Here is a 44,984-nt window from a genome sequence, read left to right as displayed (position 1 = left end):
TGCTCAACGGTGGCTGCCTGGTGGTCTGTCCCAGGGAAACACTGCTGGACGCGGCCCGCTTCAACGAGCACCTGCTGCGCCACGAAGTCAGCGTGCTCTGGCTCACCGCCGGGCTGTTCCATCAGTACGCCGAGGCCCTGGCGCCGGCCTTCGGCGCGCTGCGCTACCTGATGGTCGGCGGCGACGTGCTCGATCCGCGGCGCATCGAAAAGGTCCTGCGCCATTCGCCGCCCCAGCACCTGCTCAACGGCTACGGGCCGACGGAAAACACCACCTTCACCACCACCCACGCCATCACCCTCGAGGATGCATTGGCCGGTGACATTCCCATCGGCCGGCCCGTGGGCAACACCCAGGTCTATGTGTTGGATGGACAGCGCCGCCCAGTGCCGATCGGGGTGGCCGGCGAGCTCTGCGTCGGTGGTGATGGGCTCGCCCTGGGGTACCTGAACCAACCGCGACTGAGCGAAGAACGCTTCGTCGCCAACCCCTTCAGCCAGGCGCCCGGGGCACGCTTGTACCGCACCGGCGACCTGGTGCGCTGGCGCGCCGACGGCGTGCTGCTGTTCCTGGGGCGCAATGATTTCCAGGTGAAGATCCGTGGCTTTCGCATCGAGTTGGGGGAAATCGAAACCCAGCTCAAGGCCTTGCCGGGAATCAGCGAGGCGGTGGTGCTGGCCGATGCCCAGCAACGCCTGCTGGCCTACTTCAGCGCCACCGAGACGCACGAGCCCAACGCCCTGCGCGCCCGCCTGGCGGCCGTGCTGCCGGACTACATGCTGCCGGCGGCTTTCGTCCAGGTGGAAGGTTTCGCGCTGACCGCCAACGGCAAGCTCGACCGCCACGCCCTGCCCGAACCCGACGAACAGCATTTCGCCCTGCACCGCTACGAAGCGCCCCAAGGACCAGTGGAAACCCGCCTCGCCGAGCTGTGGGCCGAGGTCCTCGGGGTACCGCGGGTCGGTCGGCAAGACAACTTCTTCGCTCTCGGCGGGCATTCGTTGCTGGCGGTGCAACTGGTGGAACAGCTGCGGGTACAGGGCTGGCCGCTGGACGTACGCACGCTGTTCGGCGCCCCCAGTGTCGCCGCGCTCGCCGACTGCCTGGCACAGCGTCCGGCGGTCCCGGGGCTTGAGCTTGCATCACCGCAGGCCGCGATACCCCCTGGCTGCAGTCGTATCGTCCCTGAGCTGCTGCCCCTGGTGGAACTGACCCAGGCGCAGATCGACGCCATCGTGGCCCAGGTCGAGGGTGGCGCCGCCAACGTGCAGGACATCTACCCCCTGGCGCCTCTGCAAGAAGGCTTGTTCTTCCACTACCTGCTGCAGGAAGAAGGCGACACCTACCTGTTGCACACCACCCTGGCCTTCGACGACGAAGCCGGCCTGGACGGTTTTTGCCAGGCGCTGCAACAGGTCATCGCCCGCCACGACATCCTGCGTACCGCCCTGGCCTGGGAAGGCCTGGAACAACCGGTGCAGGTCGTCTGGCGTGACGCGCCGCTGCCCATCGAGGTGCTGCCTATCACCGAGGTCGACGCCCTCGCCCAGTTGCAGGCGCACACCCATCCACGGCAGCGCCGCCTGGATATCCGCCAGGCGCCGCTGCTGCGGGTCGTCAAGGCCTTCGACGCCGCCGGGCAACGCTGGCTGCTGCAAGTGCTGCACCATCACCTGGTGCTGGACCACACCACCTTGGAGCGGATGGTCGAGGAAATCGTGCTGATCCAGCAGGGTCGCGCCGCGCAACTGCGCGAGCCGGTGCCGTTCCGGGCCTTCGTCGCCCACGCCCGACACGGCCAGGACAGCGCCCGCCAACAACGGTTTTTCGAAGCCATGCTGGCGGACGTCAGCGAACCCACCGCGCCGTTCGGCCTGCTGGACGTGCAGAATACCGGTGCACTGGACGAAGCCCGCGGCGTCCTCGACCCGACGCTGGCGCTGGCCCTGCGGCAAACGGCACGCCGCCACCAGGTGAGCGTCGCCAGCCTGTTCCACCTGGCCATGGCGTTGGTATTGGGCAAGGCCACGGGCCGCGCCGACGTGGTGTTCGGCACCGTGTTGCTGGGTCGTCTGCAGGGGATCGAGGGGGCGGACCAGGCCTTGGGGGTGTTCATCAACACCCTGCCGCTGCGCATCGGCTTCGCGCAGACCTCGGTAATCGACAGCCTGCAGCAAACCCATCAGGCGCTGCTGGGCCTGCTCGAGCACGAGCACGCGCCGCTGGCGCTGGCCCAGCGCTGCAGTGGCGTGCCGGCGGGGACGCCGCTGTTTTGCGCGTTGCTGAACTTTCGCTACAGCCTGGAGGACACGCCTCACCAGAGCGTCACCGGCATGCAGGTGCTGAGCACCGCCGAGCGCACGAACTACCCTTTCACCTTCTCGGTGGACGACCTCGGCCAGGGCTTTGGCATCACCGCACAGATTGCCGGTTCGGTGGGTGCGCAGCGGGCGCGGGGGTTTCTGGAACAAGCCCTCGCCAGCCTGGTGCAAGCCCTGGACAGTAGCCCGCAACGTCTGGCCCGGACCCTGGATGTGCTGCCGCCAGCGGAACTCGCGCAACTGGACCGGTTCAACGCCACGGCGCGTCCCCAGCCCCAGCGTGCCCTGCTCCACGAGCGCTTCGAGGCCCAGGCCCGGCAGACCCCGCAGGCCCTTGCAGTGCACTGCAAGGGCCGCCGGCTCAGCTACGCCGAGCTCGACCGCCAGGCCAATCAACTGGCGCGGCGCCTGCAAGCGCTGGGCGTCGGACCAGAGGCGCGGGTCGGCATCCATCTGCGCCGCACTCCGGAACTGATCGTCGCCCTGCTCGCCGTGCTCAAGGCCGGCGGTGCCTACGTGCCGCTGGACCCGGCCTATCCGGCGCAGCGCCTGGTCTACATACTCGACGACAGCGCCCCACTGGCGGTGCTGACCCTGGCTGACGCGCCGCTGGAACTGACGCTGGCCGACGATTGCCACCGCGTGAACATCGATGAAGTGCTGCGCGGCAGCGAAACCGCGACCAGCGACGGGCCGCTGGCCCTAGGGCTGGAAGGCCAACATCTGGCCTACATGATCTACACCTCCGGCTCCACCGGACAACCCAAGGGGGTGATGATCGAACACCGCAACGCGCGCAATTTCCTCGACTGGGCGCTGGGCAGTTTCACGCCGCAAGTGCTCAGCCAGAGCCTGTTCAGCACCTCGATCAACTTCGATCTGTCGGTATTCGAATGCTTCGCGCCGCTGTCCTGCGGCGGCACCCTGGAGCTGGTGGACGATGCCCTCGCCCTGCTCGACCAGCGTCCGGAGCTGAGCCTGCTCAATACGGTGCCCTCGGCCCTCGATGCGCTGTTGCGCGCAGAAGCCCTGGCGGGCTCGTTGGAGAACGTCAACCTGGCTGGCGAGGCGCTGCCCCGGACCCTGGTGCAGCGTCTGTTCGAGCAGAGCCGCGTGCGTCAGGTCAACAACCTCTATGGCCCGACCGAGACCACGGTCTACTCGACCTGGGCGGCGATGGACCGCGAAGTCGGCTTCGTCCCACACATCGGCCGCCCCATCGACAACACCCAAGTGCACGTCCTCGATGACGCCATGCAGCGGTTGCCCGTGGGCGTGCCGGGCGAGCTGTACATTGGCGGTGCTGGCGTTGGACGCGGCTACCATCGGCGGCCCGACCTGACCCGTGAACGCTTCCTCGCCGACCCCTTCAGCGACCAGCCCGGGGCGCGACTGTACCGCACCGGCGACCTGGGCTTCTGGGATGCCCAGGGCCAGCTCCACTACCTGGGGCGCAATGACTTCCAGGTCAAGATCCGCGGCTTCCGCATCGAACTGGGGGAGATCGAAAGCGCCCTGTTGGCGCTGTCGCAAGTGGCCACGGCGGCAGTCCTGGCGGTCCCGCGCAATGGCCGCGAGCCGGCGCTGGTGGCTTACGCCGTGGCCAGTCCTGGCCACGGGCCGTTGGCGCCGGCGGCCCTGCGCGACGCCCTGGCGAACCGACTGCCGGGCTATATGGTACCGGCGGTCATCCTGCCGCTGGACGCGCTGCCGCTGACACCCAACGGCAAACTCGACCGCGGCGCCCTGCCACTGCCCGGTGAAGAGGCCTGGAGCAGCCAGGCCTACGAAGCTCCGCGGGGTGAGCAGGAAACCCTCATGGCCGCCATCTGGCGCGACCTGCTGGGGGTCGCCCGGGTCGGCCGGCACGACAATTTCTTCGAATTGGGCGGCCATTCACTGCTGGCGGTGCAATGGGTCTCGCGGGTGCGCCAGCGCCTGGGCCTGGAATTGCCCCTGGCGACCCTGTACGCGAACCCGACCGTTGCAGCCCTGGCCCCGCTGATGGCGGGCGCGGCGCGCTCTGCCCTGACGGCGATCCCGGTATTGCCGGACACTGCCGAACGGCCGCTGTCGTTCGCCCAACAGCGGCTGTGGTTCATCAGCCGCCTGGACGCCCAGGCGAGCGCCGCCTACCACATCAGCGGCGCCCTGGCCCTGAATGGCGAACTCGACGAAGCCGCCCTGGACCAAGCCCTGACCCGTATCGTCGAGCGCCATGCGGTGCTGCGCACCCGGTTCGTTGAACAGGACGGCGAAGTCCGGCAGGTCATCGAGCCAGGGCCGCGCTGGGGATCCTCGCGCCTGACCCTGGAAGCCAACGACGACGCCGGCCCGCGGGCGGCCCTGGCCACCGAAGCGGCGCAACCGTTCAACCTGAGCGAAGGGCCCTTGCTGCGGGCCCTACTGGTTCGACAGCAGGGCCAGCGCCATGTGCTGCACCTGACCTTGCACCACATCATCGCCGACGGCTGGTCCATCGGCGTGCTGGTGGACGAACTGTCGGCCCTCTATAAGGCCTTTCGCCGGGGCACCCCGGACCCGCTGCCGGCCCTGGCGATCCAGTACGCCGACTATGCCGCCTGGCAACGCCAGTGGCTGGCCGGCGAGCGCGGTGCCGAACAGCTGGCCTACTGGCTCGCGCACCTGCGCGACGCACCGGCACGCATCGACCTGCCCAGCGACCGGCCGCGGCCGCCGCGCCAGGACTTCAGTGGCGCGCGCCTGGCGGTCGCCCTCGATGAATCCACCAGCGCCGCGCTCAAGGAACTGGGCCGGCGCCACGGCTCCTCGCTGTACATGACCCTGTTGGCCGCCTGGGCCGTGGTGGTCGGGCGCCTGGCCGGGCAGGAGCAGGTAGTGATCGGGACACCCGTGGCCAACCGCACCCGTGCTGAAGTCGAACCCCTGATCGGCTTTTTCGTCAACACCCAGGCGCTGTGCGTCGACCTGCGCGGGGAACCGGACGTTGGCCAATTGCTGGCCCAGGTCCGCGAGCACGCCTTGGGGGCCCAGGCGCACCAGGACGTGCCGTTCGAGCATGTGGTGGAAGCGCTCAATCCGCCGCGCACCTTGGCCCACAGTCCAGTGTTCCAACTCATGTTCGCCTGGCAGAACGCGCCGCGCGGATCCCTGGACCTCGATGGCCTGAGCCTGACCAGTGTCGCCGGCGAGCAGATCACCGCGCCGTTCGACCTGTCCCTGGAGCTGTACGAGGCCGATGGACGCATCCTCGGAGGACTGAACTACGCCACCGCGTTGTTCGATCCCGCCAGTGTGCAACGGCATTGGGGCTACCTGGCCAATGTGCTGCGCCAACTCTGCCTGGACGACCGCCAGCCAGTGGCGCGCCTGTCGCTGGTGGACGACCGGGAGCGCGAGCGCCTGTGGCACCAGCTCAATCCGGTCCCGACGCCGTTCCCCGAAGCCGGCTGGGTCCACCGGCCGTTCGAACGGCAAGCCCGGCAGCAGCCCGAGGCCCTTGCCGTGGAGTTGCATGGACGTGGTTTGAGCTATGGCGAACTCGATCGCCAGGCCAACCACCTCGCCGCGCAGTTGTTGGAGCTGGGCGCAGGCCCGGGCCAACGGATCGCCATCCACCTGCCCCGCAGCCTGGAAATGATTTTGGCCCTGTTGGCCACGCTCAAGACCGGCGCGGCCTACGTGCCCCTGGACCCCAGCCAGCCCATCGCCCGCCGGCAGGCTATCGTCGACGATTGCCAACCCTGCCTGCTGCTCTGGGATGCCCAGCGGGTCGAAGCCCTGAGGCTCGACGAGCGCTGCCCGGCGCTGTCGGTTCGCCTGGCGGCCACCGTGGGTCCGGCGTCCGTTCTGCCGAAACTGGCGCCGCCGCGGCCGGATGACCTGGCCTACGTCATGTACACCTCCGGCTCCACCGGAACGCCCAAGGGCGTCGCCATGGGCCACCTGGCCTTGGGCAACCTGTTGGCCTGGCAGGCCGCCCAGGCGCTGCCCGGTCCGGCGCGGACCCTGCAATTCGCCGCTCTGGGCTTCGACGTGGCGTTCCAGGAGATTTTCTCCACCTTGGGCACCGGGGGCACCCTGGTGCTGCTGGACGAGAACCAGCGCCTGGACCTCGCCGGCCTGCCCCAATGGCTGGCGCAGGCGCGGATCGAGCGGCTGTTCCTGCCCTACATCGCCCTGGCGACCCTGGCCGACGGTTGGGCCGAGGCGCCGCTGGCGTTGCCGATGCTGCGGGACGTGATCGTCGCTGGCGAAGCGCTGCGCATCAACGGCGCCCTGCGCGCGCTGTTCGAAGCTCATCCTCAGGCCCGTCTGCACAACCACTATGGCCCCACCGAAACCCACGTGGTTTGCACCCACACCCTGTCCGGCGATCCTGCGCTCTGGCCGGACTTGCCAGTGATCGGCCGGCCGATCGCCAATACCCAGGTGTGCCTGTTGGACGGCACCGGTCAATGGGTACCCCAGGGCGCGGCCGGTGAACTGCATGTCGCCGGCGTGGCCCTGGCCCAGGGTTACCTGAACCGGGCGCAGCTGACCGCCGAGCGTTTCATCGAGCACCCTTTCGACACCACCCCCGGCGCGCGACTGTACAAGACCGGCGACCTCGCACGCTGGACCGCCGAGGGCACCCTGCAGTACCTGGGGCGCAACGATTCCCAGGTCAAGATCCGCGGTTACCGGGTCGAACTGGCCGAAGTGGAAAGTCGCCTCGATCAGTTGCCCGGCCTGCGCGAATCGGTGGTGATCGTTCTGCCGGGCGACAGCGGTCAGGCGCGTTTGGTGGCCTATTACAGCGCCAGCGAGACTCTCTCGCCGCTGACCCTGCGCAGCCAACTGAGCGAGCGCCTGCCCGAGTACATGCTGCCCAGTGCCTTCGTGCAACTGCCGGCACTGCCGATCACTGCCAATGGCAAGGTCGACCGTCAGCGCTTGCCGGCGCCTCCCGCCGATGCGTTCGCCCAGGGTCAATACAGCGCGCCCCTGGGCGAACTGGAAACCACCCTGGCAGCGATCTGGTGCGAATTGCTCGGGGTCGAGACAGTGGGTCGTGACGATGATTTTTTCGCCCTGGGTGGGCACTCGTTGCTGGCGTTGCGCTTGCTGGCCAAGGTGCGCCATCGACTGGGCCTGGAAATGCCGCTCTCGGCGGTCTTCGCCCAGCCACGCCTGCACGCGCTCGCCGCCGCCCTGGGTAACGCCGGGCGCAGCCGCCTGGGGCCGCTGCTGGCCAGTGACCGCAGTCAGCCGCTGCCGCTGTCGTTCGCTCAACAGAACCTCTGGCTGATCCAGCAGCTCAATCCGGATTCCACCGCAGCCTTCAACATGCCCGCAGGCCTGCGTTTGCGCGGGCACCTGGATATCGACGCGCTGCGCAGGTCGCTGGAGCGCATCGTCGCGCGGCATGAAAGCCTGCGTACCCGCTTCGTCAGTGTGGCGGGACAGGCGCGCCAAGTGATCGATTTGCCCCGGGCGCTGGCCCTTACGACCTTGGACCTGAGCGCCTCCGGCGCGACAGACTGGCAATCGATCTGCGCCGAGGAAGCCGCTCGGCCGTTCGACCTCACCCGCCAATGGCCGATCCGCGCCAGCCTGCTGCGTCTGGACCACGACGACCACGTCGTCCTCGTCACGCTGCACCACCTGGTCTCGGACGGCTGGTCCATGGGCATCCTCACCGACGAGTTCTCCCGCCTGTATCAAGCGTTCAGCCAGGGGCGGGTCGATCCACTGCCGGCCCTGGACCGCCAATACGGTGATTACAGCCTCTGGCAGCGCCAATGGTTGCAAGGCGACGAACTGCAACGCCAGCGTGCCTACTGGACCCGCCACCTGCAGAACGCACCGACCTGCGTGGCCCTGCCCACCGACCGGCCGCGACCGGCGCGGCTGGACTACGCCGGCGCCAGCCTGCCGGTGCGCATCGACGCTGAGCTGACCCACGGCCTCAAGGCCCTCGGCCAGCGCCACGGCACCACGCTGTACATGACCGTGCTGACGGCTTGGGCGGTGGTGGTCAGCCGGTTCTCGGGCCAGGACCGGGTGGTTATCGGCTCGCCGGTGGCCAACCGCAACCGGGTCGAGCTGGAGCCACTGATCGGTTTCTTCGTGAACTTCCAGGCGCTGTGCATCGAAGTGGACGACGCCCCGACGGTGGAAACCCTGCTGGCCCGGGTCAAGGACCTGGCGCTGGCCGCCCAGGAACACCAGGACCTGCCGTTCGAACAGGTCATCGAGGCGCTCAATCCGCCACGTTCCCAAGCCTACAACGCGGTGTTCCAACTGATGCTGGCCTGGCAGAACGCACCGGCGGGCGAACTGGACCTGGGCAACGGCTTGCATCTGGAAAGCGTCGGTGCGCCGGTGACCACGGCCAAGTTCGATCTGGCGCTGGATGTACACGAGGTGGACGGCGTGATCGAAGGCGGCTTCAACTACGCCACCGCGTTGTTTGACGCCGATACCGTGGCTCGTCACTGGCAGGCGCTGCTCTCGGTGCTACGGGCGATGGTCGCGGACGACCGTCAATCGGTCGCCGACATCGACCTGCTCAGCCAAACCGAACGCGAGCAACTGCTCCATGGCTTCAACCCCGCCGTGGCGCTCCCCACGACCAATGGGGAGCGTCTGCACCAGCGTTTCGAGGCCCAGGCGGCTCGCCGCCCGGATGCCGTTGCGGTGGAGTACGGTGAACAACGGCTCAGTTATCGAGCGCTCAACGAGCGCGCCAATCGCCTGGCCCATCGCTTGCGTGGGCTGGGGGTCGGCGCGGACAGCCGCGTGGCAATCCATGTCGAACGCAGCCTCGACATGCCCATGGCCATTCTCGCGACCCTCAAGGCCGGCGGCGCTTATGTGCCGCTGGATCCGGTCTACCCGGCCCAGCGCCTGAACTTCATGCTGGACGACAGCCAGCCGCGGGTGCTGTTGACCCTGGCTGATCTGCCGGTTGAACTGCACGTACCGGCCGGTTGCGAAGTCCTTTCCCTGGACCCGGATCGCGGCGGCTGGCGCGACCTGCCCTGCACCGATCCGGCAGCCGATCCGCACGCCAGCGACCGCGACCTGGCCTACATCATCTATACCTCCGGCTCGACCGGCATGCCTAAGGGCGTGATGATCGAGCACCGCTCGTTGTTGCGGCTGTTCAGTGCCACCGATGCCTGGTTCGGCTTCGATGAGCGAGACGTCTGGACGCTGTTCCACTCCTACGCCTTCGACTTCTCGGTCTGGGAGCTCTGGGGCGCGCTGCTGCATGGCGGCCGGCTGGTGGTGGTGCCTTACCTGACCTCGCGCAGCCCCGAAGACTTCTACCAGCTGCTGGTGGAGGCCGGCGTCACCGTACTCAACCAGACGCCCAGCGCCTTCTACGCCTGGATGAAGCAGACCCGCGCCGAACCCCATCGCCTGCGCTGCATCATCTTCGGCGGCGAGGCCCTCGATGGCGCTGCGCTACGGCCTTGGTTCGAGCGCCCGGACAACCAGGGCACGCAGTTGGTGAACATGTACGGCATCACCGAGACTACGGTGCATGTCACCTACCAACCCATCGATGCCGCCCACTGCAACGCCGGGCTGGCCCCCATCGGCCGGCCAATCCCCGACCTGCGGGTCTATCTGCTCGATGAGCGGGGCGAACTGGTGCCCCGCGGCGTAGTGGGCGAACTCCACGTCGCCGGGCCAGGGCTGGCCCGCGGCTATCTCAACCGTCCAGCGCTGGACGCCGAGCGATTCCTGCCGGCGCGTTTTGCCGGTGGCGAGGGCGAACGCCTCTACAGGACCGGCGACTTGGCGCGTTGGAGCAGCGATGGCACCCTGTACTACCTGGGACGCAACGACCAGCAGGTCAAGGTGCGCGGCTTCCGCATCGAGTTGGGGGAGATCGAAGCGCGCCTCACGGCGCTGGACAACGTGCGTTCGGCACGGGTCCTGGCACGCCAGGACGAACCCGGTGATCCGCGGCTGGTCGCCTATCTGCTCGCCGAACCGGGCCGCCAGTTGGAGCCGGCGTCACTGCGGTTGGCGCTGGCCGAACAGTTGCCAGCACACATGGTACCCGGCGCCTATGTGCAACTGGAACGATGGCCGTTGACCGCCAATGGCAAGGTCGACCGCGGCGCCTTGCCCGCGCCTGACCGGCACGCCCTGCAGCAACGTCCCTACGCCGCGCCCCAAGGCGCCACGGAAAACCTGCTGGCACAACTCTGGGCACGGTTGCTGGGAGTCGAGCAGGTGGGTCGCGAGGACAATTTCTTTGCCCTCGGCGGGCATTCGCTGCTGCTGGTGCAAATGCTCGACGCCCTGCGCGAACAAGGCCTGGGCGTGTCCGTGGGCGACTTGTTCAACGCCGCGGACCTGGCGGCACTGGCTCGTGAAGTGCTGCCCCTGGATGCCCAGGACATCGACCAGCAGGCGCTACTGTGTATCCGCGCCGGCACGGACCAACGGGCCCCGCTGTTCTTCATCCACGAAGGCACCGGCGAGGCGCTGCCCTACGCTCGCCTGGCCCGCTACCTGGACCCGGCGCTGGGGATATACGCGGTGCAAGCCGCCGCCGAACTGGAGCAAGGCATCAGCAACGAGACGCTCGCCAGGCGCTACATCGCGCTGCTGCGCAAGGTCCAACCCCAGGGCCCATACCGGCTCGCCGGCTGGTCGGCGGGCGGCCTGCTGGCCTATGAAATGGCACGCCAACTGCGAGGCGAGGACTGTCCGGTGGCGTTCGTTGGCCTGATCGACAGCAGCCAGCCGGGCGCACTGCGCGCCGCGCCGGTGCCCCTGGACTTGGACGATGACGCACTGCGCCAGCAACTGCTCGCTTATCTGACGCAGCAGTGGCGCAATGGGGACGGCCAGGAACCGGGGGACGCCTGGCATGCAGGCCTCGACCTCGATGCGCTGATCACCACGGCCCAGGAACGCGGCTGGCTGCCCGGCGGCTTTGACCGCCAGGCACTGGACCGTCGCGCCCGCCTCAACCTGACCCTGCGCAACGCCATGGTCCGCTACAGGCCGGCGCCCCTGGGCCTGCCGGTGCACTTGTTCAGTGCCACTTCGCCTGTGCCGGGCTTGTCCAGCCCGAACGGGCTTGGCGCCGATTGGCAGGCTCTGCTGGGCAACGATCTGATGGAACAACGCATCGAGGGTGATCACTGGTCGATCATGCGTGACCCCGAGCCGCTGCGACACCTGGCCCAAGCGCTGGAGCAGGCCTTGAGCCAGGCCGAACGGGATGCCGACGAACCGCGCGACGGCCGTACCGGCTTTGTCTTGCAGACCGGCGCGGCGCAGGCGCCTTGCCTGTTCATGATCCCCGGGGCCGGGGCCAACGTCGCCAGCTTCGTCCCGCTGATCCAGCAGTTGGATGTGCGCTTGAACGTGGTCGGCCTGCAGGCCCGCGGCTCCGACGGGCGCAGCGAGCCCCACGGGACGGTGCAGGCGGCCGCTAGCGCCTATGTGAAGGAGATCCGCAGACAGCAGCCGAATGGCCCGTATTACCTGCTCGGCCATTCGTTCGGCGGCTGGCTGGCCTTCGAAGTGGCCCGTCAACTGCTAGCCGAGGGCGCGTTGGTGGCGCCCGTGGTGCTGCTCGACAGCCGCGCGCCCGGCCCGCGTCTGGCCAGCGACGCGCGCCACGCCCTGGCCCGTTACGTCGGCTTGCTGGAGATGGATGCCGGGCGCGACCTGGGCCTGGACATCGACCGCCTCGCCAGCCTCGAAGTCGACGAGCAATGCGCTCAACTGCTGGCGAGCATGCAAGCGGTCGGGCTGATGCCGGCGCAAGCCCGGGCCGAGGCGTTGCGCGGGCCGCTGCGGGTGTTCCAGGCCAACCTGGCGACGCAGTACCAACCAACACCACCCTACCCCGGGCCCGTGGTGTTGGTCGAGGCTGGCCAGCGCAGCGCCGAACCGGACGACCCGACGCGACGCTGGGAAGCGTTCGCCCCCGACTGCAGGCGACAAGTGCTCGAGGATTGCAATCATTTGTCGATTCTCAAGTCCCGCGCGGCGCCGGCCCTCGCCGGTTTGCTGCGCCACCATTGGCCCGCGATCGAGGCGCTGCCGAACCATGACGATTGAACCTTCGCTACGCCCCTGGCTGTGGGCCTGGGGCGCCCAGGTCGCGTCCACCCTGGGCTCCGCCCTGGCGGCGTTCAGCCTGGGGATCTGGTTGCTGCAGCAACACGGAAGCGTCACCGACTACGCCTGGGTCATCGCCTTGTCAGCCTTGCCCGGCCTGGTGCTGGCGCCGCTGGCCGGCTGGCTGGTGGACCGCTGTGAAGCGCGTGCCTTGCTGTTGGGCGTGGAAGCCTGTAGCGGCGCGGCGGCGCTGGCGCTCTGGTGGCTGTTCGAATCCAACGCCCTAGACCGCTGGCAGGTGTACGCCTTCGCCGCGGTGAACTCCAGCACCCTGGTGGTGCGCATGCTGGTCTGTCAGGCAGCCATCCCGCGCATTCTGCGCAGCCCCCAGGCAATCGGCCGGGCCAATGGCCTGATGCAATTGATGGTGGGCTTGCCGCAGCTGATCGCTCCCACCCTGGCAGCGCTGCTGTTGGGCAGCGTCGGGGTGAAGGGGGTGCTGTTGCTGGACCTTGGCGCCGTACTGTCATGCGCCACCGTCCTTGTCTGGATCGGCCTGTTCGTCAGTGCTGTGCGCGGCACCGGCCAGGGCCGCGTCGACTTCGCGAGCGGATCGTCGGTGGTCCTGGCAGTACTGCGTGGGCGTCCGGCGCTGTGGGCGTTGCTGGCCTACCTCGGGCTGGAGCACTTGATGCTCGGCCTGGCCTCGGCGCTGTTGTCGCCACTGGTGCTGGAACGTCACTCGGTACTGGTGCTGGGCACACTGATGACCTGCGGCGGCCTGGGCATGCTCGGCGGCTCGCTGTGGGTGGTGGCCCGGCCGCCGGTGCGGCTGATCCGCACTGTATTGCTAGCCGACCTGCTGCTCGGCGCCGCCGTCCTGACTATCGGCGCCAGCGCTTCGCCGGTGGTGCTGTATGTGGCCGCCTTCGTCGCGTTCGGCTGTTTTTCCCTGAGCACCAGCAGCGACCAGAGTTTCTGGCAACGCAGCCTGCCCGCCGACGCCCTCGGCCGGGTCTTATCGGCCCGGCAGATGGTTTGCCTGCTGGCAATGCCCATTGGCGCCCTGGGCGCCGGCGCATTGGCCGACGGCTGGGCGATCACATTGATGAGCAAAACCGGAGAGTGGCAAGCCAGACTGGCGCCGCTGTTGGGAACGGGCAAGGTGGGTGGCCTGAGCCTGCTGTTTGCCGCGGCAGGCCTGTCATATGTGCTACTGGCCAGCCTGGGGCTGGCCTTCGGCCCCTTGCGGCGCCTGCAGCCGGGCGTGCCACTATACGGCGAGACGAGGCGCGGAGCCGGGTTGACGGCAGCAGGCAGCGATGATGTTCACGACGGGGCTCCACGTTTGGAACAACAAGGCTGACTCACCACAACGACGGTCGCTAACCGGCCACAAACAGTCGTTCAAGCATATACCGGGAATGTCTACCAGAGCGGGGTAGTCCAAGCAGTCATTCAATGCGTCCACAAAAAGCAGGGTCGATTCAGCTGGATGCGTTTTTGATTTCAATCCTTTGCGCTGGGTAATAGATTACTTATTGAACATTTCGTAAAAAAGCGTAACATCGCCGCCCATGATACTCGAACAGCTCAAAGCCCTGGGCAATGACACTCGCATGCAAATGATGGAGTGGCTCAAAGACCCACTCAGTAATTTCCCCCCTCAGGATCATGGCGATCCCGCGATAGGCGTGTGCGTCACCCATTTGCAGCACAAGGCCGGGCTTTCACCTTCTACCGCGTCTGCACATCTAGCTATCTTGCAACGTGCAGGCTTCGTGCTGACCACCCGCATCGGAAAGTGGACCTACTACCGGCGCAATGAGCAGGCGATTGATGACTTTGCGGCCAGGCTGATCATCGAATTGTAATTTTTAAACTTTCATTTCGTTATTTCGCGTAATGAGAAAACATGAGGAAAACTCTATGAGCAGCAAAACTATCTTCGTTGAACCCGGTGGCGGCTATGAAAAGGTTGTGGTTGGCAGCAGCGAAGTCCGAGCCGCAGCGCGTGGCGAAATCACCGTACGCCTTCATGCCAACTCGCTCAACTACCACGACTTCGCGGTGGTCAGCGGTATGTGGGGCCCTAGCGAAAAACGCATCCCCATGGCCGATGGTGCAGGTGAAGTCATTGCTGTCGGCCCAGATGTCACTGAATTCAAGGTGGGTGACTCGGTCGTCAGCACCTTCTTCCCGGAATGGATCAACGGTGCACCGCTGGTTGAAGGCTTTGTCAGCGTGCCAGGTGATGGCATTGACGGCTACGCTCGTGAGCAAGTGACGGCCAACGCCACATCGTTCACCCTCGCGCCTATTGGCTACAGCCATGCTGAAGCGTCGACGCTTACCACCGCCGGCCTTACTGCTTGGCGCGCCCTGATGGCCGATGACTCACTCAAGCCGGGCGACACTGTGCTCGTCCAAGGCACGGGTGGCGTTTCAATTTTCGCCCTGCAGTTCGCTAAAATGGCCGGTGCCACCGTCATTGCGACCTCTTCAAGCGACGAAAAACTTGAACGTCTGAAAGCGCTAGGCGCTGATCATGTGATCAATTACCGCAAAGACCTCAACTGGGGCGAAACTGCACGCGCGCTCACGGGTGGCCGTGGTGTTGACCACATCATCGAAGTCGGCGGCCCTGCGACCCTTGAGCAATCGATGAATGCAGTTCGGGTTGCTGGTCACATCTCCGTCATCGGCATATTGAGTGGCGTAAGCGGTGCAATGAATTTTGTACCGGCACTGATCAAGCAAGTGCGTCTGCAGGGTGTATTGGTGGGTAGCCGCAGCCAGCAGCAGGACATGATCCGAGCCATCAATGCTAATGGCATGCGCCCGATTATCGATCGTCATTTCCCTTTGAGCGAGATTGTCGAAGCGTTCAAGTATCAGGAAACCAACCAGCATTTCGGCAAAATTTGCCTGGATATCTAAGCACGCATGCATGGGCACGATCCGTATGCCTATCTCAAAGATGTGCTGCCACGGCTGCCCACGCAGCGGACGAGAGAGATTGGCCCCATGCCGCCTGTCACAATTGGCAGCAAGGGGTCGTTTTCAGCCGGCCGCCACAGGCGGTATAGCCCTTCGCCTACCCTCAGACCTTGAAGCGCGCCACTAGATGATTGAGTTCAATCGCCAGGTTAGCCATCTCACTGCAGGCGCTGGCGGTCTGGCTGGCGCCTGCCGAGCTCTGGATTGACAGTTCGCGGATGCTGGTCAGGTTCTGGTCAGCCTCACGGGCCACCTGGGCTTGCTCTTCGGAGGCGGTGGCGATCAGCAGGTTGCGTTCGTTGATCTGGGCTATGGTCTCGGCGATCTGCTTGAGCGAGAGGTCGGCATTCTGCGCCACCGAGATTGAACTGCTGGCCATCTGGGCGCTGACGTTCATGGCGCTCACCGCGTGGGTCGAGTCGGTCTGGATCGCGCTGATCATCTGTTCGATTTCCTGCGTCGACTGCTGGGTGCGATGGGCCAATGCCCGCACCTCATCGGCCACCACCGCGAAGCCACGGCCCTGCTCCCCGGCCCGAGCGGCTTCAATGGCCGCGTTCAGCGCCAGCAGGTTGGTCTGCTCGGCAATGGCTCGAATCACCTCGACCACCTTGCTGATGTCCTGTGCCCTGCCTGACAAGGCCTTGACCTGTTCACCTGTGGTGGCCACGTTGTTGGCCAGACCTTCGATGGCTTTGAGGGTTTGCGCCACGTTCTCGATACCCGAGCGGGTGAACTCCATTGATTCGCGGGAAGATTGGGCGGCGGCCTCGGCATTGCGTGCCACCTCGTCCACAGCGGCGCTCATTTCGGTCACCGCGGTGGCAGCCTGATTGACCTCGTCGTTCTGCCGCACCAAACCGCGGCTGGCGTCTTCGGTCACCGCGGTCATTTCTTCAGAGGCCGACGCCAGTTGGGTGGAGGAATCAGCGATGCGCGCGATGGTTTCCCGCAGGTTGCCCTGCATCTTCGCCAGAGCGGCCAGCAGGCGGCCGGCTTCATCGCCGCCACTGATCGAGACCTCCCGGGAAAGGTCACTGCCGGCAATGCGCTCAGCCACAGCCAAGGCATCGCCGATGGGCGACGTGATGCTTCGGGTCAGCACCGCAGCCAGCGCTACGGTGAGTACCACGGTTACCACCAGCAGGCCAATTACCAGCGTCACGCCATTGCTGTAGGTGGAGGCGGCGTCCAGGCCCGCACGCTTGGCGCCCTCCTCGTTAAAGTTCGAGAGCTTGTCCATCTTGTCCTGCAGGGCGTTGGTCATAGGGCTGATGCGGGTATTGATCAGGGTGATGGCTGCGGCATTGTCACCACTGCGCAGCATCGGCTCCAGCTCATCCAACAGTTTGAAATACTGCTGCACATCGTTGGACACGGCCAGGTACAGTTCACGCTCAGTCGGACCCGTGATTAAGGGTTCGTAATGGCTGATGGCGTCCTGCAGCGTGCTGCGGTAGCCGCTCAACGCAGCAATGCGGGGCTGGCGCTGTTGTTCGTCGGTGATCACGGTGATGCGGATGCTTTCAAGACGCAGGCGCAAAATGCCTGCCTGCATCTTGCTGGTCTCGCGGGTGCTCGCCATCCAGTTGGTTTCAACATCCTGCTCCGAATCTCGAAGCTTCCCCATTTGCAATAGGGCGACGATGCCTAGAGCAAAAACCACCAGGACAATGAGCGAGAAGAACGTGGCAAACCTGGGAGCGAGGTTCATAGTCCTGATGTTCATTTTTTTATTCTCTTAAAAAGGTCGATACGGTGCTGCTGTCATTCTTGGATATCGACCAGAACGCTTGGAAATAAAAGCCATCCGACAAATGGGCTAGCGCAGCCTCTGGCAAACGCCAGCGTGCGCGCAGCACATCTTGTGTGGTCACACGGACGTCGCACGGGGCGGACGTCATTGCGAAGGGAATCAGGCACTGTCGCTTCAGTAGCGTTCGCCGACGAGCCACTCGCTCTGGTGCCAGAACACAGCCGCCCGCAATGGGTCGAGGGCATAGGCAAATAGCTTAAAGACACGACCTTGGCTTCCAGGTGTTGCGAGCGATCTCGCTCAAGACCTGCAGTGGTCAACCACGAGACAATCGGTCGAACCAGATCCCCCAGTTCACCCATTGATCACGACTTAACGGATTTCATTGACGTACATGAAGTGCTCGGTACTGACACGCTGATGGGTCATCATGACCGGTGTCGCAGCCTGGTCGAACGACACGGCGTCGATAATCATCACCGCGTGTGGCGAGGGCAATTCCAGCAAGCGGCAATCCTCATCATTGGCCAGCCCCGCGGTCAGTTGCTCGCGCACTGCAGCCACCCTTAGCCCGTACTGTTCAAGCAGATAACGGTAGAGCAATTCTGGCAACTCATCGGGGCCGGGAAAGTTTGGCACTTTGCTGGCGACGACGGTAAACCGTTCGTGCATCGCTGCCACACCGTCAATGCTGCGCAAGCGGTGCAAGCGATAGACGGGGCTGCCCTCATCGATCAACAGCTTTTGCGCATCCAGCGCGGTGGCCTCGCCCATTTGGTAATCGAGCAAGGCAGTGCGCGACTTCAGCAGTGCGCCTTCCTTGTTGTGCAGACGGAAATACTGGAAGAAGTAGCGCAGGTTATGCAGAGGCGCCCAGCCCGTCACTACCGTACCGGTCTTGCGCCGACGCATCAGCATTCCCTCCGACACCAATTCTGCCAGCGCACGCCGCACCGTCCCAACCGATACGCCAAAGTCACTGGCCAAGGCATTCTCGCTGGGTATGACCGTGCCGCTGGGCCACTCCCCGAGAAGGATCGCTTCCGAGATATGTCGCTTTACCACCTCATAGAGTGGCGCACTGTCGTGCTCGCTCAGGCGCGAAAAAGAACTGGCAGGCGCAGACGGCGCGTTGCTATCGGTCATATTTTTTCCTTGACGGGCTCTATCGAGATACTTAACTATAAACTATATAGAAATACAACGAGACTCAAAAATGCCCTCCCATGCAGCTCTGACGCAGGCACTCGAGTCGATCGAGGCGGATCATGATTCGCTGATCGATGATCTGCAACGAATGATCGCAGTCGACACCTGTTTTCCACCCGGCGCGGGCTACGGCGCGTTTGCCGACCTCATGGAAACGCTTGTCGCGCCGCTGGGCCTGCAGACCCACCGTGTCACCGTGCCAGAAGCGTTGTGGCAGACCCGCAGCGGTGAAGCCCATGGCGAGCGCATCAACCTGATCGCACGCCAGGCCGGCGAACAGGAAGTGTGCAGCCTGTACTTTCACGTCGACACCGTACCGCCAGGCGATGGCTGGACCCAGCCGCCGCTGCAACTGACCGAAGTCGACGGCAAGCTGATCGGGCGCGGCACCGCCGACATGAAAGGCAGCGTGGCCGCCACCCTCGCCGCCCTGCGCGCCGCCCAACGCTTCGACCTGCCGCTGCGCTTCTGCCCGTCCCTGTTGCTGTGCACCGATGAAGAAGGCGGTCTGTATCCCGGCATTCGTTATCTGGCCGAACAGCAACTTGTTGAAGGGCACATCCTCAGCTTTAACGGAGGTGCCGCGCCGCGTATCTGGGCTGGATGCTTCGGCAGCATTGACTTGAAGATTACCGTGAAGGGGCGCTCATCCCATTCCGGTGAACCGGTGGATGCAATCAACGCTATCGAACAGAGCCTGCCGCTGCTCGATGCCCTGTACGGCCTGAAACAACAGGTGCAAAAGCGCGCCTGGCCGATGCCGGCGCCGCCCCACTACAACGGCGCGCCGCTGATTTCACGCATGACCCTCGCCGCCGCCCACGGAGGCAGCAAAGGCTCTACCGTCCCGGCGCAGTTCGAGATATTGATCAATCGTCGCTACGCACCGCAAGAACCGTTCGAGTCGGTGATGGCCGAGTTGCAACAATGCATCGACACCGCCATGGCCGGTACCCAAGCATTGTCCGTGGAGCACGAAGTGATCGGCCATCTGGCGCCGGTCGCCGACCCGACAGGGCCGCACTGGCCACGTTGGCAGGCGGCGCTGGGAGTTGGCTTCGGTTTTACCGCAGAACAATTCCAGTGCTACGGCTCCTCCAGCAGTTCGGACATGGGCTGGGTCCAGCAAGCCGGGATTCAGGAAATCCTGCTGGGCGGGCTGATACGCCCGGAAAGCCGAATACATGCCGCCGACGAATACACCACGCGCAGCGACCTGGTCGCCCTGGCGCAATCGATCCTTGCCTACCTGGCCGAAGATTTCACCCCGCAAACCATCACCGCCGCACAGTCTGGCTGAGCGATGATCCCCCGAAGACTGGCGCCAAGACTGGTCATCGGCTTTTTTACGTAGCTGCCCCACGCTTCTCTCATTGTCATGTGGAGTATTGCCATGAACACCGTCTTCAGGCTGAACCGCCGTCGCTTCCTGACCACTTCCGCCATTGTCACCGGCACCGCCATGCTGCCGTTTTCCTCGACCTTGTGGGCCGCTGCGACTGCGCAAAAAGGTGGGACCTTGCGCATCAGCGTCGACCAGGCGGTCGGCATGCTCAACCCGCTGCTGGCCAGGGTCAACCCCGAGTATCTGCTCAGTGAATTGCTCTACAACGGCCTCACCCGCCTGAGCCAGGACATGCAGGCCGAACCCGACCTGGCGCAGTCCTGGAGCCACAACGCTGACCTCACCGAATGGACCTTCACCCTGCGCGGCAACCTGCGCTTCCACGATGGCAGCGCCTGCACCGCCAAGGACGTCGCCGCCAGCCTGCAAGCCGTGCTCGACCCTAAAACCGCCTCCCCTGGCCTGCGCAACATCGGCCCGATCAAGCGCGTCGAGGCGCTGGACGACCTGCACGTCAAGCTGACCACCTCCGCCCCCTATGCCGACTTGCCGGTAAGCCTTGCCTACCCGGACGCCAAGATCGTGCCGGCCGCGATCCTGCAAAGCGACATGGCGCGACTGTCTCGCGAAGCCGTGGGTACCGGGCCGTTCAAGCTGGTGTCGTTCGAGCCGGAACGTATGGTGGTGGTTACCCGCAACGAACACTTCTACGACCCGCAACGCCCGCACCTGGACCGCGTCGAAATCCGCGTCTACCCCGACCCGGCCTCGGAAGGCTCGGCGTTGATGTCCGGCGATATCGACCTGATGCTCTCGGCCCAGGCAACCGAATTCAGCCGACTCAACGAGGCCAACGGTGTCAAAGGCCTGCGCGTGGCGTCCGGGCAGTTCCTGAACATCAACATGGCTTGCGACCAGCCGCCTTTTAATGACGTGCGCGTGCGCCAGGCGTTGTCGCTGTGCGTCGACCGTTCGGCCCTGGTCGACTTTGTCGCCGAAGGCTTTGGCACGCCGGGCAACGACACGCCGCTGAATGCCGCCTACCGCTATCACACGGACATCGCGCTGCGCCAAGCCAACCTGACCCAGGCGAAAAAACTGCTGGCCGACGCGGGTTACCCCAACGGACTGGACATTACCCTGGTGGCCTCGGACAAACCCTCCACGCGTACCCAACTGGGGATTGCCGTACGCGAAATGGCCAAGCCTGCCGGTTTCAACATCACCGTCGCGACCATGGCCAACAGCACCTACCTGGAGCAGGTATGGAAAAAGGGCAACTTCTACGTCGGGTTCTACAACATGCAGCCTTCGGCCGATGCGGTTTTCTCGCTGCTGTACACCTCGGATGCGGCCTGGAACGAAACCCGCTGGAACAACACCGATTTCGACGCTGCCGTGGCCGCCGCCCGTGGCACCGACGACCCGGTCAAGCGCACCGCCTTGTACGCCACCGCGCAACAGTTGATGCACGAACAAGTGCCGTCACTGATCCCCACCTTCTTCGACGTGCTGGCCGCCCAGCGCACTTACGTCCAGGGCTATCAACTGCATCCACGCGGCGCAGTCTTCCGTCTGGACCAGGCCTGGCTTGACGACAGTGCTCCAAAGCGCGGATGAACCGAGGATGAACCTGTGACTGCTGCTTACCTGACCAAGCGATTGCTGTTGGTGGTGTACACCTTACTGATCGTTTCACTGTTGGTCTTCGCGATTACCCAACTACTGCCCGCCGATGCGGCGGTTACGCTACTGGGCCAAAGCGCCACGCCCGAAGCCTTGGCCGCCCTGCGCGCCAGGCTCGGCCTGGATCAGCCCGCCTGGCTGCAATTCAGCCATTGGCTGATGGCTGTGCTGCAAGGCGACCTGGGCGTGTCGATGCGCAATGGCCAGCCGGTGCTTGGCTCGTTGATCGATGCCCTCGGCCGTTCGCTGTTGTTGGCGGGTTGTTCATTGCTGTTGATGCTGATGATTGCGATCCCGCTGGGCATCGTCGCCGCCGTGCGCCGTGGGCGTCCGGTGGACCTGATCATCGGTGTGCTGTCGTACATCGGCGTGTCATTGCCGGAGTTTGTGACGGCCACGCTGTTGATCCTGGTGTTCGCCGATGTCTGGCAACTGTTGCCAGCGACCGGTTATGTGCCCCTCGGCGACAACTTCAGCGAGGGCATTCGCCATCTGATCCTGCCGACGCTGACGGTGTCGATGATCATGGTGGCCCATGTGTCGCGCATGGTGCGCTCGGAAATGATCGACGTGCTGGAAACCGACTACATCCGCGCCGCACGCCTCAAGGGCCTGTCGCGGCGCCGGGTGCTGCTGCGCCATGCGTTGCGCAACGGTTTGCTGCCGACCATCACCATTGTCGCCCTGGACGTCGGCTACCTGCTGGGCGGGATTGTGGTGGTCGAAGAGATCTTCAACATCCCCGGCATCGGCCGCGAACTGCTGGTTGCGGTAGCCGCCCGCGACCTGCCGGCGATTCAGGGAGGCGTGTTGATCCTTGCCGCCACCTACTGCCTGGTCAACTTCGTGGCTGACCTGACCTATGCCTATCTCGACCGGCGAATTCAATATGCGTAATGTTTTTTATCGCCTGCTGGCGACTCCCCAGGGTTTTCTCGGCAGCCTGATCCTGCTGCTGGCGGTGGTGTTGGTGTGCGCGGGCCCAGCGCTGGCGCCCTTCGACCCTGAAGCCATTTCGATTCTGGCGCGCTACAAGGCGCCGGACATGGTGCACTGGTTCGGCACGGATCAACTGGGCCGCGACATCTTCAGCCGCCTGCTGATCGGCGCCCGCGCGACGATCTCGCTGTCGGTCATGGCCACCGCCATGGCGATGCTCATCGGTGCGCTGTTGGGCACCGTCAGCGGTTACCTCGGCGGACGCATCGACGAAGCGCTGATGCGCACCCTCGATGCTGTGATGTCGATCCCTACCCTCTTGTTCGCCCTTCTGATCGTCAGCACCCTGGGTCGCAGCGACTTCAACGCCGTATTGGCGATCACCATTGCCTTCATCCCGAGCATGGCGCGCATCGCCCGCAGCGTCGCCCTCGCCGCCCGGCGCCAGGACTACGTGAATGCCGCTATCGCCCGAGGCGAATCGACGGGCTACATCGTGGTGCGCGAAATGCTGCCTAACATCGTCGCGCCGATCATCGTCGAAGCGACCATACGCGTGGCCTTCGCCATCATGCTTTTCGCCACCCTCAGCTTCCTCGGCCTGGGCGCGCAACCGCCGCAGCCGGAATGGGGGCTGATGGTCGCCGAGGCGCGGCGCTATTTCTTCCAGGCACCGTGGATGATGCTCATGCCGGGCCTGGCCATCGCCACTCTGGCGATCGGTTTCAATCTGTTGGGCGATGGCTTGCGCGATGCCCTCAATCCAAAGGGGCAGCGCTCATGAGTACCGTATTGGAAGTGGCGGATTACAGCCTCGACTATCAATTGCCCGGCGGCGCCCTGCACGTCCTGCAAAACATCGACTTCAGCGTAGCGGCCGGCGAAGTGGTCGGGCTGGTGGGCGAGTCCGGTTCGGGCAAGACCACCCTCGGCTGGGCAATCATGCGTTACCTGGCCGGCAACGCGCGGGAAATCGGCGGCAGTATCCGTTTGCAAGGCGAGAACTTGCTACGGATGCCCCAGCGCCAGGTCGAACAACTTCGCGGTGGCCGCCTGGGAATGATTTTCCAGGACCCCAGCGCCTCCCTCAATCCGACGCTGAGCCTGGGCGAGCAGGTGGTGGAAGTCCTCACCCGCCACCGTAACCTGAGCTATCGCGACGCGTGGGCCCTGGGCGAACAACTACTGGCCGACGTCGACCTTAAAGACCCGGCGGCCATGATGAAGCGCTTTCCCCACGAAGCCTCGGGGGGAGAAAAACAGCGTGTGCTGATTGCGACCGCCTTTGCCTGTCGCCCGCAATGCTTGATTTTCGATGAGCCGACCACCGCCCTCGATGTCATCAGCTCCGCGCAAATCCTGCAGCTGTTTCGTCGCCTGCGGGAAGAAACCGGGGTTGCCTCGTTGTATATCTCCCACGACCTGGCGCTGGTGTCGCAAGTCGCTGACCGAGTGTGCGTACTCAACCAGGGGCGCATCGTCGAACAAGCCCGTGGCGGTCGCATTTTCAGCGCGCCGACGGATGCCTATACACAACGCCTGGTGGCGGCGGTGCCAGTCGCCGACAAGCGCTTGCTGGACGAACCGACGGCCAGCGGCGAGCCCCTGTTGCGCGTCAGCGGCCTCAACGTGCGCTATGGTCGCCCCGCCCTGCTCGACAGCCTGTTGCGGCGCAAATCGGTGCCGTCCATGGGTGCTCGCGATATGAACCTGAGCATGGTGCGCGGTGAAATCCTCGGCATCGTTGGCGAGTCCGGCTCCGGCAAATCGACCCTGGCCAAAGCCCTCACCGGCTTGACCCTGTTCACCGGAGCGGTGCATTTCGATGGGGCGCCGATCCATGGCCCGGCGCAAATGAACCGCGACTACCGGCGCAAGGTGCAGATCATCTTCCAGCACCCGGATGCATCGTTGAACCCACGGCAGACCATCGGCCAGATCCTCTCGCGGCCGTTGCGTCTGTACGGCCTGAGCGAGGGTGAAAATGAAGCCCAGGCGATTGCCCGCCTGCTGCGCGAAGTGCGCCTGCCCGAAGACTTTGTCAGCCGCTATCCCCACGAGCTGTCCGGTGGGCAAAAGCAGCGCGTGGCGATCGCCCGTGCCTTTGCCGCCCGACCGGAACTGGTGATCTGCGATGAAATCACCGCCGCCCTCGACGTCTCGGTGCAGGCCACGGTGATCGAGTTGCTCCTGGAGCTGCGACGCCAGCACGGCACCGCCTACCTGTTCATCACCCATGACCTCAACCTGATTCGCCAGATCGCCCACCGCATCGGTGTGATGTACCGCGGCGACCTGCTGGAGATTCTGCCGGCGGTGGGCATGGCCGCCCAGGCCACTCATCCCTATACCCGCGCCCTGCTCGATGCAGTGCCGCAGCCTTTGAACGAATTGGATTCCCTTCATGACGCCTGACACGCTGCTAGACCGAATTGACGAGACGTACTGCCTGGATTTTCTCGCGCGCATGGTGCAGCACAAAAGCTACAGCGCCACCCCTGAAGAACGACAATTGGCCGAATACATGGCCGGCCAGATGCAGGAACTGGGCCTGCACACCGAGCTGATGCCCGTGCCCGGCGAGCGTCTGAATGCCATCGGCACGCTCAAGGGCAAGGGTGGCGGTCACAGCCTGTTGTTCAACGGTCACCTTGACACCAACCCGGTGACCGAAGGGTGGACCGTGGATCCGTGGGAGGGAAAGATTGATGACGAGTTCATCTATGGGATAGGCGTGTCGAACATGAAGGCCGGCGATGCCGCCTATTTCTGTGCGCTGAAAACCCTGATCGACGCCGGCATCAAGCTCAAGGGCGACGTGATCCTGACCTACGTGGTGGGTGAGTTACAGGGCGGAATCGGCACCATCGCCGCCATTGAACAGGGGGTGAAGGCTGACTACTTCATCAACTCCGAACCCACCGACCTGCAGGCCGTGACTCTGCACGTAGGCTCGCTGATGTTCGTCATCGAACTGACCGGCGACACCCGTCACCTGTCCAAGCGCGAAGAAGCGGTCGACGTGATCACCGCCGCCGTGCAACTGATACCACAGATCAACGGCATCACCTTCAGCGGGGCACGCTCGCCGGAACATGCCCAGGTCAATCGCGGGCATATCGGTGTGATCCGTGGCGCCCTTGGCCGAGACCTCGAAGAGTGGCGCCCACCGCAAGTCGCAGACTTCCTGCGCCTGCGCGGCTCAGCCCGCTACACCCCGGGGCAAACCGTGGAATCGGTGCTGGCGGATCTGCAACGCCTGCTCGATCAGCTCTGCGAGCAGTTTCCCGGCCTGCAGGCAACGTTGATCAATGACAGTGACAATCAGCCGCTGATGCCACCGTTCGAGGTGTCCCACGACTCGCTGATCGTCAAGGCTGTGAACGCTGCCTACCAGCAGGTGCGGGGCGAGCCCCAGCCGACCGGCATCATTACCCCGCCCGCCTATTTTGGCACCGACGCCGCTCACTTCTACCAGCGCCTTGGCATGCAAGGCGTCGTCTGTGGCCCTGGGGGCAAATTCAACACCATGCCCGATGAGCGCGTGCACAAGCGCGACTACCTGGACATGGTGCGCATCTACATCCTGGCCATCCTCAGCATTTGCGAGGTGTCCGAAACGCTCTGATTCATAAGCAAGAAGCAGGGATGCCAATAACAAAAACAACACTTCTTCGACTTCGCCATCTGCTGATTATTTGATAGGGCTTACAACCATGAGATCGGCTTTTGTATTCGGCAGTGCAACGCTGTGCGCGGCTATTTCCGGCGCGGCGTTTGGGGATGACATTCAGGACAATCCGTTCTTCAAGGACAGCACCACCTCGATCGTCGCGCGAAACTTCTACTTCAACCGCGACTTTCGCAATGCGCCATCCACAGCGCAAAGCTATCGCGAAGAGTGGGCGCAGGGCTTCATCGGCACATTTACCTCAGGGTTCACCCCTGGAACGGTTGGCTTCGGTATCGATGCAATTGGCCTTTACGGCATGAAACTCGATAGCAGTTCTGACCGTATCGGCAGCGGCTTGCTGCCGAGCAGCGGTAACCATGTCGCGGGCGTGGATCATGCGGCGGACAACTACTCGCGGGCTGCGGGGGCAGTCAAGATGAAGATCTCCAAGACGGTGCTCAAATACGGCGGGCAAACGCTCAATCTGCCGGTTTTCTCAACCGGCGACAGTCGTTTGCTGCCGGAAACCACGGAAGGCTTCTACCTGAGCAGCAAGGAAATCGACAACCTGCGCGTGGACGTGGCGCATCTCACCTCCCTGAGTGCCTATAACCAGAGTGCCCACAACGCCGGCGCCATGACGAAGGCGGATGTGGTGGGCGCCACTTACAACTTCACCCCCAACCTCACTGGCGCGCTCTATGCCTCTGATGTCCAAGACCTGTGGAAGAAGAAATACGCGGGTCTGAGCTGGGTCAAACCGATCGATACCAAACAGACATTCTCCACCGATTTTCGCTTCTATAACCAGAAGAGCGTCGGCGCGGAAAACGGTGGTGTAATCGACAGTAACTCGTTCAGCCTCAAGGGTGCCTATGCCTATGGTTCCCATAAGGTGACCCTGGCTTACCAGGCGATAACCGGTAAGAACGGCTATGTGTTCTATACCGATGGGGGCAACACCGATTACCTGGCCAACTACGTGCAATACGCCGAGTTCACGCGTGAAGATGAGCGTTCGTGGCAAGCACGCTACGACTTCAACTTTGCCGCGTTCGGCCTGCCCGGACTTGACGTTTTTGCCCGCTACATCAAGGGCGACAACATCAGCCTGGCCAACGGTGCCTCCAACCAAAACGAATGGGAGCGCGATCTGGAAGCGGCCTACGTGATACAGAGCGGACCGTTGAAAAACCTGTCATTCCGCCTGCGCCAGGCGACCTATCGCAACTCGTTCAGTGGCGACGTCGACGACGTCAGGTTCATCACTCAGTACCCGATCAACCTGTAAGACGAAGGGCCCGGAGGGCTGTCATCTCCGGGCCCCTTTCATTTTTCCCGTGCGCGCTTGATGTCTCTCGAGGGAGGCGCTCCGAAGCGTCGGGCATATTCGCGGCTGAATTGGGCGACGCTTTCATAGCCGACTCGCAACGCGGCGGTGTTCACGTCTATCCGCTCGGTCAACATAAGGCTACGCGCGGCTTGCAGCCGTAGCGATTTTTGATACTGAATGGGGCTCGTGCCTGTCAGCTTGCGAAAGCGGTGATGCAGCGTGGAGCTGGCCATGCCGGATCGTTCCGCGAGGTCGGCCACCTGCAACGGTTTATCGTAGTGATATTTCAGCCATTCAACGGCTCTCACGATGCCGCTATCCCGGTAACCATCGCGAGTGACGCTGCGCAACAACTGCCCCGCTTCACTGAGCAGCAGCCTGCCGTATATCTCCCGCTTGATAAGGCCCGACATCAAGCCTGCTTCAAGCGGCCGTTCGATCAGCGTGGCGAGTCGAGCGAACGCATCGAGCATCTCGCTCGTCGCCATCCCGGATACGAAGCCCCGCGCCTGAGTAGCCATTTCCTGCTTTGGCGGCTCGAGGGTCAGGATCACCTCATTGAGCATGGAAAAATCAAGCTTCAACACAACGGATAAATAGGGGGTTTGCTCGTTAGCCGCGGTCACGCGAGCCAGTGTGGGGATATCGACCGATGTGACGAAAAAAGCCCCTTGCCCGAACTCACAGGCTTGCTCGCCGAACGAGATCTCCTTCGCGCCCTGCAGGATAATGGCCACGCAAGGTTCATAAATGCAGTACGTGGGCGTACCTAGCTCGGCCACTCGATAAAAGCTCAACCCTGGAATCGACGTCGTGCAAACCTCGTTCAAGCCAATTTGCAGGGTGACTTTTTCGATAAGCCGCTTGAGCGCCTGGGAGCGTTCGGTGGGTTGCGCGGGATCGCGCAAGGTCAGGGAATGCACACGGCTGAAACCGAACTGCGAGAAAGAACCGCTCGTCATCACATGCCCCCCAATTTACGGAATGTTCGAGTCTGCTGAGAGTGCATGACCAGCACAAGAGCATCGGCAGGATTGTGCAAAAGATATGGCGAATTAGGGTCACTCGGCCAACCCTCGTTGTTCTAACTTCTAGTACGTGAACCGGCTTCGATGATCCGGTGAAACCTTGGTGGCGAAAGGAAAGTTGGATGGACAGACGAGATTTTCTTACCTATTCGGCAGTGGGTACCGTTGCAGCCGCCTTGCTGCCAGCATCTGGTATCGCAAGTTCGCTGGCGCCTGCCCCGATGCCCTCTTCGCTGACGGAGCCCGGAAGCGTGATGCGTACCGAAGGACGGATCGTGCGCGCGAACCTGCCCGTCAATTCACCTTCGCATACCATGAGATACCTGACGCCTCAACGCTTTGGTATGGGCGGGACGCAGATCGGCAATATCTTTGCGCCGATCAGCGACGAGCAGGCGGGCTCGGTTCTGCAGGCTGCTTGGGAAGCAGGTGTAAGGCTTTACGACACCTCGCCGTTCTACGGGTTTGGCTTGAGTGAATATCGCCTGGGTCGCTTCCTGCGCGGCAAAAATCCAGACGACTATGTGGTGTCCACCAAGGTCGGGCGCGTATTGACGGCCGCTGGTGGCCAGCGCGCGGACCATGCTATCTGGAAGTCGCCGGCGCCCTTCAACTACCGATATGACTACACCGCGGCAGGCGCGCGTCGTTCCGTGGAAGACAGCCTGCAGCGGCTGGGGCTGCCGCGTATCGATATCGTCTTTATCCATGACATCTCGCCAGATAACACCGAACTGGAAGGCGGTTGGGAAGCGGCGTATCGAATTGCACGCTCAGGGGCGATGGTCGAGCTTGAAAAGATGCGCGATGAAGGTCTCATCAAGGCATGGGGCTTCGGAGTCAATACGCCGAATGCCGTGGTTCAGGCAGTAGCCGGTTATGACCCGACTCCCGACATCGTGTTGCTTGCCTGCCAGTATTCCCTCCTTGACCACGGCGAGGCGTTGCGCAACACCTTTCCGGCGTTGAGCAGGAAAGGCACCAGCGCTGTGGTTGGAACACCACTGAACGATGGATTTCTGGGAGGGCGCAGCCGCTACAACTTCAGCTCGGATCTGCCTGCAGGAGCGGTGGAAAAGCGCGCGCGAATCATGGCGGTTACCAGAAAACATGGCATCGACATTCATACTGCCGCCCTGCAGTTCGCGGCAGCACATCCGCAAGTGTCCGCGATCATTGCGGGTGCCCGCTCGCCGGGACAGGTAGTTTCCAATGTGCAAGCGATGAAGGTCGATATCCCAGCAGCCTTTTGGGAGGAGCTGAAGAGCCAGGGCTTGATCGATGCTCAAGCACCGGTTCCTTCCTGACCAGGGTCTACACCCGTGCTACCTGCTGATGTGACGCTATTGTTGTCCCGGCAATCATTTACACCCATAAAGTTGAGAATTAAAGGACCTTATTCTCCAGTAAACAAACTGTGCACGCGTTCAAACAAGAACGCCAGCCTAAGGTCGTAATAATGAACATACGAACGTCACTCCTGATTTTCGGCGGCCTACTTGCATTCTCCAGCAGTGGTCACTTACTCGCGGACACACTTGCGTTTAGCGTTCCATTGCCTGAGCCATTCCCACAGCTAAAGGTTCTGACGGTCCTTATAGGTATACACCTGCTCGGTATGTGCTTCGGTCTCGGTGGGGCGACGATGCTGGACCTCTGGATTGTGCGCTGGATGCGCAGGGGCAGCCTCCCCGTTGAAATCGGACGCACTTTTCACTTCATCAGCGACGCGGTCACGCTTGGCCTATGCCTCCTGTGGCTCTCAGGCCTTGGTTTCCTGGCCCTTTACGCGATGGAATCGCCGGAAAAGTTTGAAAATCCTAAACTTTGGGCGAAAGTCATTGTGGTGAGCGTCTTGACCCTCAATGGAATCATCATTCACGCGTTTGTGTTGCCAGAAGTACTACGCGACATGAGTCGGCCGCTGCTCTTTGGTGTGTCCCGCAAAAAAGCGGCCTTGTTCCTCGCATCCGGTGCAGTTTCGGGTGTGTCTTGGTACACGGCTTTTGCCTTCGGCATTTTTCGTGAGTTGAATAATAGTGTCACACTCTCTCTATTGGTCATTATGTGGCTTACATTGATAGTAGCCGCCTCTCTTGCAGCCGCTCTACTTTATACCTGCCTGAAGCCGTTGTTAGAAGTTAGAACCCAGTAGAAGGCAGATAGCGATTTAAGTGAACTTTAATTCGTCAGTTCGATGATGCCATGCCGTCAGAAACCATGAATGTCTATCGACTCATCGCAGCCTTAGGCAAGAACGTCAGGGGTCACGTTTTGTCGTCTTGTCTTATAGCGTCGGCAAAGGGGTGCTGCCGTTCAAGGCTGGAATCTTTGAAAACACGTCAGCCATGAAATCCATGAACACGATAGCCCGCGTGGGGAGCAGTCTATTGGCGACATAAACCATCTGCACGGGGACAGGGGGAACCGCGTGGTTGGTGAGAATGAACTGTAATTTCCCGCTGTTCAGCCCGCCCTCAAACAGCCACGCAGGTCCATGCGCCACACCCAGGCCTGCCGCGACCGCCGCACTCACAGCGTCGGGCGAGTTGACCCTGAGCCTGCCGGTAATCGGAATGTCCGTGTCCCGGAATCGCCAGGTCGCCCCGGACGACAGCAAGGTGTAGATGATGCAATCGTGGTCGCGTAGATCATCCGGGACCTGCGGCACTCCGCGTTTAGCCAAGTAGTCCTTGCTGGCGACGAAGACCCGGTCGTACCAACCAAGACGCCGGGCGCGCAAGGTGCTGTCCTCCAGCTGTCCTATGCGAATGGCGAGTTCGGTGCCTTCATTGACCAGGTCTACGTATCGATCGTTGAGTTGGAGATCCAGGTTCAATTGAGGGTAGCGCTCCAGAAAGGCCGGCACATGGGGCAGCACAAACGCGTGTGCGAGAGCTGTCGGACAGGCTACGCGCAAGAGTCCCGATGGCTCGACGTTGTTCCTGAAGGACGATTCGGATTCATCCACCGCATCCAGGATGAGCCGGATGTCCGCATAGTAGCGTTCGCCTTCCGGCGTCAAGGATAGCTTGCGCGTAGATCGGTGGAGCAAACGCGTCTGCAAATGATCCTCCAGAGCCGCTACATAGCGGCTTACATTGGGTTGCCCCAGCCCTAGATCGCGCCCTGCCGCCGAAAAGCTCCCCGTTTCTACAGCGCGCGCGAAGCATGTCATCAAAAGAAATCGGTCCACTTCTCCACCTCAATTCATGCCTGATCTGCATGAATCATATACGAATAGGCAGTCTTATCCGATACGGGGCATGAGCGCATATTTCTCCATGTCGACCGCAGTGGTCATTCACCGGAGAATTCAAATGTCGCGCTTGCAAGGTAAACGTACGCTCATCACTGGCGGCACCAGTGGCATCGGGCTGGAAACGGCAAAGCAGTTCCTGGCGGAAGGTGCACGCGTGATCGTAACGGGCGTCAACCCCGATTCGATTGCAAAGGCCCAGGCCGAACTGGGCCCGGAAGTGCCGGTGCTGCGCGCCGACTCGGCCAGCGTTGCAGCACAAAAGGAGCTGGCACAAGTCATCAAGGAACACTACGGCCAACTCGACGTTGCCTTCCTCAATGCCGGCGTATCCGTCTGGCGGCCCATTGAAGAATGGACGGAAGACATGTTCGACCGCATTTTCGACATCAACGTCAAAGGGCCGTACTTCCTGATGCAGGCGCTGTTGCCGGTCTTCGCAAATCCTGCTTCCGTAGTGTTGACCACTTCCGTAAGCGCACATGCAGGCGCAGATCGCTCGTCCGTGTATGCCGCAACGAAGGCCGCATTGCTGAACATGTCGAAGACGCTCTCGACCGAATTGCTGGGCCGTGGCATCCGTGTCAACGCCGTGAGCCCCGGCCCCGTCGAGACTCCACTTTATGACAAGGCCGGTATTCCGGACGCTTATCGCGAGCAGATTAACAAAGCGATCGCGGCAACCATTCCGCTTGGCCGCTTCGGTACCTCCGACGAGGTGGCCAAAGCAGTGCTGTATCTGGCATCCGACGAGTCGCGCTGGACGGTCGGCTCTGAAATCGTCGTTGACGGCGGCCGCCTGCTGAACGGCTAAGCGCGCCGTTCAAGAGTTGCGCGAATGCAACATCGCCTGGGCTGAGTTAATCAGGTACTGAACGCCCGCCTCAGCACTCAGCGACGAACGAGTCCAATCCAGACTGTGCGAACAGCGGTACGTGGGAAACTTCTGCCGCTGTTTCCGCTTGATAAACCCTCCAGAGCCACTAAAAGCAATGAACGCTCTTACGCTAATAAGCCACCCACTATGCCCATTCGTACAGCGCGCCGCGATTGTGCTTCTTGAAAAGGGCATCCAGTTCGATCGGATAGATGTCGATTTATCAGCCAAGCCAGACTGGTTCCTGGCCGTTTCGCCAACCGGCAAGGTCCCAGTGCTCAAGGTGCGCCAGGACAATGCGCAAGATGCGATCCTATTCGAAAGCATGGTCATCTGCGAGTACCTCGACGAAACCCAAGGCGGCGCGCCGATGTACCCCGTTGATGCGTTAGCTCGCGCACGGAATCGCGCATGGATCGAGTTCGCGTCGCAGACTCAAGCTGAAGCCTGGCAGTTTCTCCACGCTCGTGACTCTGCGACCGCAGATGCCAAGCGCACCGCATTTCGCGAACGGCTCGGCAAACTGGAGTCAGAAATAGGCGTGGGGCCGTTCTTCGATGGCTCAGCCTTTGGAATGGTTGATGCGGTTTATGCCCCGCTTTTCCGTTACTTCGAGAGTATCGACGCAACTGCAGCACACCAGATTTTCGACGGCCTTCCGCGCATTTCAGCTTGGCGTGAGGCACTTGAGGCGCGCGCCAGCGTAAGGGATGCCGTTGTCGAAGACTATGCCGATCGATTCCAAACGCATCTGCGCCAACAAGGAGCGCTGATCGCTGCCGCTTAACCGAAGCGATAAAAATCCATTCACGCACTCTCACGCTCGATCAACCGACACCCCAGCAGATTCAATCGCGAGACCTCATCCTCTACCGGCAGGCGACCGAGACTCTCCAACACCCGTGTGGCGGCCAACACGCCGATTTCCAGCGCAGGGGGCTTGATGGTGCTCAGGCTCGGCAACAGCATTTCGGCAAAGGGATAATCGCCAAAGCCGAACACCGCGCACTCCTCCGGGATTTTCAGCCCTGCCCGTTGCCCGGCTAACAAGCCACCGGCAGCAAGGTTATCGTTGGCGAAAATGATCGCGTCGGGGCGCTGGGCCTCGCGCATCAATGCATCCATGGCTTGCTTGCCAGCCTCGAACGGTGCCCGGCCAGCGTCCGGCGTGAACACCCAAGGCTCCAGTTCCAGCGCCAGCAACGTCGCGGCATAGCCATCGCAGCGCTCCTGCGCGCTGAGGTCTCCCACCATGCTGTTCTGCACAAAAGCGATGCGTCGATAACCCTTGCCGTGCAGATAACGAACAGCTGTCACACCGACTTCATAGTGGGAAAAACCGATCTGCACCGGGTCACGTTCAGGTTGGTAATCCCAGGTTTCAATCACCGGAATGTCCGCCTCCGCGATCATCTTTTCGGTGCCGGCGCTGTGGTAGTGGCTGGTCAGCACCAGCGCCGCCGGTGACCAGCCAAGGAACGCCCGAACCGCGTTTTCCTCCTGTTCCAGGGAGAAATAACTCGACGCCAGCAGCGCCTGATAACCGTGCAGGCTGAGGGTGTCGCTGAAGCCTTGAAGGGTATTGGCGAAGATTGGCCCGGAGATGTTCGGGATCACCATCGCCACGATCTTGCCCCGCGCCGATGCCAGCCCACCAGCCACCAGATTCGGCACATAACCCAGCTCATTGACCGCCGCGGCGATCCTTTCGCGACGCTCGGGTGAGACCTGCTCCGGCTGGTTGAAATAGCGCGAGACCGTGATAGCGGAAACGCCGGCGTGCTTGGCCACCGTGCTCAGCGTCACGCGTCCGGCGCCGCGGCGTTTGCGTCCGGGGGGCTTCTCGATACTCAACTGGAACTCCTTTTTAGCCTTAAATTACATATAAATATAATTTTTTATTATTTTACGATCTATACCTGATCTCTCAATACTGCTGATGTTAGCGCTACCGAAGCATGTTGTCTGCTACTCGCTCGAGCGAATGCCCCAAGACAAATTCAAGGCGCCGTGGCTAAAGGCCAGCGGCGGTTCAGGGCAACTTCCAAGCAGGCACAACGATGCATTACATTCTTGGGGAACAACAGAAACTGGCGCGGTCGATACGCGCCGCCACGCCACGCCAGCAGCATTTGGGCCTGTTACTGGCTGGGCTCACAGCGTTGCCACTGCCCTACGCCGTTGCCGCGGACAGTACCGCGGCCGCCCAGGTTCAACCGCTGACCCTGGAGGCAGTCACCGTCACTGCCACCCGCCGCGAAGAATCCCTGCAGAAAGTCCCGGTGGCGGTTTCGGTGGTAGACGGCGAACAGCTGGAGCGTGACAACCGCAACGGCGTCGCCAGTATCGTCCAACAGGTGCCGTCGCTGAATTTCCGTACTGGCGCGTCGAACAAAGACACCTCGCTGTTCATCCGCGGGGTCGGGACCATTTCCACCTCCCCCGGCGTCGAACCAACGGTGGCGACAGTGATCGACGGCGTGGTTTACGGCCGTCCTGGCCAGGCAACCCTTGACCTTCTCGATCTGGAGCGCATCGAAGTGCTGCGCGGCCCGCAGGGCACGCTGTTCGGCAAGAACGCCTCGGCCGGGGTCCTGAACATCGTGACCAAGGCGCCCGACAGCGAGACCCACGGCTACATCGACCAGTCGTACTACAGCGGCAATGAAAGCCGCACCCGCTTCGGCATCGGCGGCAGCCTGATTCCAGAGACCCTGACCGGTTCCGTCACCACGCTGTTCGGCAGTTACGATGGGAATGTCGACAACGAACACAACGGTCATGAAGTCAACGGCTACAACCGCAAGGGCGTGCGCGGCAAACTGGCATTCACGCCCAACGACGACGTCACCTTCACCCTTGCGGCCGACTACATGCAGTCCCACGACGATGCGCCCAATGGAGTGGTTACCAAGGCCCTGACGCCAGCGTTCGCCAATGCCTTGAACCCGGTGCGGGCCAGCGGCGATAACCGTGACATCAACACCGACACCCGCAGCCACGTGGAAGACGTCAACAAGGGCTTGTCCGGCCAGCTCGACTGGAACCTCGGCGACTACACCCTGACATCCATCACCGCCTGGCGCGGCTGGGACAACACCCAATACCAGGACGGCGACCGTCTCGGCACCGTCACTGCCGCCTTTCCCGGCACCGCCGACAAGGGCGAGCTGGATTACAACCAATACTCCCAGGAACTGCGCCTGGCCTCACCCAAGGGCCAGTTTCTCGAATACGTAGGCGGCCTGTTCTACATGCACGCCAAGGACGAGGAAACCTACCGACGCACGTTGACCACCGTCAGCACCACCAATCGTGGCGTCGCCGACTACAGCACCACCAGCGACAGCTATGCGGTGTTCGGCGAAAGCACCCTTAATTTCACTTCGGACTTTCGTGGCATCGCCGGCCTGCGCTGGACTCACGACGACCTGGAATACGATCACCGCCGTGTTTCCACCTCGACCACTGCGGTCAGCGGCATTCAGCCGGGCACCAACAGTTCCGGCTCGGTGGACGAAGACGGCTGGTCCGGTCGGCTCGGCGTTCAGTATGACTTGAGCGACGCGGTCACGACCTACCTGACCTATTCGCGAGGTTATAAAGGCCCGGCCTACAACGTGTTCTTCAACATGCAACCACGCGATACCGAAGCGCTGAAACCGGAAACGTCCAACACCTGGGAAGTCGGCATCAAGGCGACCTCATGGAACAATCGCCTGACCACCAATCTGGCGGTGTTCCACAGCGACTACGACAACTACCAGGCAAACTTTTTCGACACCGTCGCAGGTCAAGTGGTGACGCGTTTGATCAATGCTGGCAGCGTCAGTACCGAAGGTGTCGAACTGGATTACACCCTGCAGGCGACCCAACAACTCAAGTTATCCGGCGCCCTTGCCTACACCCGCGCCAGGATCGACGCGTTCGCCTGCCCGGCGGGCGCGGCGGCTTCGTGCAACGTCAACGGCAAGCCGCTGCCGTACAGCCCGGACTGGAAAAGTTACGTGCGCGCCGACTACAGCATTCCGCTGGACAACGGTCTGGATATTGAACTGGGGACCGACTACAGCTGGCAGAGCGAGGTGCAGTACGACATCAGCCAGAACCCGGATACCAGACAGGGCGCCTACGGCATCTGGAATGCCAGCATTGCCCTGGCCGATTACAACGAAGGCTGGCGCGTAGCGCTGTTGGGCAAGAACCTCGTCGACAAGTCCTACTCACCGCTGCTGGCCAGTGGAGGCAACTACATCTACCGGGCTGTGCCCCGGGACGACGAGCGCTATTTCGGTGTGCAAGTGCGCAAGGATTTTTGAGCCGTTGCGCACGCTCGACGATTGATCAAGGAACTGGCTATGACCCACACAACCCGCCAACTCAAACTGGGCGCTTTTCTGATGGCCACCGGGCACCACGTCGCGGCATGGCGCCATCCACAGGTTCCGGCCAACGCCGGGCTGGATTTCAAGCATTACAAACATCTGGCCCAGATCGCTGAAGCAGCCAGATTCGATGCCTTGTTTGTCGCCGACAGCGTCGCCGCGGCGACGGGTGAAGCAGCCAGCCGCATGGCGCGCTCGGATCATTTCGAGCCGTTGACCCTGCTAGCGGCCCTGAGCGCAGTCACCGAGCGAATCGGACTGATCGCGACCGCCACGACGAGCTACAACGAGCCCTACCATGTGGCGCGTAAATTCGCCTCCCTGGATCACCTGTCCGGCGGCCGCGCAGGCTGGAATCTGGTGACGTCCGACGCGGCCGCGGAAGCGGCGAATTTCGGCCGCGAAGAACACATCGGTCACGCCGAGCGCTACCGTCGCGCCCGGGAATTTCACCAAGTCGTCACCGGCCTCTGGGACAGCTGGGAAGATGACGCTTTCATCCGAGACAAGGTTTCGGGTCAGTACTACGCCCCAGGCAAGCGGCATCTCCTGGATCACAGCGGCGAACACTTCAAAGTCAAAGGTCCGCTGAACGTCGCCCGCTCCCCACAAGGCCAGCCGGTAGTCGTCCAGGCCGGCGCTTCACAAACCGGTCGGGAGCTGGCAGCGCAAACCGCTGAAGTGGTGTTTACCGCGCAGACATCAATGACCAATGCCCAGGCTTTTTATGCCGATTTGAAGGGCCGCCTGGAAGCGTTCGGACGCAATCCTGACTCGCTGAAAATCATGCCGGGGGTGTTTGTCGTGGTCGGAGAAACACAAGCGCAAGCCTGGGAGAAGTTCGAAGAACTCCAGGCGCTGGTCGAGCCCGAAGTCGGCATCGCCCTGCTTGGGCGCATGCTGGGCAACTTCGATTTATCCGGTTACCCGCCGGACGGCCCGTTGCCTGAGCTCCCGCTGACCGATAACGGCCAGCAAAGCCGACAGCAACTGCTGACCGACCTGGCCGGCTCGGAAAACCTCAGCCTGGCGCAATTGGGTCGCAGAATCGCCGGCGGCCGTGGGCATTACAGCCTGATCGGCACACCGGGACAAATTGCCGATGAATTGCAGAACTGGTTCGAAAGCGACGCGGCGGACGGTTTCAACGTGTTGGTCCCCCACCTGCCCGGTGGGCTGGAAGACTTCGCGCAGCAGGTGGTGCCCGAACTGCAAAGGCGTGGGCTGTTTCGCCGTGAATACGAGGGCCGGACCCTACGGGAAAACCTGGGACTGGCGCGCCCGGGCAACCGCTTCGTCTCAACCTGACAAGCCACTTTTCCAATGCCGGGAACGGCCTCTACGGTTCCGGCACAGCAAAGAGAGACGACGATGAATGTTCTGAAAAAAATTTGTGCAGGTCTTGCCCTGCTCGGCCTGACCCACATCGCCGCCGCGGCGGACCCCGCGACGCTGAGGATCGGCTACCAGAAGGGCTCGATCGCCCTGGTACTGGCCAAGGAACACGGCCTCCTGGAAAAACGCTTCGGACAGACCGCCGTCAAGTGGATCGAATTTCCAGCCGGGCCGCAGATGCTCGAAGCACTGAACATCGGCGCGCTGGATGTCGCCTCCACGGGCGACATTCCACCGCTGTTCGCCCAGGCCGCCGGCGCCGACCTGGTGTACATCGGCGCCGAGCCGGCCAAACCCCAGGCCGAAACCATCCTGGTGCGCGGTGACAGCCCACTGCACGACATTGCCCAGCTCAAAGGCAAGAAAGTTGCCTTCCAGAAAGGCTCCAGTTCACACAACCTGATCCTGCGCGCCTTGAACAAGGCGGGTCTGAGTTACAAAGACATACAGCCGATCTACCTGCCTCCCGCAGACGCACGCGCGGCATTCGAACAAGGCAGCGTCGATGCCTGGGCGATCTGGGAACCCTACGCGTCACTGGCCCTGAGCCAAAGCGGCGGTCGCGTACTCGCCAATGGCGAAGGATTGGGCCTGTCCGGCCCGGTCTACACCGCCCGGCGCGACTATGCCCAAAGCCACGGTGCGTTCCTCCATGCACTGCTTGATGAGTTGACCGCAGCCGAAGCCCTGACTCGCAGCCAACGGGAGGCAAGCCTTCGAGTGCTGACTCAATCCATGGGGTTGCCCGAAGCCGTGGTCGCTCGTTACGTGGATAATCGGCCGCCGTCACCCGTGCTGCCCATTGATGAAAAAATCATCGAGGCGCAGCAGGCCACAACAGATCTGTTTTATGCCAACAAACTGTTGCCTAAACGGCTGGACGTGAAGGATGCGGTCTGGACGCCGGCAAACTGAGGCTGACCTGGCGCGGTCAACGCGCCAGGTTCCGGATCGCCGTGTCGAATCAGGCCGCCTGCCCGTAGGGCAAGCATATTGGCCGCTTCAAGGCAGGCTATAGGCTATGACCCAATCTCCTCGGTCCGGGGACTGACGAGCACCACCGGCGGTGATGACGACGTACTGTTTTCCAGACTTCGGCGACACGTAAGTCATCGGGCCTCCTTGGCTACCCACTGGCAAACGGGCTTTCCAGATTTCCCCACCGTCAAAGCTGTTGAAAGCGCGCAGGTAGAAATCCTGGGTACCAGCAATAAACACCAGGCCACCTTGCGTCGACAGCGTGCCACCAAGGGTTGGCAGACCCACCTTGATCGGAAGGTGCATACGGATCCCAAGGGGACCGGTGTCTTCGACGGTGCCGACCGGGACTTGCCAGGCAACCTTACGAGTCTTCATGTCGATGGCGGTCAGGGTGCCGAATGGCGGCGCCTGGCATGGAATGCCTGCAACCGACAGGAAGCGGTTTTTGTTGACCGCATAAGGCGTGCCTTTTAGCGGAACAGCCCCCATGCCTGTGTTCAGCGCTTCGCCAGCGGACGCACCGGTAGGCCGTGCTTTAGGTGCCTCTGCTGGGGCCCCGATCATCTGGATCCACAGGCCCAGGCGCATGTCGTTGACGAAGATGAAGCCATGCACTGGGTCAGTAGAGATGCCGCCCCAGTTCATGCCGCCCAGCGAACCCGGGAAGCTCAGCGATTTGTCGGTGCCCGGCGCTGTAAAAAGGCCCTCGTAACGCATGGACTTGAAGTCGATACGGCATAGCAACTGATCGTAAGGCGTCGCGCCCCACATATCCGACTCGGTCAGATGCTGGGCACCGATCTGTGGCATGCCGACGGATTTTGGCTGGGTCGGCGAGTACGGTTCGTTCGGAATGTCGCCCGGCCTGACGGGTACTTCACTGACTTCAGTCAGCGGCTTGCCGGTAGCGCGATCGAGGACGAAAATCTGCCCGGCCTTGGTCCCGATCACCACCGCAGGAACAGTTTTGCCGTCTGCTTGCGGGAAATCGATCAGGCTCGGTTGCATCGGCAAATCGAAATCCCAGAGATCGTTGTGCACGGTCTGATAGACCCACTTCTCATCACCGCTGGTGGCATCCAGCGCCAGCAGTGAGGCGCCGTACTTGTGGTTCAACTCGGTACGTTCAACACCGTAGATGTCGGTGGACGAACTGCCCATTGGCAGGAACACCGTGTTGGTTGCCGGATCGTAAGACATCGGCGCCCAACTGTTCGGGGTGCTGCGTACATAGGTACTGTTGTCAGCTGGCGCGGTTTTGCTTTGCGGATTGCCCGGGTCGAACGCCCAACGCATTTGGCCGCTGATCACATCAAAACCACGAATCACGCCGCCTGGCATGTCGGTTTGAACGTTGTCGGCAACGCGGCCGCCAACCACCACCGTGGTACCGGCCATTAGCGGCGCCGAGGATAATTGATAGTAGCTGTCCGGCACATTGCCCAGACCGGCTTTGAGATCAACCTGGCCATTGGTGCCGAAACCCTGGCAGAACTCGCCTGTGTCAGCATCGACGGCAATCAGGCGCGCATCGATGGTATTCGTCAGCACACGACGCTGGCAGTTGGCGCCGGCAGGAATGCTGACCGGTGTGATTGGCGAGCGGGTCGCCTGGGCGACTGGCTGGGTAGCGTCAAAATAGGCGAGGCCACGGCAACGCTGCCAGACTTTCGACTGCGCGTTGATCGCGTTCTTCCACAACTCTTTACCGGTGTCGGCATCGAGGGCGATCAGGTTGTTGTGGGGTGTGCAGATGAACACCTTGTTACCAATCTGCAGTGGCGTCAGCTGGTCTTCGGCGCCATTACCATCGCTCTCGGCAATATCGCCGGTGTGATAAGTCCACGCGACCTTCAACTTGTCGACGTTGTTGCGATTGATCTGATCCAGCGCGGCGAAACGACTGCCACCCTCGGTGTTGCCGTAGTGCGCCCAATCCTTTTGAGCTTTGGCCGGGTCGACCGGCGTCACGCCTGGGCCATCACCTGTCGGGGCGACGCTTGGATGAGCCACGAACATGTTGCCCGCCGAGACGGCGAGCACCACGGCCAACACGCCCGCCAGGCCATAGGCTCCGCGGCCCGAAGCTGCACCGCTGGCACGCTTGAGCTGTGGATACACCAACGCCACTGCCAAGCCGATTACGCCAAACATGAACAGGCGCGAGAACAATGGCCAGAACACTAGCCCGACATCCACAAACGCCCAGATTGCCGTACCGAGGAGAAACGCCCCGAACCACCACGCACCGGCCGGTTTTCGGCAAGCGATCAACACGCCTGAAACGACCATGGCAAGGCCACCGATCAGGAAGTACCACGACCCTCCTAAACTAAGCAACTTCACCCCGCCAACAGCCAGCGCAAGGCCGAGCATGGTGATGATCACGCCTAATCCAATCAAAATGATTGCCGAGACCCTTGATAGGTGCTGTGCATGCTTCATATACAAACCTTCACTGAAATGAAGTGAATATTATATAGGTAGCTAACTACTTATTGGTGCCTTACGTCGGCGCCGTCACCTCCAGGTGCATCTGGCGGTTGACTTGATGCCTGTGCACCAAGCCCTGGCCTGGCGAACTAATGGTCCTAGGCTAGAGTCAATGCTTCTGGATATTTTTAGAGGATGGAGCAATGGCCACTAGCTACAGCGCCCCTGGGATCATGATCGTCGATATCAACGGATACGCCGATAACGCCTACGACATGGTCATACAGCCCGACGGCTCAGTATTGGTCGCCGGTCTCTCCTACCACGCGCTCGACCTTGACTACGGCCAAGACTTTTCCTTGGCCCATCTCAACGCCGATGGCAGCGTGGATTCGACCTACGGCAATGCTGGGCGGCTGGTGATTCATAAGCAAATCCCCCTCGAAAAGGACTATAGCCTTCGCGTCCAGACTGACGGGGCGGTGGTGGCGGCCCACGAAGGGCACGATAACACCCCCATCGTCCAGCGTTGGGGCCCGGATGGTAAAGCCGATACCATGTTCAACACCAATGCCCAGGCCAGCCTGTCCAGCGGGTTCGGCCACGCACCGATAGTCGAAGTCAACTCTGACGGCAGTGTGCTGGTAGGGGCCGTCGAGGGCAGCACGCTGAGAGTGACGCAGCTGCATGCCGACGGCACACAAGATCTCTCCTTCGGCACAAACGGAATCCTGACATTGCAGGCCCCTGGAACGCTTGATTTCGTGCTAGGCCTCACCTCCCTGGCGGACGGCGGCATACTCGTCCAAGGTGCGCCGAACTTTCATAACAGCTTGCTCAAATACACAGCTGGTGGAGAACTGGACCCCCACTTTGGCGTCAATGGCATCATGGAGATCGATGTTGGCAGCTACGGCGGCGGTGTGGCGGTGCAGGACGATGGAAAAATACTGCTATCCAACACGACCTCTTTCGATGACTTCACCGTGCTGCGTTTCAACGCCGATGGCAGCCCCGACGTCAGTTTCGGCAACCAAGGTTCGGTCAGTATTAATCTGCCTGGCGATTACGCCGCAGGCAAAGCAATAGCGGTGCAGGACGATGGCAAGATTCTGCTCGGAGGAAGCGCTTTCGCCAATGGCGGCAGTGATTTTGCTGCGGTTCGGCTAAACGCCGATGGCAGTCTGGACAGCACTTTCGGCAGCACGGACGGCAACACCCACTTGGTGGGTTCGTCCGGCAGCGATGTGTTGGAAGGCTTGGGTACCGATGAAATCCTGCGAGGCCTGGCAGGTGACGATGTGCTGCAAGGCAATCTCGGACGCGACTTGCTCTCCGGCGGTGCGGGAAACGACGTATTCCGCTATGCCAGCGTGACAGACAGCTTTCGCACCGCTGACAGCAGTGGCAGTGACCGCATACTCGATTTCAATCCTGCCGAGGATCGCATCGACCTCAGTGCCCTGGGTTTCACCGGGATCGGGAACGGATACGACGGCACCTTGTTGATTGGAAATAACGCAGACGATACCCGCACCTATCTGAAAAGCTTCGAGGCCAATGCCGACGGCCAACGCTTCGAGCTGGTGCTCGATGGAAACTTTGCCGGACAACTCGACGACAGCAACCTGATGTTCAGCACGGCGAGCGTCGCCCGTTCCAGCGTCGATAATGCTGCGCTCCCCGGGGATCTTTCCGCGCCTGAACCTGTGGAGCTGACGCTGATAGGCACCGTAGATCCCCATACTTATAACGTGGTCTGATCGGGTTGCGCGGCGCTGTGTGCTTACCGTATCTGGTACAGCACAGCAGCCCCTGGCTTGGGCTCGAAAGCCGGCACGGTGCGCTGCTCAAGTGGCATGCCCTTGGCGTCCCAAACCAAGGTGTCCGATGGATACTCGTCCTTGCGGGTCATGGCGTCGATCTGCTTGGCGATCACCTCCGAGCTTGCAGGCACCTCGGGGTTCCATTCGAATACGCCAACTCTGCCGTAGAACACAGCCAGCGCGTTGGCGTCGAGGCGACGATCGCTCCCTCGGGCCTTGCGTTTTTACTCCACCCATTCCCGAAGCGGCATGCTACGTCACGGATGCCCCATACTTAAGCAACGTGCATTGCACAACCGGCCCTTAACACACCGCCCCTCGCCATTAAAAGCATACCTTCCAAAGGAATTGGAGTGTCATGACTGCACTGGACAGCGCTTTTCACAATCTGCATCAGAACGGACTGCGGGTCTTGGCCAACGTGGCCAACGTGGGCGATGCGGGCGATGCGCGCACCGTCGAGCGCCTGGGCGGCAAGGCGATTGCCGCGAAGATGCCATGGTCACCCTTAAGCAACCGGTTCTGCAGCGGTCGGCAGCCATGTACTTGTTCAACAGCTGATGGTGCAAGGTTCTTTTACGACCCGGTCAGGCCTTGCAAGCGCGAGATAAATATCAAGACCCTCCTGGATAAAGTTTTCGCAGATTTCAAATTACTGTATCCGCCCCGTCGAGGCTGATCCTACGGAAGAGGCATTCAAAGCAATGAACTTCAGCGCAGAAATCATTTGCTCCAATCCCGAAAGATTCTGCAAGCACCAGAGAAGGCGGCAACCGCTCATTACATCTCCCCTCCAAGTCAGGAATTTTCGATGCAACGCGAATACATGGAATTCGATGTGGTCATTGTCGGCGCCGGCCCCGCTGGCCTGTCTGCCGCTTGCCGACTGAAACAGAAGGCCGCCGAAGCCGGTAAGGAAATCAGCGTCTGCGTGGTCGAAAAAGGTTCCGAAGTCGGTGCCCACATCCTCTCCGGCGCGGTGTTCGAGCCCCGCGCCCTGAACGAACTGTTCCCGGACTGGAAAGAACTCGGCGCGCCGCTGAATACGCCTGTCAAACGCGATGACATTTATGTCCTGAGAAACGCCGAGGCCGCGAGCAAAATCCCTGACTTCTTCGTGCCCAAGACCATGCACAACGAAGGCAACTATATTATTTCCCTGGGCAACCTGTGCCGCTGGCTGGCCCAGCAGGCCGAGAACCTGGGTGTGGAAATCTACCCGGGCTTCGCCGCCCAGGAAGCGCTGTTCGACGAAAACGGCGTGGTGCGCGGAATCATCACCGGCGACCTGGGTGTCGACCGCGAAGGCAAGCCGAAGGAAGGCCTCTACACCCCCGGCATGGAATTGCGTGGCAAATACACGCTGTTCGCCGAAGGCTGCCGTGGTCACATCGGCAAGCAGTTGATCAAGCGCTTCAACCTGGACAGCGAGGCCGACGCCCAGCACTACGGCATCGGCCTGAAGGAAATCTG

The 44,984-nt window shown here is 62.2% G+C and carries 27 protein-coding genes and 2 pseudogenes; 22 read left to right on the top strand and 7 right to left on the bottom strand.

The annotated features are described in order from the left end of the window. The 5 genes and pseudogenes from BLU85_RS28700 to BLU85_RS31515 all read left to right on the top strand — a co-directional run. The coding region (locus tag BLU85_RS28700) for a non-ribosomal peptide synthetase (RefSeq protein WP_139212819.1) at positions 1–12,386 on the top strand (12,386 nt) is incomplete at its 5' end. Beyond that, positions 12,376–13,752, top strand: coding sequence for an MFS transporter (locus BLU85_RS28695; protein ID WP_092205165.1), 1,377 nt, complete (start codon positions 12,376–12,378; stop codon positions 13,750–13,752). The genes BLU85_RS28700 and BLU85_RS28695, both read left to right, overlap by 11 nt. Before the next feature lie 211 nt (positions 13,753–13,963). Then, positions 13,964–14,260, top strand: a complete 297-nt coding sequence (locus BLU85_RS28690) for an ArsR/SmtB family transcription factor (protein WP_072405141.1) — start codon at positions 13,964–13,966, stop codon at positions 14,258–14,260. Between the two features lie 55 nt (positions 14,261–14,315). Beyond that, on the top strand, positions 14,316–15,326 hold the full coding sequence (locus BLU85_RS28685) for a zinc-dependent alcohol dehydrogenase family protein (RefSeq protein ID WP_092205166.1): 1,011 nt from the start codon (positions 14,316–14,318) through the stop codon (positions 15,324–15,326). Further along, positions 15,327–15,475 (top strand): annotated as a pseudogene (locus BLU85_RS31515) (transposase domain-containing protein); the annotation flags it as partial. A 14-nt stretch (positions 15,476–15,489) separates the two neighbouring features. On the opposite strand, the gene BLU85_RS28680 reads toward BLU85_RS31515, so the two are convergent. Beyond that, complete coding sequence (locus tag BLU85_RS28680; protein WP_092205167.1) at positions 15,490–17,115, bottom strand: methyl-accepting chemotaxis protein; 1,626 nt, start codon at positions 17,113–17,115, stop codon at positions 15,490–15,492. A 399-nt stretch (positions 17,116–17,514) separates the two neighbouring features. Beyond that, complete coding sequence (locus tag BLU85_RS28675; protein ID WP_092205168.1) at positions 17,515–18,288, bottom strand: GntR family transcriptional regulator; 774 nt, start codon at positions 18,286–18,288, stop codon at positions 17,515–17,517. Positions 18,289–18,358: 70 nt separating this feature from the next. On the opposite strand from BLU85_RS28675, the gene BLU85_RS28670 reads away from it, so the two are divergent. The 7 genes from BLU85_RS28670 to BLU85_RS28640 all read left to right on the top strand — a co-directional run bounded on the left by BLU85_RS28670 (position 18,359) and on the right by BLU85_RS28640 (position 27,285). Then, positions 18,359–19,651 (top strand): M20 family metallopeptidase, encoded by a 1,293-nt coding sequence (locus BLU85_RS28670; RefSeq protein ID WP_092205169.1) that lies wholly within the window; start codon positions 18,359–18,361, stop codon positions 19,649–19,651. A gap of 93 nt (positions 19,652–19,744) precedes the next feature. Continuing rightward, entirely contained in the window at positions 19,745–21,316 is a 1,572-nt protein-coding gene (locus tag BLU85_RS28665; protein WP_092205170.1) for an ABC transporter substrate-binding protein, read from the top strand. Between the two features lie 15 nt (positions 21,317–21,331). Beyond that, positions 21,332–22,279 (top strand): ABC transporter permease, encoded by a 948-nt coding sequence (locus tag BLU85_RS28660; RefSeq protein ID WP_092205171.1) that lies wholly within the window; start codon positions 21,332–21,334, stop codon positions 22,277–22,279. Next, positions 22,272–23,105 carry an ABC transporter permease gene (locus tag BLU85_RS28655; RefSeq protein WP_092205172.1) on the top strand — a complete coding sequence of 278 codons (834 nt, stop codon included), beginning with the start codon at positions 22,272–22,274 and terminating at the stop codon, positions 23,103–23,105. The genes BLU85_RS28660 and BLU85_RS28655 overlap by 8 nt, the downstream gene beginning before the upstream one ends. Beyond that, entirely contained in the window at positions 23,102–24,736 is a 1,635-nt protein-coding gene (nikE, locus tag BLU85_RS28650) for a nickel ABC transporter ATP-binding protein NikE (RefSeq protein ID WP_092205173.1), read from the top strand. The genes BLU85_RS28655 and nikE overlap by 4 nt, the downstream gene beginning before the upstream one ends. Then, the gene (locus BLU85_RS28645; RefSeq protein ID WP_092205174.1) at positions 24,726–25,949 is read left to right on the top strand and encodes a M20 family metallopeptidase; all 1,224 of its coding nucleotides are present in this window, start codon (positions 24,726–24,728) and stop codon (positions 25,947–25,949) included. Before nikE ends, BLU85_RS28645 begins: the two co-directional genes overlap by 11 nt. Before the next feature lie 88 nt (positions 25,950–26,037). After that, entirely contained in the window at positions 26,038–27,285 is a 1,248-nt protein-coding gene (locus BLU85_RS28640; RefSeq protein ID WP_092205175.1) for an OprD family porin, read from the top strand. A gap of 38 nt (positions 27,286–27,323) precedes the next feature. Here BLU85_RS28640 and BLU85_RS28635 read toward each other — a convergent pair whose 3' ends face one another. Then, positions 27,324–28,289 (bottom strand): AraC family transcriptional regulator, encoded by a 966-nt coding sequence (locus BLU85_RS28635; protein WP_170847665.1) that lies wholly within the window; start codon positions 28,287–28,289, stop codon positions 27,324–27,326. A gap of 188 nt (positions 28,290–28,477) precedes the next feature. Here BLU85_RS28635 and BLU85_RS28630 point away from each other — a divergent pair, with 188 nt between their 5' ends. After that, complete coding sequence (locus BLU85_RS28630) at positions 28,478–29,662, top strand: aldo/keto reductase (RefSeq protein ID WP_092205176.1); 1,185 nt, start codon at positions 28,478–28,480, stop codon at positions 29,660–29,662. A gap of 152 nt (positions 29,663–29,814) precedes the next feature. Then, positions 29,815–30,510 carry a hypothetical protein gene (locus BLU85_RS28625; RefSeq protein ID WP_170847666.1) on the top strand — a complete coding sequence of 232 codons (696 nt, stop codon included), beginning with the start codon at positions 29,815–29,817 and terminating at the stop codon, positions 30,508–30,510. Between the two features lie 132 nt (positions 30,511–30,642). On the opposite strand, the gene BLU85_RS28620 is transcribed toward BLU85_RS28625, so the two are convergent. Continuing rightward, positions 30,643–31,551: a LysR family transcriptional regulator gene (locus BLU85_RS28620; RefSeq protein WP_092205177.1), complete on the bottom strand. Its 909-nt coding sequence runs from the start codon at positions 31,549–31,551 to the stop codon at positions 30,643–30,645. A 124-nt stretch (positions 31,552–31,675) separates the two neighbouring features. Between BLU85_RS28620 and BLU85_RS28615 the strand changes: the two genes are divergently transcribed. After that, the gene (locus BLU85_RS28615; protein WP_092205178.1) at positions 31,676–32,428 is read left to right on the top strand and encodes an SDR family oxidoreductase; all 753 of its coding nucleotides are present in this window, start codon (positions 31,676–31,678) and stop codon (positions 32,426–32,428) included. A gap of 178 nt (positions 32,429–32,606) precedes the next feature. Then, positions 32,607–33,278 carry a glutathione S-transferase family protein gene (locus tag BLU85_RS28610; protein WP_092205179.1) on the top strand — a complete coding sequence of 224 codons (672 nt, stop codon included), beginning with the start codon at positions 32,607–32,609 and terminating at the stop codon, positions 33,276–33,278. A gap of 20 nt (positions 33,279–33,298) precedes the next feature. Here BLU85_RS28610 and BLU85_RS28605 read toward each other — a convergent pair whose 3' ends face one another. Further along, positions 33,299–34,345, bottom strand: a complete 1,047-nt coding sequence (locus BLU85_RS28605; protein ID WP_092205180.1) for a LacI family DNA-binding transcriptional regulator — start codon at positions 34,343–34,345, stop codon at positions 33,299–33,301. A gap of 206 nt (positions 34,346–34,551) precedes the next feature. Here BLU85_RS28605 and BLU85_RS28600 point away from each other — a divergent pair, with 206 nt between their 5' ends. The 3 genes from BLU85_RS28600 (at position 34,552) to BLU85_RS28590 (ending at position 39,186) form a co-directional block, all read left to right on the top strand. After that, a complete protein-coding gene (locus BLU85_RS28600) occupies positions 34,552–36,810 on the top strand; it encodes a TonB-dependent receptor (protein WP_092205181.1) in 2,259 nt (752 codons plus the stop codon). 39 nt (positions 36,811–36,849) lie between these two features. Further along, the gene (locus BLU85_RS28595) at positions 36,850–38,184 is read left to right on the top strand and encodes an LLM class flavin-dependent oxidoreductase (protein ID WP_092205182.1); all 1,335 of its coding nucleotides are present in this window, start codon (positions 36,850–36,852) and stop codon (positions 38,182–38,184) included. A gap of 63 nt (positions 38,185–38,247) precedes the next feature. Further along, the gene (locus BLU85_RS28590) at positions 38,248–39,186 is read left to right on the top strand and encodes a sulfonate ABC transporter substrate-binding protein (RefSeq protein WP_092205183.1); all 939 of its coding nucleotides are present in this window, start codon (positions 38,248–38,250) and stop codon (positions 39,184–39,186) included. Positions 39,187–39,273: 87 nt separating this feature from the next. Here BLU85_RS28590 and BLU85_RS28585 read toward each other — a convergent pair whose 3' ends face one another. Beyond that, positions 39,274–41,697, bottom strand: a complete 2,424-nt coding sequence (locus BLU85_RS28585) for a glucose/quinate/shikimate family membrane-bound PQQ-dependent dehydrogenase (protein ID WP_092205184.1) — start codon at positions 41,695–41,697, stop codon at positions 39,274–39,276. A 191-nt stretch (positions 41,698–41,888) separates the two neighbouring features. On the opposite strand from BLU85_RS28585, the gene BLU85_RS28580 reads away from it, so the two are divergent. After that, complete coding sequence (locus BLU85_RS28580) at positions 41,889–43,448, top strand: M10 family metallopeptidase C-terminal domain-containing protein (RefSeq protein WP_092205185.1); 1,560 nt, start codon at positions 41,889–41,891, stop codon at positions 43,446–43,448. Between the two features lie 23 nt (positions 43,449–43,471). Here the strand turns inward: BLU85_RS28580 and BLU85_RS28575 are convergent, their stop codons facing one another. Beyond that, on the bottom strand, positions 43,472–43,642 hold the full coding sequence (locus BLU85_RS28575) for a hypothetical protein (protein WP_256572905.1): 171 nt from the start codon (positions 43,640–43,642) through the stop codon (positions 43,472–43,474). A gap of 227 nt (positions 43,643–43,869) precedes the next feature. On the opposite strand from BLU85_RS28575, the pseudogene BLU85_RS30965 reads away from it, so the two are divergent. Both BLU85_RS30965 and BLU85_RS28565 read left to right on the top strand, forming a co-directional pair. Beyond that, positions 43,870–44,016 (top strand): annotated as a pseudogene (locus BLU85_RS30965) (isocitrate lyase/phosphoenolpyruvate mutase family protein); the annotation flags it as partial. A gap of 306 nt (positions 44,017–44,322) precedes the next feature. After that, a partial coding sequence (locus tag BLU85_RS28565) for an NAD(P)/FAD-dependent oxidoreductase (RefSeq protein ID WP_139212818.1) occupies positions 44,323–44,984 on the top strand: 662 nt, incomplete at its 3' end.

It is taken from the genome of Pseudomonas sp. NFACC14 (genome assembly GCF_900106885.1).
GTDB lineage: Bacteria > Pseudomonadota > Gammaproteobacteria > Pseudomonadales > Pseudomonadaceae > Aquipseudomonas > Aquipseudomonas fluorescens_AA.
Note: the sequence above shows the minus strand (reverse complement) of the source record. Positions and strands in the feature narration are given on the sequence as shown.

Excerpts from the sequence above, each read along its gene's own strand:
- BLU85_RS28695 (WP_092205165.1), top strand. The coding sequence starts at position 12,376 with ATGACGATTGAACCTTCGCTACGCCCCTGGCTGTGGGCCTGGGGCGCC.
- BLU85_RS28690 (WP_072405141.1), top strand. The coding sequence starts at position 13,964 with ATGATACTCGAACAGCTCAAAGCCCTGGGCAATGACACTCGCATGCAA.
- BLU85_RS28685 (WP_092205166.1), top strand. The coding sequence starts at position 14,316 with ATGAGCAGCAAAACTATCTTCGTTGAACCCGGTGGCGGCTATGAAAAG.
- BLU85_RS28680 (WP_092205167.1), bottom strand. The coding sequence starts at position 17,115 with ATGAACATCAGGACTATGAACCTCGCTCCCAGGTTTGCCACGTTCTTC.
- BLU85_RS28675 (WP_092205168.1), bottom strand. The coding sequence starts at position 18,288 with ATGACCGATAGCAACGCGCCGTCTGCGCCTGCCAGTTCTTTTTCGCGC.
- BLU85_RS28670 (WP_092205169.1), top strand. The coding sequence starts at position 18,359 with ATGCCCTCCCATGCAGCTCTGACGCAGGCACTCGAGTCGATCGAGGCG.
- BLU85_RS28665 (WP_092205170.1), top strand. The coding sequence starts at position 19,745 with ATGAACACCGTCTTCAGGCTGAACCGCCGTCGCTTCCTGACCACTTCC.
- BLU85_RS28655 (WP_092205172.1), top strand. The coding sequence starts at position 22,272 with ATGCGTAATGTTTTTTATCGCCTGCTGGCGACTCCCCAGGGTTTTCTC.
- nikE (WP_092205173.1), top strand. The coding sequence starts at position 23,102 with ATGAGTACCGTATTGGAAGTGGCGGATTACAGCCTCGACTATCAATTG.
- BLU85_RS28645 (WP_092205174.1), top strand. The coding sequence starts at position 24,726 with ATGACGCCTGACACGCTGCTAGACCGAATTGACGAGACGTACTGCCTG.
- BLU85_RS28640 (WP_092205175.1), top strand. The coding sequence starts at position 26,038 with ATGAGATCGGCTTTTGTATTCGGCAGTGCAACGCTGTGCGCGGCTATT.
- BLU85_RS28635 (WP_170847665.1), bottom strand. The coding sequence starts at position 28,289 with ATGACGAGCGGTTCTTTCTCGCAGTTCGGTTTCAGCCGTGTGCATTCC.
- BLU85_RS28630 (WP_092205176.1), top strand. The coding sequence starts at position 28,478 with ATGGACAGACGAGATTTTCTTACCTATTCGGCAGTGGGTACCGTTGCA.
- BLU85_RS28625 (WP_170847666.1), top strand. The coding sequence starts at position 29,815 with ATGAACATACGAACGTCACTCCTGATTTTCGGCGGCCTACTTGCATTC.
- BLU85_RS28615 (WP_092205178.1), top strand. The coding sequence starts at position 31,676 with ATGTCGCGCTTGCAAGGTAAACGTACGCTCATCACTGGCGGCACCAGT.
- BLU85_RS28610 (WP_092205179.1), top strand. The coding sequence starts at position 32,607 with ATGAACGCTCTTACGCTAATAAGCCACCCACTATGCCCATTCGTACAG.
- BLU85_RS28600 (WP_092205181.1), top strand. The coding sequence starts at position 34,552 with ATGCATTACATTCTTGGGGAACAACAGAAACTGGCGCGGTCGATACGC.
- BLU85_RS28595 (WP_092205182.1), top strand. The coding sequence starts at position 36,850 with ATGACCCACACAACCCGCCAACTCAAACTGGGCGCTTTTCTGATGGCC.
- BLU85_RS28590 (WP_092205183.1), top strand. The coding sequence starts at position 38,248 with ATGAATGTTCTGAAAAAAATTTGTGCAGGTCTTGCCCTGCTCGGCCTG.
- BLU85_RS28585 (WP_092205184.1), bottom strand. The coding sequence starts at position 41,697 with ATGAAGCATGCACAGCACCTATCAAGGGTCTCGGCAATCATTTTGATT.
- BLU85_RS28580 (WP_092205185.1), top strand. The coding sequence starts at position 41,889 with ATGGCCACTAGCTACAGCGCCCCTGGGATCATGATCGTCGATATCAAC.